Origin of the sequence: Maribacter sp. (assembly GCA_020629415.1) — a bacterium.
Classification (GTDB): domain Bacteria; phylum Bacteroidota; class Bacteroidia; order Flavobacteriales; family Flavobacteriaceae; genus Maribacter; species Maribacter huludaoensis.
On record JAHDDL010000031.1, the window covers coordinates 1 to 44,864 of the forward strand.

Here is a 44,864-nt window from a genome sequence, read left to right on the forward strand (position 1 = left end):
AACTGAATGGAATCTTGATCCGCCAAATTGAACAGTATGGGCGTGCCCACACCAGAATCTAATACAAAAGATAATTCAGTTCCGTTCACCTCTACAGGAACAATCATAAGATTATTAATGAGCTGAAATTTTACTTTTTGAAACTTCTTGCCCTTTGGCAATTGGTATGTTTGTGCATTTACAGATAAACCTGCACAACCGGCAAAGAGAATCAAAAAAAGGATATATCTACGTAACATAATCTATATGAATTAGTTAAGCCTTTTTAAGATACGTAAATTTTTAATATGATCGCTATATTTAACAGCACACAGAAGTTTAAATAAAATACAATTTTATTGTAAGTACCATTATCATTTATCACTTTTGCGTAAAATATAATTACATGCCATCTGTCTCAAACAAAGGGCTTACCATGCCCCAATCACCCATTAGAAAACTAGTTCCTTTCGCAGAAGGTGCTAAAAAGAAGGGGATTAAAGTCATTCATTTAAATATTGGACAACCGGACATAAAGACTCCTCAACAAGCATTAGATGCCGTAAAGAACAACAACATTAATGTTTTGGAATATAGCCGTACTGAAGGTTCTGAAGAATTTAGAAGCAAAATTGCCCAGTATTACATTAAAAATGATATTCCGGTAAATGCCAATGAAATTATAGTGACCACTGGTGGATCTGAAGCTTTGTCCTTTGCCATGAATACTATTGCAGATACTGACGATGAAATTATAATTCCAGAACCTTTTTATGCAAATTACAATGGTTTTGCAACCGCCTGTGGCGTAACTGTGGTTCCTGTCGTTTCTAAGCTTGAAGATAATTTTGCCCTTCCTCCAATTGAGGAGTTCGAGAAATTGATTACCTCAAGAACCAAGGCTATTTTAATTTGCAACCCAGGTAACCCTACGGGATATCTATATAGCAAAGAGGAAATACAAAAATTAGCTACACTGGCTAAAAAGCATAATATATTCTTGGTTGCCGATGAAGTATACCGAGAGTTTACATATGACAACAAGACACACACTTCTATTTTAAAGGAAAAAGGCTTAGAAGAACACGCCATTGTCATTGATTCCGTATCAAAAAGATATAGTATGTGCGGAGCTAGAATTGGTTATTTAGTTTCTAAAAACACAGACTTTATTGCAACGGCCCTTAAATTTGCACAAGCGCGATTATCACCACCAACCTACGCACAAATTGCTAGCGAGGCAGCTTTGGACACTCCAGATAGTTATTTTACCGATGTTAAAGAAGAATACGTTGCCCGAAGAAATCTTCTTATCACTGAACTTGAAAAAATAAAAGGCATTAAAATTGCCAAACCTCAAGGTGCGTTTTATTGTATTGCCGAATTGCCTATTGAAGATGCCGACCATTTTGCGCAATGGCTGTTAGAAGACTTTAGCTTAAATAACGAAACTGTCATGGTAGCACCTGCAGCTGGCTTTTACGCTACAGAAGGTCTGGGTAAAAAACAAATTAGAATTGCTTACGTTCTGGATAAAGAAAGTCTAAAACGTGCAGTACACATTTTAAGCGAAGCACTTAAAAATTACAAGGGTTAATGATCATTTATGACCACTTTTCTTTAAAGAACTACAATACTTTTGGTATTGATGCCACGGCTAGATACTTTGTAGAAGTAACCACTATTGAAGAATTACAGGATATTTTAGAGAATAACGCGTATCCTAGAAAAATTCTTATTGGTGGTGGTAGTAACATGTTGCTTACAGACTATATTGATGCGCTTTTTATACACGTTAATTTAAAGGGCAAGCAGATAGTTTCACAAGATGACAATAATGTGATCGTCAAAGTAATGGCCGGAGAAAATTGGCACAGCATGGTGATGTGGGCAATTGACCATGATTTTGGCGGATTGGAAAATATGTCCTTAATACCTGGTAATACCGGTACGGCTCCTATCCAGAACATTGGTGCCTATGGGGTAGAATTAAAAGATTGTTTTGTAAGTTGTGAAGCTGTCAGAATAGAAGACCAACAATTGGTAACTCTTTCTAAGGAGGAATGTCAATTTGGCTATAGAGATTCGTTCTTTAAAAATGAAGGCAAAGACAAGTACGTAATTACATCGGTCACTTTCTCCTTTACAAAAAAGAACCATAATATTAATTCTGGTTACGGTGCTATAGAAAATCAATTGCTTAAGAAGTCTATTTCAAACCCTACAATAAAAGATATTTCCAATGCCGTAATAGCAATTCGCCAAAGTAAGTTGCCAGACCCAAAAGAATTAGGAAATAGCGGTAGTTTTTTTAAAAACCCGATTGTCACAAAAGAAATTTTCACCCGGTTCAGCACAACATATCCAGAGGCACCTTTTTACAAAGTATCAGATGACTATTTTAAAATTCCTGCAGGCTGGTTAATAGAACAATGTGGCTTTAAAGGAAAACGTTATGGCGATGCCGGCGTACATAAAAATCAAGCGTTGGTACTGGTCAATTATGATAATGCCACCGGTAAAGACATTCTAGATCTTGCAGCAAGAATTATTGAAGAGGTCAAAAGAAAGTTTGAAATTGAAATAAGTCCAGAGGTTAATCTAATAAAATAACCCCTGTAAAATTTACAGGGGTTATTACCAAACCAAACCAACCAAAAACAAAGTGGGCAGTTACCAGCTGACCACTTATTCAATATATATTTTTAGAAAACGCCACTTTAACAATCAATTTTATAATTTAGCGTTTAAGCATATACGGTTCAATCTTAGCATTTGGATGTCCATCTTAAAAAATATGTGCATCTTTTTAAATTATGAGCACTCTATTAGAAAACCATATTGTTGAATTATTACAAGAGCGAAACGAAAAAGCGATTTCTCTTTTGTACGATAATTATGCCGACACCCTATTAGGTGTTGCCAACAAAGTAGTGCGTGACCCGGATCTGGCACAAGATGTTGTTCAAGAATCTTTTTTAAAAATTTGGAAGAAAGCAGATTCTTACGACCCTAAAAAAGCAAAACTTTTTACTTGGCTTTTTAGAATTACACGTAACACTGCAATCGATAAATTAAGAAGTGTAAACACAAAAAGCGACAAAGAAATCCAAATAGATGTTTCTGACGTATATACTTTAGGTGTTGAAAGCACAAGACCAGAATTAATGGATGTAAAAGAACATCTAGACAAAATTGAAGAAAAATATCAAATTGTACTAGAAGCTCTTTTCTTTCAAGGCATGACCCAACAAGAAGCTAGTGATGAGTTGGATATACCATTGGGAACCATTAAATCTAGATTAAAGATAGGATTGCGCGAATTAGGCAAAATCTATGGTCCTGCCGTAATAGCCATGGTATTAAATATTATATTATGAAAGACAAAATAAGAATTTTCCTTGATTCTGATTTATTAGAAAAGTATCTTTTGGGAACAACTACCGAACTAGAAAGTCTTCAGGTAGAGCGTTACATTGCCATGTACCCAGAAGTAAGGGAAACCTATAGCGAATTACAGAACAATCTTGAAATATTCGCAAAACTTCACGCTATTGAGGCTCCACAAGGTCTGAAGGACAAAATCAATTCAAGAATAAAAGCTGAACGTAAGGGCAGAAAAAGATTTTACAGCTATGCTATTGCCGCTAGTATTACCGCTATCATGTTCATTGGTATCTCTACTTTTTTCTGGAACCAGAACCAGAGTTTACAAGAAGAGAACAGCGTTGTAAGTAATAAAATAAAATTGCTTGAGGAGAACATGAAAGAGCAATTGGAAGATGTTCGCAACCAATTTATTGTTCTTAACAATCCACAGACAAAAAAGTATAACGTAAAAGGTAACCAAAAAGCAAAGGAGCTTAAAGCTGTGGCATACATTAACCCTGTTAAAAAACTATCCTATATTAATGTTAGCAAATTGCCTAATATTCCTGAAAGCCAGTGTTTTCAAATGTGGGCAGAGGTTAATGGCAAAATGATCAATCTTGGCATCATTGAAGAAGCAGGAGACCAGCAAAAGTTATTGGCATTACCATACGCGGAAAATGCCGTTGGTTATATTACCATAGAGCAAAAAGGTGGTAACCAAGCGCCAAATGTAGAAAATATAGTTGCGAATATAGCATACTAAACATTCACATATAAAGTATTCTTAAAGCCCCATTTTTGGGGCTTTATTTTTTATCTTTGCTTAAAATTTAGCATATGAAACTAGTATTACTTACCATTGGGTTGTTAGCATTGGCCTTTGCAGGGATAGCTATTAAAATATGGTCTAAAAAAGACGGGAAGTTCGCAGGTACCTGCGCCAGCCAGAGTCCGTTTCTAAATCAAGATGGGCAAGCTTGTGGTATGTGTGGTAAAATGCCAGATGAACAAGATTGCAAAAAAGATTTAATCACAGAATAAGCACAGCCACTTCTTAAAACAAGGAGTTTACAATATTGGTATTTGAACAACACGGACAAATTAGAAGAAATAATCTTTAAAGCTAAACAAGGCAATCAAATTGCATTTAGCCGTTTATTGGATATGTTTTGGAACGATGTGTATGGGTTTCAATTAAAACGTACCGAAAACGAAAACGATTCAGAAGATATTACCATTCAAACATTCTCAAAGGCATTTGACAAGATACATACGTATAATGAATCTTATGTGTTTAAAACTTGGTTGATAGCCATTTCCAAAAACATTCATATAGATTTAGTTAGAAAACGCAAAAAAAACGTATTGGACTCTAGAAGTAATTCTGACGCAATAACCAGCGCTTTAGACGCTTCTCCTTCAATGGAAGACCAATTGATTCAAGAACAGAATCTTGCAGATTTACTTAGGGATATTAAAAAGCTTAAGCCCCACTACCAAGAGGTCATCAATCTTAGGTATTTTAACGAGTTGAGTTATGCCGACATTGCCACTCAGTTGAACGAACCCATAAACAGTGTTAAAGTAAAACTTTTAAGGGCTAAAAAATTACTTTCTGAAATTATCAAGGAAAGAAAGTAAACAACAACTAAAAGAAAATTTCTCATAATTTAGAACTCATTTGTGTAGCATGTAATTCTGCTTTATCCACACTTTATTAGTTCGTATATTTGTAATAAAATTTAAAGCATGTCTACAGTTTTAAAAGAAAATGTTGCTCCACCAAAAGGTAAACCGAAATGGCTAAGGGTAAAACTACCTACAGGTAAGAAATACACCCAGCTTAGAGGTTTGGTAGATAAGTATGACCTGCATACTATTTGCACCAGCGGAAGTTGCCCAAATATGGGAGAATGTTGGGGAGAAGGCACAGCAACTTTTATGATATTGGGTAATGTTTGTACTAGATCATGTGGTTTCTGCGGAGTTAAAACCGGAAGACCGGAAAATGTTGACTGGGCAGAACCCGAAAAAGTAGCTAGATCCATAAAAATTATGGGGATAAAACATGCCGTTATTACTTCTGTGGATAGAGATGACCTTAAAGACATGGGCTCTATTATTTGGGCAGAAACCGTAAAGGCCATCCGTAGAATGAATCCCACTACTACTTTAGAAACTTTAATTCCTGATTTTCAAGGAATAGAAAAGCATTTAGATAGAATTGTAGCTGTTTCTCCCGAAGTTGTTTCTCACAACATGGAAACTGTTAAAAGACTTACTAGAGAGGTACGTATACAAGCAAAATATGAACGCAGTCTTGAAGCCTTGAACTACTTAAAAAAACAAGGTATTAACAGAACCAAATCTGGTATTATGCTGGGTCTTGGGGAACATGAAGATGAAGTTATTACCACATTGGCAGATTTGCGTAATGCAGATGTTGATGTTGTTACTATAGGACAGTACTTACAGCCTTCCAAAAAGCACCTACCTGTTAAAGAATTTATTACTCCAGAGCAGTTTAAGAAATATGAAGATATAGGTCTAGAAATGGGCTTTAGACATGTTGAAAGTGGTGCTTTAGTCAGATCTTCTTATAAAGCACACAAGCATATTTTATAAATTCTCAACAACATAATTCTTAGCAACTATGCTAAGATTATTAGATAGACCTAAATTATTGGGCATTATCTGTATTAACTGAACACATTCATCGGCAACCAATGCAAAAACTAAACATAGGCATTAATGGTTTTGGAAGGATAGGCAGAACCCTATTTCGCTTAACGCAAGCACATGAAAATTTAAATGTGGTTGCTATTAATGATCTGGCAGATACCCGTACTCTTTCACATCTTTTAAAATATGATAGTATTCACGGTACTTCACCGCTCAATATCTCTCATGATGACAAGCACATTATCGTTAATGATAAAGCCATAGCACTTTTCAACGAATCTCATCCGTCTAAAATAAATTGGTCATCTTCCGCAGTTGACTTGGTTGTAGAATGCACCGGTAAATTTAAGGATAGAGAAACATTATCTTTTCATATTAAAAATGGCGCCAAGAAAGTTATTTTGTCCGTACCCCCCACTGAAGATGATATTAAAATGATCGTTTTCGGCATCAATGAAAATACGTTGACAAAATCTGACGACATCATATCAAATGCATCTTGTACTACGAATAACGCTGCACCAATGATAAAAATAGTCAATGACCTTTGCGGTATAGAGCAAGCGTACATTACTACCATACATTCCTACACAACCGATCAAAGTTTGCACGATCAACCTCATAGAGATTTAAGAAGGGCCCGTGCAGCATCACAATCTATAGTACCTACAACAACCGGGGCTGCAAAAGCATTGACTAAAATATTCCCAGAATTGGCAGATACTATTGGGGGTTGTGGCATTAGAGTACCTGTGCCAAACGGCTCATTAACAGACATTACCCTTAATGTAAAAAGGGAAACGAGCATTGATGAAATAAACGCTACTTTTGAAAAAGCGGCCAAAAACCAGTTTAAAAATATTGTTCACTATACCAGCGACCCAATTGTTTCTATCGATATAAACAATAGTTGCTACTCTTGTACGTTTGATTCTTTGATGACCTCTGTAATTGGCAAAATGGTAAAGATTATTGGCTGGTACGATAATGAAACCGGTTATAGCAGCAGAATCATTGATTTGATTAATTTTATAAGTACTAAAAATTATATTTGAAGATTTTATTTTTAAATAAAGCACTGAAAATCTTACTAGTCCCCATTGTAATTTTGGCGACTACCACTACCCTATACTCACAAAACCCGACACCAAAAAAAGACATACAACCTTATTTTGATCAAGCAAGAAAATTTAAAAATCAAGATAAAATTGACCTTGCTTTAGAAACACTGAATACGGCGGCAAACGAAGCCGAAAAAAGCGAAGATGTCAAAGGTCTTATTGATAGCCTTCACGAACTAGCATTACTTTATTTAAAAATAGATAAAGAAGGTGACACCGAATTTTATTGGGATCGCGCTAGTGTTCTGCTAAAAGATATTGAATATCCTTACGGTGACGGTATGCATAAATATGTAGAAGCTATTCTGTTACATAGGAGTAATAGAAACTTTCAAGCTCTTTTTATGCTCAATGAAGCTAAACAACTAAATAACGACCGTAATTTTTACAATAATTTATTATTGACCGAAGCAAGAGTATATCTCAGTTTGGAGAAGTATGACAGCGCTACCAAGAATTTAAATTCACTAATTGTAAATACTGATCTTTACGAAAAGGAATACCTTACAACACAAGCCTACTTAACACTTGCCGAATTAAATTTAAAAATCGATAATTTAACAGAAGCTGCCAAAAATGGAGAAAGCGCACTTGCTCTTGCGGTTGATAACGGATTTTTAGAAGATATCAAAAACGCCAACACCCTGTTGTCCTCGGTTTATGAAAAACTGGGACTTTACCAGAAATCGCTCGTAAACACACAAAACTTAGTGCAGCTTAAAGATTCTATTTTTAATATTGACAAAAATATTATTGAAGCCAAAACGGCCGATAAGATTAGAGATGATTATAAGACAGAAGAGATTGCACGCCAAGAAAAGAAAATTGAAGAACTAACAGAGTCTCAAAACAGGTCTGAACTTACGGCAATTTTAACTTCTGCATTTCTGATTATCATATCATTACTGGCGGTTACCCTATACAGAAACAACCAGATAAAATTAAAGACAAACGATCTTTTACAGACCAAAAATAAAGAGCTACAAATTGCTCGTGATGGTGCTGTACAAGCTATGGAAGCAAAGACCAACTTTCTTTCTACAGTAAGCCATGAGCTTAGAACTCCCCTCTATGCCGTTACCGGTCTCACTCATTTGTTGCTAGAAGAAAACCCAGAAGAGCACCAAAAAGAACATTTAAAGGCATTAAAATTTTCAGGTGACTATCTTCTTAATTTTATAAATGACATTCTGCATATCAACAAGATTGATGCAAATAAATTAGAACCCCTTAATATGGAGTTCAACCTTAACAAGGTCATTAATGAGGTAATCAACTCACTTGGTCAAAGCGCTAAATCTAACAAAACCAACCTGATCCTAGAGTATGATCAAGATATACCCAACAAGTTATTGAGCGATCCTTTAAAACTCTCTCAAATTTTCATGAACCTTATTGGTAATTCTATCAAATTTACAAAAGGAGGAGAAGTAAAGGTTATTGTTAAACTATTGAACAAAGTAGAAGATGACATTACCATTTATTTTGAAGTAAAGGATAACGGTATAGGTATCTCAAAAGAGAAGCAAAAAAGTATTTTTGAAGGATTTGAACAAGGCTCTATTCAAATTAACCGAGAATATGGCGGTACCGGTCTAGGCCTCACCATAGTAAAAAGTTTATTGAGCCTATTTGAAAGTAAAATTGAGCTTGAAAGCGAACTAGGCGAAGGCAGCTCTTTCTTCTTTGAAGTTAAAATGAAAAGCCTTGATGGTGACTCAGAAGATGTTTCTTTTGAGATTACACCAAAGGATTATGACTTTAAAGGACTTCACTTATTAATTGTGGAAGACAATAAGATCAACCAAGTTATTACCAAAAAAATGCTATCTAAAAGGGATATGACCAGTGATATTGCCAACAATGGTCATGAGGCGGTTACTGCAGCTCAAGAAAACGTATATGATGCCATATTGATGGATATTCATATGCCGGGTATTAGTGGAGAAGAGGCAACTATTCAAATTAGAAAATTTAATCAAGACACTCCTATAATTGCGTTAACGGCAATTTCCTTAGATGATAGTTTGGAAAGTTTCTATGCTGCCGGTTGTAACGACGTGGTTACCAAACCATTTAAACCAGATGTTTTTTACCAAAAAATAGGTGAGAACATTTTTGACAAAAAAGCTAAGAAGTCGTTGACATAAAATTTAACAGTTCCTTTTTCATTAGCAGGCCGTTATCCTCAAAAAACTTATGTTTTACTTCTATATAGTGTAATTTGGGCAATTTAGATTTAAGACGAACGTAATCTTTCTCGGTCGTTAGTATACATTCTTTACTTTTTAGGACATCAATTTCCTTATCACTAAAGAAATGGTGGTCACTGAATTTCAAATGCTCAAACTTTAATCCTTCTAAACGCAAAAACGTTACTAAAGGCGCAGGATTGGCAATACCGGTTACCACCGTCACTTTTTTAGTTTTTAACGCATCTAAAGATAGCGCTGAACCCTTTAACTGTTTATTATAGGACAGATAACTGAAAAATACTTTTTGATACAACTTAGGGCCTATGCCTTTCTTAATCGTTTCTCTTTCTGACAACTGCATGCTTGCCGGGCATTTTGTAACTACAATCATATTTGCCCTATCTGCAGCACTTTTAGAATCTCTTAAATTACCTGTAGGCAAATACCAATCCTTAGTATACAAATCATCATAGGCCGTCAACAAAATGGAAAAATCCGGCTGTACCTTTCTATGCTGAAAGGCATCATCGAGCAAAATTACATCTGGAGAGATCTTTTTTTCTAGTTGAGCGATTCCGTTTCTTCTGTCCGCATCAACGGCTACCGTAATCTCAGGGAATTTGTTTTTCAGTTGAAATGGTTCATCACCCAAATCTTCAACACTGGTATGTTCATTTGAAAGTATAAAACCTTGAGACTTTCTTTTATACCCCCTACTCAATATAGCCACCTTATAATTTTTGGCCAACTCTCTCACCAATAGTTCGATCATTGGGGTCTTACCTGTACCGCCTACACTTAAATTACCTACACAGATGGTTTTGGTTGTGAACGATTGAGAGGAAAAAACACCCCAATCATACAAGCGATTCCTAAGAAAGACAATCAATCCGTAGATTAAAGAAATTGGAAAAAGAAGTTTTCGTAACACATGCATCAGAACGAAATTATAATAATTTATCTTTGAATATCTTATTTTCTTATAAAATGACCGTAAAAGACATCACCAAGATCTTAGAAGAATTTGCCCCACTGACCTATGCGGAAGATTTTGACAACGTAGGTTTACTTGTAGGTAACGCATCCAACAAGGTAAGCGGAGTATTGGTTACCTTAGATACCTTAGAAAATGTGGTAGACGAAGCCATAGCCAAAAAATGTAACCTGATCATAAGTTTTCACCCTATTATTTTCAGTGGCTTAAAGAAAATAACAGGAAAAAACTATGTTGAACGTGTAGTTATAAAAGCAATTAAAAATGATATTGCCATCTACGCCAACCATACGGCACTTGATAATGCAAAAGAAGGTGTAAATGCAAAAATATGCGAAGTACTGGGCCTTTCTAATACCAAGATACTTCTTCCTCAAAAAAGCACTATTAAAAAATTGACTACTTATATACCTAAAGATAACTTAGAGGAAGTAAAAAACGAACTATTTAAAGCCGGTGCGGGTAACATTGGCAATTATTCTGACTGTAGTTTTACCGTTGAGGGTACCGGAACTTACAAAGCAAACAATGATGCTACACCAGCAAAAGGAAGCATAGGTATTGCCCATACCGAAAGTGAGACTATGTTCACATGTGTCTTTGGCAAGAACGAAGAAGCTGCCGTAATAAGAGCACTGATGTCCTCCCACCCTTATGAAGAGGTCGCTTATGACATACAAACTATAGAAAATACCAACAAGCACATTGGCATGGGCATGATCGGTGAATTGAGCGAAGAAGTTACGGAAACCGATTTTCTGGACCATTTAAAGCTTAAAATGAACGCCGAATTGGTACGCCATTCCAATTTTTTGAATAAACCGATCAAAAAAGTAGCGGTACTGGGAGGTAGCGGGTCTTTTGCCATTGGCGCCGCAAAAGCGGCCGGAGCAGACGTATTTGTTACTGCAGACCTTAAATACCACCAATTTTACGAGGCTGAAAACCAAATAGTTTTGGCAGATATTGGACACTTTGAAACTGAGCAGTTTACAAAAAACCTTTTAGTTGATTATCTTACGAAAAAAATTCCTAATTTTGCAATCCATTTATCGGAAAGTATAACAAATCCCATCAATTATTTTTAATATGGCAAAAAAAGAAGATTCGTCTGTAGAAGCAAAGTTAAGAGCATTATATGATTTGCAATTAATTGATTCTAGGGTTGATGAAATAAGGAACGTTCGTGGCGAACTACCTTTAGAAGTAGAAGACTTGGAAGATGAAGTCCTTGGCCTAAAAACGAGAATGGATAAACTTAAATCTGATTTAGAGAATATCAATTTCGAAATCGGTGCCAAGAAGAACCTTATTGAAGAAGCAAAGGCTTTAATTAAAAAATACGGCGAGCAGCAAAAAAATGTTCGTAACAGCAGAGAATTTAATTCTATCAGCAAAGAATTAGAATTTCAAGAATTAGAAATTCAATTGGCAGAAAAGAATATAAAAGAATTCAAAGCCCAAATCGATCAGAAAAAATCTGTTATTTCTGAAACCAAAGAGCGTTTATCTGAACGTGAAGCTCACCTTAAACACAAAAAAGGGGAATTAAACGCAATTCTTGCAGAAACTGAGAAAGAAGAGAAAGCGTTACTAGAAGAGTCTATCAAATTTCAAGATAAAATTGAGGAACGTTTGGTAAAGGCCTATGCACGTATTCGTAACAATGTTAAGAACGGTTTGGCAGTCGTACCAATTGAAAGAGGTGCTTCTGGTGGTTCTTTCTTTACCATTCCACCTCAGGTTCAAGTTGAGATTGCTTCAAGAAAAAAAATCATTACAGATGAGCATAGCGGTCGTATTTTAGTTGACCCTACCCTTGCAGAAGAGGAAAGCGAGAAAATGCAAAAAATGTTCGCTAAACTATAATAGCCAACATTATACATATTTTAAAAAAGCCATCTTTTAAAGATGGCTTTTTTTGTTTACATTCATAATCATGAATTTTCTTAAAACCAGTTTTATTCTTTTTATGATGCACAGTTTACATCTGCAAGCTCAAAACATATCTGACTTTAAATGGAAGAACAGAATTATAGTGCTTTATGAGCATGAGAACAATACTGCCAAAGTGAAAAACGCTTTACAGCAAATTAATAATAGTACCAACAAATTAACCGAAAGAGATCTTGTAGTTTTCATCTACAAAAACGGGCTACTATACACTAAAGAAAACAAAGAGACTACAATTCAAAATAATAACCTTGTACCATATTCTTATGACGGCTATATATTAATAGGAAAAGATGGCGGTATAAAATTTAAAAGCCACTATCCTTTTGATATAAAACAGGTTTTAGACCTTATTGACAGTATGCCCATGCGCAGAAGCGAAATGAAATCTAAAAATTAATTATTTTAAAAGATCAAGCATATAATCTTCTACTTCTTTACTATCCCATTTTTCTGCAATACCAGGTATTTTCATAACTTCTTGCATAATTTTTTCTTGAGCATCACCCTCTGCAAGTGCTTCTACATAAGGTCTATTTGAAAAGGTTACCCTGCTGTACGCCGGCACCCATTTATCAGGATGTTTTGCTGCAAAATGTTTTTCAATTTTCTTTTGAAGCAAGAAATTAAGATCAGCTGTTTTACTACTCATTTCCACAAAATTGCGATAACTTAATTCCGCAATGGCATCTGCATTGGGTTTACGCTTTTCTTGATAGACTTCAAAAATACGTTGCCAGTCATCACCTAACTCCTGTATTATTTCGTCCAAGACAAAAATATCTTCAAACCCGGCATTCATACCTTGTCCGTAAAAAGGCACTACAGCATGAGCAGAATCGCCCACAAGGGCAACTTTGTCCCAATAACTCCACGGGTAGCACTTCATGGTAACCATGGCACTGGTAGGGTTCTTAAAAAAGTCTTCGGTCAAATTCTCAATATCATCTTTGACGTTAGGAAAATAAGTGTTGAAAAATTCTACTGCTTCTTTTTTTGTCCTTAAACTCTCAAAAGACACATCTCCTTCAAATGGCATAAACAACGTACAAGTAAAACTGCCATCTAAATTTGGCATTGCTATAAACATAAACTTACCGCGTGGCCAAATATGAAATGAGTTCTTATCCAGTTTATGTGAGCCATCTTCATTTGCAGGTATGGTCAATTCCTTATATCCTACATCAATGAAGTCCTGAGAATAATCGAACCTGCTACGTCTTTGCATTTTATGACGTACTCTTGAGAAAGCACCGTCACAACCAAACACCAAATCAAAAGGATATTCTATCCACTCCCCTTTTTCCGTTTCTCCTGTATAAACTTTAGCTTCGGGCAAGTTAATATCCCAAACCTTCTCTTCAAAACGAAATTCTACCCCGTTCTTTTCGGCAAGATCGATCATGCGTCTATTTAGTACGCCACGAGATATGGACCAAATTGCTTCGCCATCTTTACCGTACTTTTGAAAATATTGTTCTTTTCCAATAACATGCATTGCCCTCTTATCCAACGGTATGGCAATCTTTTTAATTTCTTCTTCAATGCCAACGGCCTTCAAAGCGTTCCAACCTCTATTGCTCATGGCAAGGTTTATAGATCTGCCTGAAAATTCCACGTTTCTAATATCAGGTCTGCGGTCAAATACCGTAATCTGATGTCCGTACCTTTTAAGATAGATGGCAAGCAAGGATCCTACCAAACCTGAGCCAATTATGGCAATATTCTTTTTTTCCTGGGTCATGTACAAGGCTTTAAGCCAACATTAATTCAATGTTAAAAATAGGCAATTATACCCTAATCTCAGGTATTACTTAAACAAACTAAACAAATCATTTTATCTATTGAATTAAATTTTTGTTTAAATTTTATATACTTTTATTGAACAAAATAAAATAACTTGAAACATTTCACAAAAGAAAATCTATTAAACCTCCCAAGTAGATATAAAGCTCATCTAATTAATAGTTGTACCGGTTATAAATCTGCTAATCTCATTGGTTCAAAATCCAGCTCTGGCACAAGCAATTTGGCTATTTTTAATTCTGTAGTGCATATTGGTAGTTCCCCACCAATGTTAGGGTTTATATTAAGGCCATTGACCGTAAAAAGAAATACGTACAGCAACTTTAAAGAAACAGGTTTTTTTACTGTAAATCAGATAAATACTACTATCATAGAAGATGCACACCATACGGCCGCAAGTTATGATGAGCAAATATCAGAGTTCTCCAAAACCAATTTGACCGAAACTTATCTTGATAATTTTCAAGCTCCGTACGTTAAAGAAAGTGCCATTAAAATTGGTTGTAGCTACGTCAATGAATATGAAATAAAAGAGAACGGCTGTTTACTTATTATCGGCGCCATTGAGCATATATACTTACCAGAGCAAATTCTTCAAAAGGATGGGTGGCTTTCTCTTGATAGAGCAGATACAGTTGCCATTAACGGTTTAGATGCTTACACATTACCAACACTTTTAGCTCGATTTGCATATGCCGAACCCGATGTACCGGTAAAATCCATAACATAATGGCGCATAAAAAAATACATCTTGCCACTAAAATTTGCATTACTTGTAAAAAACCGTTTACCTGGCGCAAAAAATGGGAACGTAACTGGGACGAAGTAAGATACTGCGGCGAAAAATGTAGGCGCAATAAACTTAAAAAAGAAAGAGATGAATAATCTAATTTGGTTTAGAAACGATTTAAGGGTGCAAGACAATTCTTCTATAGCTAATGCAATTAAAAGCGGCACAAAAGTCATTGGTTTCTATTGTTTTGAATCGCTTTTTTTTGAAACAGATGAATTCGAGTTTAAAAGAACAGAAAAGTATCGGGCAAAATTTTTAATTGAAACTGTTGCACAACTAAGACAAGAACTTGAAAAACTTCATATTCCGCTATTTATATATCACGGAAATTCAGCGGACTACCTACCCAATTTAATTCAGGAGCATGATATTGATTCCATTTTTTTACAAAAAGAATGGACTAGAGATGAGCAAGTTATAGTAGAAAATGTAAAGAACAAGTTGGATCGCACTATTAACTTTCATGAAGTATATGATCAATTTTTATTTCATCCAGATGATATACCTTACAACAGTTTTGACACTATTCCAGATGTTTTTACAAACTTTAGAAAAAAGTGCGAAGTCAATGTAAAGGTTAGACCAGTTGTACAGGTGTTTGGCAAATTACCCTCTAAAAATTTGATTGAAACGAATTGTAAAGTGCCAACTTTAGAAGACTTAGGTTTTAAAGATTTCCTTAGAAATGCCAACACAGCATTTCCTTTTAAAGGTGGTGAACTAGAAGCAACAAAACGGATACAGCATTATTTCTGGGAGACTAAAAAACTAAAATTTTATAAAAAAACAAGGAACGGATTAATTGGCATCGATTACAGTTCAAAATTATCTGCTTGGCTTGCAAACGGCAGTATTTCACCAAGAACTATTTACTGGGAAATCTTGAAATTCGAAAAGGAAATCATTAAAAATCAAGATACTTATTGGCTAATCTTTGAATTGATCTGGAGAGATTATTTTAAGTACATATCTCTAAAATACAATGATGTCATTTTTAAATTAGGTGGCATATTAAACCGTACTTACGATCCTGTAACCAATGAGAAAGCTAAACATACTTGGATCAATGGTTTAACTAAAGAACCATTTGTAAATGCCAATATGAAAGAGCTATTGGAAACCGGATGGATGAGCAATAGAGGTAGACAGAACGTAGCTAGTTTCTGGTCCAAAGAATTAGAACAAGACTGGCGTATGGGCGCTGCCTATTTTGAAAGTATGCTTATAGATTATGATGTACATAGTAATTGGGGAAACTGGATGTATGCTAGCGGGGTAGGCAATGATCCAAGAAACCGCAAATTCAACATTAAGTTACAAGCGGAAAGGTATGATGCTACAGGCAAATATCAACGATTATGGTTACAGGAAAAATTATTTTAGTTCAACCTAAAAAACAAACTGAAAATGAAAATAGTACGCTTAATTTTAGGTGACCAATTAAATCAAAAACACTCCTGGTTCAAAGAGGTCAATAATGACGTTACCTACGTCATGGCCGAAATGAGACAGGAAACAGATTATGTTAAACATCATGTTCAAAAAGTGGTCGCCTTCTTTTTAGCAATGAGAAGTTTTAAAGAAGATCTGTCCGCTAAGGGCCATAATTTCATTTATTACAAATTGAACGATGATAACAACTCACAGCAATTAGGGCAAATCATATCAAATACAATACTTAACACAAAGGCCAACAAATTTGAGTATTTGCTACCTGATGAATATAGACTGGACCAACAACTAGTAGAAATTTGTAACACTTTAAATGTTGACACCGCTAGTTATGATACCGAACATTTTTATACTACCAGATTTGAGTTAAGAGATTTCTACAAAGGCAAAAAGCAGATGGTTATGGAAAGCTTTTATAGGATGATGCGTAAAAAGCATAGTATCATGGTCACCAACGACCAACCTGAAGGGGGCAAATGGAATTATGACCAAAGCAATAGGAATAAATGGAAAGGCAAGACCCCAATTCCAAAAGAAATAGAATTTCCTAAGAAGGTTGAAGATATCATTCAATTATTAAAAGATAAAAACGTTCAAACATTTGGCACTATAGATTCAACAAATTTTCCATGGCCGGTAACACGAGAGGAGTGCTTGAACACCTTAGAATACTTCTGTAAAGATCTATTGCCACATTTTGGAGATTATCAAGATGCTATGCATACTGACGAAAAATTTCTTTTCCATTCACGCTTATCATTTGCTATGAATGCTAAAATATTGGCGCCCAATGAAGTTATTAATGCAGTTCTAGATCATTTTTATGATAAAGCAAACGATATTAAGATATCTCAAGTTGAAGGTTTTATACGGCAAATTTTGGGGTGGAGAGAATATATGCGAGGTATTTACTGGAAAGAAATGCCCGGGTACAAAAGTCTAAATAGCTTAAATAATAAAAATAAATTACCAGAATTCTTTTGGACGGGCAATACAAAAATGAATTGCCTTAAAAAATCTATAGGTCAAAGTCTAGACAACTCTTATGCCCACCATATACAAAGGCTAATGGTTATTGGCAATTTTGCCCTACTAACGCAGATTGACCCCAATGAGGTAGACCAATGGTACCTAGGTGTTTATATTGATGCTATTGAATGGGTAGAAATTACCAATACAAGGGGTATGAGCCAATTTGCAGACGGTGGTATTGTTGCCACCAAACCATATGTAAGTAGCGCCAATTATATCAATAAAATGAGTAATTACTGTGGTAAGTGTCATTATAGCCACACTAAAAAGTTAGGGGGAAATGCCTGCCCGTTCAACTCATTATATTGGAATTTTCTCTCTGATAAAAAGAAACATTTTAAAGACAATCAACGTATGAATATGATGATGGCTCTTTTAGATAAAATGGAGGGCAATAAACTTGCAGAAATTCAAAAAAGGGCCTCTTATGTCATTGATAATTTAGATGAGTTTTAATAGAAACTTAAAGTCAAATTAACTTTGGTACCGTGGCTGATTTTTACCTTTATAGTATAAAATAACGCGAACATTCCGCAAAAGCGTCTATATATAAAAAGCACCTTTTCAATCTTATGAAAAGGTGTTTTTGATTACAGTTATTTTAAATGATTTTATTGCTGACCAACTGTTTTATTCAGTAAACCAGAATTGAGCAAACTGGCTGAAACTATTGGTTTTATCGGTGAACTGCATAGACTTAATTTTATCACTCTTTAACATCAATTTTAACAGTCTACAACAATTAAAAATTAAGTGTTAAATGCACTTTTAATGTCATTTCTATAAATCTCCTTATATATAATTGAATTTAAATAATTGATTATCAATTATTTATGTTGAAATAGATATTTACTCAAGTTCATATCCGAGTATATATGAAAGAAAAGGATTACAATGCTTAAACCACACAATAACACCGCTACACAACAAGAATTAAATATTTGAAAGGTATCCCCGTTATTTTGCCAAAGTATGTTCATCGACAATTGACGTCGTGTGGACTATAAAATTTAGTTTTTCAACAGTAACGTGCTAATTTTGTTTCAGAATTAGATCCCAAATCTGTTCTAAAACTTTTCTTAACCTACTAGCCAATAATGTTTTGCAAAGAACTTGCACACGTTATTGATAAGGTTAAGTATTAAAATTAAGAATTAAACTTAACCATTATTATGAAGTCAATTTACACTTCTAATCACATCATTGCCCACTACAGAAAATCATTTTCTGAATTCCCTATTACCGGAATGAATGAAGCATCACCTTGTTTCAACAATGTATTCTATACTTCAAATGAATGTGAATGTTATGTTGACCGCTCTAATAATAGAATTAAAGCTATGCCGATCATTGACCAAAACTCTTCGAAAAAATTACTCGTAAAAAACAGTTTTGTTTTCTCAAATCATACCATTTCAACTCACCTAAAGAACCTGTAATGAAAAAATCAACTTTCATAAAATCGACGTTTTTTCTATTTGTCATTTGGTTCTTTACAGGATCTGCAAACATTTTGGCACAAACATTTTCTGTGTCGGATGCAAGTGCAAACGAGGGATCCAATATGACCTTTACCGTCACTTCCAGTACGCCATTAACAGGGAACTATACTTTTGATATAGCCTATACACCAGGAAGTGCAAGTGCCGCGGACTTTAATGGACCTACTACGGTGACACTTGGCTTTTTATTAAGTACTAGTAGAACCTTTACCGTTGAAGCCTTAAATGATGATTGGGTAGAAGAAACCCAACAGGACTTTACGTTAACCTTGAGTGATCCTTCTGGTACGTATTCATTTTCAGATGCTACAGCTACAGGTACCGTTATAGATACTGATGTAGCTTATGTAACAGGTGGCAATTACGATATTACAGAAGGTGATGAAATACAGTATATTTTAAGATTATCTAACGGAACAAATTCAGTAGGGCAACAATATGTTGGTATTGAAGATGCATATAATGTTGACTTCTCTGTAGAAACTTCACCCGGTTCAACCAGTCCGGCAACAGATGGCTCCGATTTTAACGCTTTTACAACTACGGTAACTTTTCCTGCGGGCTCAGTACCGGGAACAGAAATAGTTATACCTATACCTACAATTAACAATAATATTGTAGAACCTTCTGAAGAGTTTAACGGGGTAAAATCCACAAATGCAGCAGAAGCTACAAAATATGGTTCATCACCTTCTAGAGTAAGTATAAATACGGAACGCTCTGCTTTACGTATTCATGACAATGATGTAGCTACTATTAATTTGAGCAATAGTACAGTATTAGAATCTGTAGGTAACGCTACAATTACTTTTACACTGAACGGAGAAGTTCAAGATAATTTTAGAATTAATTACGATACTTCCGATAATACCGCCTTTGAAACTTCAGATTATGACCAAACAGATGGCTTTCTGAATTTTAACGGTTCAGACCTTCAAAACTTTTCAATAAATTTTAGCGTAATCGATGATACGGTCATTGAACCTACCGAATTTTTTACGGTAGTTCCATCATACACGCCAGATGCCAATACCATGACCAACTATGTGCCACAAAACATTGTTTTTGCTGCCAACGAAGGTCAAATAACAATTACAGATGATGATTTGGATACTGATTTTGATGGTGTTAACGATTTAGTAGATGAGGACGATGATAACGATGGTATTACTGATGTTAATGAAGGATCGGGAGATGCCGATGGAGATTCTATTATAGACAGCTTAGATTCCGATTCTGATAATGACGGTTGCCCGGATGCTGTAGAAGCTGGTCATACTGACCCTGATGACGACGGCTATTTAGGCACATCACCTTTTTCAGTAACCTCAACAGGTCTAGTAATCGGTCAAGGTGGTTATACTGGTACCGACAGTAAAGTTACAACGGCATTCCAAAATGTAACTATAACATTACAACCTAGTGATGCAGTAGCCAATTTAGGCGACACCGTAACTTACACTACCGCTGTAAATGGAACCGGACTTACCTACCAATGGGATGTAAGTAATGATGATGGAGCTACTTGGTCAGCGATTGCCAATGGCGGAGTGTATTCAGGTGCCACCACCACAACACTTACCCTAACCAATATCACTAGCACCCAGAGTGGAAATCAATACCGTTTTAGTGCTTTTGATAGTGAGAACCTGTGTACTCCATATACATACTCTAATCCAATAGATTTATTTATTAGACCAAACATTACTATTGCAGATGCTTCTGCAGATGAAGGTAACAGTCTAAATTTTGCCGTAACTCTTTCGCATGCTGTTAATGAAGTGGTAAGCTTCAACCTAACCTACATAGATAACTCTACAACAAGTGCAGATTATACGGCATTGACCAGTTTTTCAATACCAAGTAATACCCTAACCACAAGCATAGCTATACCAGCTTTAGATGATAACACTATTGAAGTTGATGAAGATTTCACCTTGGGTATGACCAACGGGTCTTCAAATGCAGGAGATATTACGGACACCGCTATTGGAACTATTAGGAATATAAATACACCTTCTGCCGGTGACGGTATTTCAATTGCCGGTTTTTCAGTGGAAGAAAATATACCTAGCACAAGCTTTGCCCTAACCTATACAGGGCCAACTGTCCAAGACCCTTTTACCATAGATTATGCTATTACGGATATTAGTACAACAAATGGTTCTGATTACAATATTGCTACCGGTCAAATAACTTTCCCGGCTAATACACAAAATAATGATGTTGTCAACTTAACCGTTGCCATTACGGATGATACTATTGTAGAAGGTGATGAAAGTTTTAGTATAGCATTGACCACTATTTCAAATACCAATTTATCTATAGTAAATGGTAACGCTACCGGAGTTATTGAAGATAACGATACTAATACCTCTACCGGTTTATCTGTTGCAGACTTTTCAATAAACGAAGATCTTGGTACGGCAAATTTTGTGGTTACCTATAACGGTGGTAATGTAAAAGATGCTTTTAATGCAGATTATACGATCAGCAATGGTTCTGCCATAAGAGACTTAGATTACACGGTAACATCTATGACCGGCAATATTGCCTTCCCGGCAGGTACAATCTCAGGTAATTCTCAAAATATTGCCATAACACTTTTAACAGATGATATTATTGAAGGCAACGAAGACTTGACTATTCAATTATCAAATTCATCTACCCCCCTAATCAATTTAGTTGATCCAGATGCTATTGGTACTATTGTTGACCAGGATGTTAAGACTACGACTACAGGATTAAACGTAGCAGATATTACAGTTGATGAAAACGTAGGAACTACAAATTTTGCCGTTACCTATAACGGTGCGGATGTTCAAGAATCTTTTACCGTAGATTTTAATATTACCCCACTTACTGCAACAAGCGGTGATGATTATAGAGGTAACCCACAACTTAACGGTACAATTACATTTCCTGCAGGTACAGAAGACGGTGACATTGTCAATATAAGTTTTATTGTGGAAGAAGATACCATTATAGAGGATGATGAAACCTTAAATATTGAATTATCCAATTTATCTACAACACTTATAAATTTGGTAGATGGTACCGCTGTTGCCACTATTGTGGACAATGACATTAAAACAGCCACAACAGGTTTAAGCGTATCGGATTTTAATGTAATTGAAAATGCAGGTACTACTACATTTACCGTAACATATGAAGGTGCAGATGTACAAGATGAATTTACCGTAGATTATGCCATTACGGATGGTACCGCTTCTGAGGGTAAAGATTATACCACAACGCCATCAACACTATTGAACGGACAATTAACCTTTTCCGCAAATACCACAAATGGTAACAGCCAATCTATAACTGTAGATATTTTAGAGGATAGTTTTATTGAAGCTACCGAAGATTTAAATATTCAGCTTTCAAACCTATCAACTTCTTTAATAAATATTGTAGACCCAACGGGTACAGGTACTATTACTGATAATGATAATACTGCTACAAGTGGTATTGATTTTCAAAATGCTACGGTAACAGTTGTTGAAGGAGATCCTACGGACAATGTTACCGCTACCTTTGTTGTAGAATTTATTGGAGATATTGATACTGGAGAATCTATTGAAGTTGACTACTTTGTTAACAATGGCACTGCCAATAACGCAACAGATTTCAATCCTAATGCTACCATAGAAACCCTAGTTTTTACCAATACCGCTAAAACACAAAACATTGTTGTTCCGATCATTAGTGACAATGTTATTGAAAATGAGGAAGATTTCTTTGTAAACTTGGTAGCTATACGCTCCAATGTTGGCATTAACTTATTGAACAACCAAGCCAGAGGTGTCATTACCGATGATGATGGCGGTGCAGTTTCTGTTGCCGGTTTTAGTATTATAGAACAAACAAATGGCATTAATTTCGATGTTACCTATACTGGCGATAGAATTAACGGTGGTTTTACTTTAGATTATGCCATTACAGATATTTCAACTACCGTTAACGATGATTATACTTTGACCACAGACCCGTTAACGACAGGTACTTTAACTTTTACAGGTGTAAACAATGAGGTGCGTTCTGTTCAAATTAATGTTGTGGGCGATGATTTCATAGAAAACAATGAAGATTTAAGAATAACACTTTCAAATCCGTCCTCTACTAAGATTACGATTTCCAATGCTGATGCAATCGGTACTATTACAAATGATGATAGTGGTTCAATTGAGGTTACCGGGTTTACGGAAGATGAGCTTAATACGACTACTAATTTTGATGTTACCTACACCGGTAACCCAGTAAATGGTGGTTTTACGGCAACTTATGAAATCACGGATAATACCACTACAGCTGGTAATGATTATTCGGCAACCTTGACCGGAACACTTAATTTTACAGGTGCGGCAACTGAAACTATTCAAGTTCCCGTGACAATTATTCAAGATGCAATTATTGAAGGTGATGAAACTTTAAGACTTACCATAACTTCAGTTTCACCTAGTATAATAACAGCTACTACCCCAACTGCTATTGGTACAATTTTGGACATAAACCATTTACCGACTGCCGTAGATGATTCTTTTGTTGTATTCCAAAACCAGAGTACTATCAATATTACAGTATTGGACAATGATGATTATGGTTTTGACGGCCCTGCCGCTACCAATGCATTACAAATAGTAAACAACCCAATAAACGGTACGGTTACACTTAGAAATAACGGTACTCCCGGTGATGCTACCGATGATTATTTTGAATACCAGCCTAGTGCTTCTTTTAATGGCAACGATTCTTTTAGATATAAAATAGTAGATTCTAACGGATCGGAAGATGAGGCCGTTGTCAACATATTCGTTAACGACACCAACCTTAAAAAGGATTTTGAAATTCGTTATTCCGGTAGTATAAATGGTGATTTCACCATGATCGCCAACAACGTTCTTTCAAGAAATTCTACAGGGAATTATAATGGAGAAGAAGGTAACCATGATTTTAATGATAACGTATTTGTCGATATAGATTCTGACCCTACCACCTTTAATTCTACCAGTGCAAATTTAGCCAACCCAGAGCCTAGCTTAAGTTGTTTAAATATTAAAAAGGCATATCTATACTGGGCGGCGGCAGACAAAGAATATGATGGTACTACCGGTGGCGGTGCAACAGAACCTTCTTGGAACTATGACCAAGTAAAATTAATGCTACCTGGGCAATCATCTTATACGACTGTATCTGCCGATGAGGTAATTTATAGAGGTAGAAACGATCATTTTCAAAACGACCCTTATGTGTGTGTTAAGGATATTACCGATGATATAAATGCACTTTCTACTCCTTTTGGATCTTACCAAGTAGGTAACATAAAGGCTACAGAAATGGATTTACGTTCTCATGGTATAGCTAACGTTACAGGTACTTCTGGTGGGTGGCAAATAGTGTTTGTGTATGAAAATGTGTCCTTAGACCCTAAAAATATTACATTATATGACGGTTATGTTCACACGTTTGCATCTAATGGTGCAGGTGAAACCGAATTTAACTTTAGTGGTTTTGAAACTATTCCTAACGGTACAATAAACGCCAATGTAATGTTAGGTGCCTTAGAAGGTGACCGTGACCTTACAGGTGACCAATTATTGATTTTTGACACCGCTAACAATTGGTCTAAACTATCTACAACATTAAGAGACGAAGATAACTTCTTCAATAGCCGTATTACTATAGACGGATTAAATTACGTAGATAGAAATGCTGCAAGTACAAACACTTTAGGTTTTGATGCTACCGTATTCCCTTTGGCAAATACTGCAAACAGATATATTGACAACGACCAAACTTTTGCCCGTTTTAAAATTACCACAGATCAAGAATCGTACGGTCTATATTTAATGGGACTAAGTGTTGATGTTTATAAACCAAGTTTAGGTGCTTTAAGTTTAACCGCTAATACTACCGGTCCATCTAATGCTGGAGATATTGTACCGTTGACTTTAAATGTTACAAATATTGGTAATGATGATATCCAAGACCTTACCATAACTACGGTTTTACCGGCAGAAGCTAATTTCTCTAGTGTTGGCTCATTACCAACCGGTATTACCCATTCATACGATCCAAGTACAAAAACATTGACGTTTACAGCTCAAAACGGTTTAACCGATATGGGCGATAACTACGACATTGATTTTAATATAGAAATTATTGAAGCTTGTTACTTTTTGGAAACTGCATGTACCGCTAGTTTTGAGCTACAGGCTACCGCCACATACAGTGGTGTTATCAATGGTGACCCAATTACAACAAATAGTTCTTCTTCTACGGATTCTTGTGGTATCGGTACGCACACACCAACCATAATAGATGTTGCACAACCGGCACAGGTAAACTGGTCTACCGCACCAAATGCTTTGGACAGAACCATTGACTGTGATGATATTGCCGCCTTGAACAATGCAAATTCATTGGTACCGGCAACCGCATCTTGTAATTTTACATTACATAAAACGGCAGGTAGTTTTGTTCAATCTGGCGCATGTCCTACAGAAGGTACATATACAAACACATGGACTTTTACAGATGCTTGTGGCAGAGTAAGCGATACTTTCACTCAGGTTATCACGATTGAAGATGATGAGGCTCCGACTTTCAACGAGTCATTACCACAAGATTCTTACGCTGCTCATGACAATATTCCTGTAGCACCGGTACTTTCTGCAAATGATAATTGTGATTCTAATTCTACGGTTACTTTTTCAGAAACTTATGATGGTGACAATACAAGCACTGATTATACAATTATTAGAACGTGGTCTACCAATGACTGTGCAGGTAATTCTACAAGTCATACACAATACATCTACGTTAGTGAAAGTGGTAACCCGATCGGAATTCAAATTTCCGACGTTACCGTTAATGAAGATGCAGGTACGGCAACATTAGAAATAACGAATACCGGTACTGTTTCTGGCGGATTCACCGTAAACTACGCTACTGCAGATGATTCTGCTTTGAGTTCAGGTGACTATGTACCAGTAGCCTCTAACAGCGTTTCTTTCACAGGTAACAACAATGAAATCAAAACGGTTATTATTACTATTAACGATGATACCATTATAGAAACAACAGAGCAATTCTTTGTTCAACTTACAAGTGGCACAAATACACCTACTATCAACGACGATCAAGGTATTGTAAGTATTACAGATAATGACAACATACCGGGTAGTACAGGTGTAGCCTTTGCAAATGATAATGTTATTGTGACAGAAGGTACGGATACGTTTGCAAGATTTGTTGCAACATTCACCGGTAGCATTGCTCCGGGCGAAGATGTTACCGTTGATTATGCTACCACAAATGGTACTGCAATAGAACCTGGCGATTATTCATCTTATACAGGTACAGTTACTTTTAACAGTGCAACTACCTCTGTAAATATTGATGTTCCAATTAATGATGATACCATAATTGAACCAGCGGAAGATTTTACGATTACATTGTCCAACATACAATCTAATATCAATGTCGGTTTCCTTGATGAACAACCAACAAATACAGCTACAGGAACCATCAACGATAATGACAATATTGCCGGTACCGGTGTTGCTTTTACTGATGATAATGTAATAGTTACGGAAGGCACAGATACTTTTGCAAGATTCACCGTTACTTTTACAGGTACTATTGCTCCTGGAGAAACCGTAACCGTTGATTATGCTTCTTCAGATGATTCTGCAAATAATCCTGATGATTATAGTGAAACGGTAGGTGTTATCACCTTTGACGAAAATACCAGCTCGGTAGACATAGATGTGCCTATTATAGATGACACATATATTGAAAATGTAGAAGTATTTAATGTAACACTTTCCAATGTGCAGTCTAATATTGGTGTAGGCTTTGTAGACCAACAGCCTACAAACACAGCAACAGGCACCATTAATGATAATGACAATATAGCCGGCACCGGTATATCTTTTCAGAATGATGACATCGTTGTTAGTGAGGCAGATGGTACAGCTACCATAAATGTGATGCTAACAGGAAGAGTACAAGGTGGAATTAGTTTAGATTATACTACTAACAATGATTCTGCAATAGCACCTGGTGATTATGTGAGTACTTCGGGTACATTAAATTTTACCGGCACCAATGACTCTGAAATACTACCAATAACAGTTCCTATCACAGATGATACGCTTATAGAAACATTAGAAAGTTTATTTGTAGACCTTTCCAATTTCTCAAATAGCCTGGTAAATATCAATGACGACCAAGGTACAATTAGCATTACGGATAATGATAATATCCCTGGAACTACAGGTATATCTATTGTTCAAACAGATGTTATCGTTACTGAAGGTCCTGCAGTTATCGCTGTGTTCGATGTAACCTTAAGTGGTGATTTCACCACTGGTTTTGACGTAGACTTCTCTACGGCTTTTGACAGTGCAACGGCAACTGATTTCAATGCTATTACAAACGGAACTATTTCTTTTGACGGAAACGATAATGAAATAAAACAAATTGAAGTAACCATCGTAAACGATGATATTATAGAACCACAGGAAGCCTATACGGTTACATTGAACAGCACTACCAATCCTCTTGTTCCTATTAACAACGCAACAGCGAACGGTATTATCAATGATGATGATGCTCCAAACGCTGATGAGGGTATTTCTGTTGCCGATTTCAATGTTGCAGAAGATGTAGCCGGTGGCACAACTGACTTTATAATAACCTATACCGGTCCTACGGTTCAAGATGAATTCACTGTAGACTTTACCATTACGGAAGGTACGGCCTTAGATGGTACTGACTATACGGTAGTTGTTGCTTCCGGGAATGTAACTTTCCCTGCAGGTACTGCCAATAATGATACACAACAAGTAGAAGTTACAATCATCAATGATAATTTAATTGAGCCTAACGAAGACCTAACGATAACCTTGACCGGCATTTCTACTACATTGGTAAATATTGTTGATGGTTTTGCCACAGGTGTTATACTAAATGATGATAATGCTCAACCGGGCGATGGGGTAGCATTTACACAACTTACTGTTTCTGAACTTGAAGGCGATACCGCTGCAGATGCTACAGAAATTAGTTTTGAAGTGACCTATACAGGGGTTATTCCTGCGGGTGAAACCGTAACTGTGGAATATACTACTAATGTAGGTTCTGCCGATGCTACCGATTTTACACCAATAAATGGTACGGTGGACTTTACGGATGCTATAAGCTCTCATATTATTGTTGTTGAGGTAACGGAAGAAACCGTGATAGAGGCAGATGAGAATTTCACCGTAGTACTATCCAACATCACTACAGATAATGGATTTATTACCGGTTTCGTAGATGGTAACACAACGAATACCGCTAGCGGTATCATTCTAAATGATGACAATGCATTACCGGGCGATGGAGTTTCATTCACAGAACTTACAGTTTCTGAACTTGAAGGAAATACTACTGCAGATGCCACAGAGATTACTTTTGATGTTACTTATACCGGGATTATTCCTGCTGGCGAAACTGTAACGGTAGAATATACGACCAATATAGGTTCTGCAGATGCTGCGGACTTTACCCCTATTAACGGTACGGTCGATTTTACAGATGCTGTAAGTGCCCAAACAATTACTATAGAAGTTACCGAAGAAACGATCATTGAGGCCAATGAGGACTTTACGGTAGTACTTTCCAACATTACGACCGACAATGGTTTTGTAACAGGTTTTGTTGATGGCAATACAACGAACACTGCTACCGGTGTTATACTCAACGATGACAATGCACAACCGGGCGACGGGGTTTCATTTACGGAAATTACAGTTTCCGAACTGGAAGGTAATACCGCTGCAGATGCAACCGAGATCACTTTTGAAGTGACCTACACGGGTGTTATTCCTGCAGGTGAAACTGTAACCGTAGAATACACTACCAATATAGGTTCTGCCGATGCTGCGGATTTTACTCCTATCAGCGGTACATTAGATTTTACAGATACCGTAGGTGCACATAACATTGTTGTTGAGGTAACGGAAGAAACCGTAATAGAGGCAGATGAGAATTTTACTGTTGTACTTTCCAATCTTACTACAGATAATGGTTTTGTTACCGGTTTTGTTGATGGTAACACAACGAACACTGCGGCAGGTATCATTCTTAATGATGATAATGCATTACCTGGAGATGGGGTTTCGTTTACGGAACTTACTGTTTCTGAACTTGAAGGGGATACTGCTGCAGATGCTACTGAAATTACTTTTGAAGTAACTTATACAGGAGTTATTCCTGCCGGTGAAACGGTAACGGTTGAATATACAACTAACATGGGCTCTGCAGATTTGGCAGACTTTACTCCGGTAAATGGCACGTTAGACTTTACAGATACTGTAAGCTCTCAAACAATTACTATAGAAGTTACCGAAGAAACGATCATTGAAGCTGACGAGGACTTCACGGTAGTGCTTTCCAACATTACGACCGATAATGGTTTTGTCACAGGTTTTGTTGATGGTGATACCACTAATACCGCTACGGGCGTGATTATAAATGATGATGCTTCAGATGCTAGCGAAGGTATTTCTGTGGCAGACTTTACAGTTGCAGAAGATATCGCCAGTGGTACTGCAGATTTTGTAATCACTTATACAGGTTTAACCATACAGGATGAATTTACGGTAGACTTTACCGTAACGGATGGTTCTGCCATTACTCCTGATGATTATACCGTTGTTGTTGCTTCCGGGAGTGTAACATTCCCTGCAGGAACCGCCAATAATGACACTCAAATTGTTGAGGTTACCATTATTAACGATTTGATCTTGGAATATAGCGAAGATTTAAACATAACATTAGGTACCATATCCCATCCATTGGTAAATATGATCGATGATAGTGCCGTTGTTACCATTACGGATAACGACTTACCAAATGCGAGCGAAGGTATTTCTGTGGCAGACTTTACGGTTGCCGAAGATACTGCCGGCGGAACAGCTAATTTTGAAGTATCCTATACAGGACCTACGGTACAGGAAGAATTTACGGTAGACTATATCATAACCGATGGTACGGCAATCTCTCCGGATGACTATACCGTGGTAGTAGCTACAGGTACTGTAACATTCCCTGCCGGAACTACGGATTCAGCTATTCAGAATATAGAAATTAATATAATCAACGATACGTTGATCGAATTTAGTGAAGACCTAAATATTACGTTAAGCAATATATCACATCCATTATTGAATATGATCGATGATACTGCTATAGGTACTATAACAGACGACGATGCAGATCCTACTATATATGGAGTCGAATTCGATGTCACTTCAATTGATGTAAACGAAGATGCAGGTACAGTTTCTATTGATGTTATACTTAATGCAGATGTTCAAGATGAGTTTACGGTTGAATACTATACGGTTGATGTAACTACAACAAGTGGTAGTGATTACACCGGTGTTCCTCAAAATACGCAGACATTGACATTTGGGGGTACAAATTCAAATACACAGACCATCGTAATTCCTATTACAGACGATGAGTTAATTGAATTTACTGAAAACTTTAATATTGTACTTGAAGATATCTCCTCTCCTATTGTAGGCATTCTTTCAAATGATACAACGACCGTAAATATTATAGATAATGATGCTGACCCATCTTTATACGGTGTTCAATTTGATACTGCTTCCGTTACGGTAAATGAAGATGCAGGTACGGTTACATTGAACGTGGTACTTAACGCGGATGTCCAAGATGAATTTACGGTAGAATTCTACACCGTAGACGGTTCTGCAACAGACGCTAACGATTACACGGGTGTTCCCCGTAATTCGCAGACATTGACATTTGGTGGTACCAACCCTAACACCCAACCAATAGTTATTCCTATTATCGATGATATCCTTATTGAAGACCCAGAAACGTTCAATGTAATTCTTGAGAACATTTCAAGTGCTATTGTTGGTATCTTATCCGACAATATTGCTACGGTGACCATTATTGACAATGACGGTAACGAGGGCTGGCCTGTAGACGAGACCATCGAGGCGTGTGATACTATACCAGATGCTTTTGTAATAACTTCTGATAGCGATTGTGCCATCACGGTAGATTATACCGAATCGATTGAAGGGCAGGACGATGAATGTGCTGCTGAATATACCATTACCAGAACATGGACCATTACGGACTGTGTAGGCAACGTACGTACTCATACACAGGTAATTACCGTTGAGGACACGGTAGCACCTACGTTCAACGAAACGCTGCCACAGAACATGACCGTTGAGTGCAACATGGTGCCGGATGCATCTACGCTTACGGCAACCGACTCCTGTGAGCCCGATATCGATGTCATTTTTGAGGAAACGGTAACCAATGACGAAAACTGTGCCCTAGGGTATACGGTGACCAGAACATGGACCGCTACCGACTGTGCGGCCAACATGGTAGAACATACACAGGTTATTACGGTAGAGCCCACAGGTCCTATTATGAGCGAAGCTTACGAAGAAGAAATCACCATTATCTGTGGCGATGATATTCCCGATGCCCCGGAAATGGTATTCACGGGCGGATGTGGTAATTTTGATGTGGTCTACAATGAAGAAACCCAGCAAGCAGATGATTCCGATGATTACATGATCATAAGAACTTGGAACGTTACAGATTCTTGTGGCAACACCGCTTCCTTTGAACAGATCGTGTTTGTACTGCAACCTCAATTGCAAGAAATTACAATTAACATCTGTATAGAGGAGGAGCCGATCGATCTATTGAATTACCTGCCGGCAGACTTTGACAGCAATGGTACGTTTATGACCCTAGAAGGTGATGTTGTTCTTGAACAGAACATATTTGACCCAATGAACCATGAACCGGGCGAATATAAAATTGCCTATAGTTCTACGGAGGGCACCTGTAAGTATTATGTTGACTTTACCATTGTCGTAAATACGGAATGTGTACCATGTGGACGAGGGGATATAGAAATATCCAAAGCGGTTACCGCCAACGGAGACGGTGTCAATGACTTCTTTGAAATTAGAGGAGCCGAGAGTTGTGCCTTAACTTTCGAAGTTATGATATTCAACAGATGGGGTACCAAGGTAGCCGAGGCAAAAGATTACCAAAACGATTGGGGCGGTGAATCTCCGGATGGTTCTTTCGGGCAATCTGGAATGCTACCAACCGGGACGTATTATTACATTATTAGTGCAACAGATAAAAATACCGGTACCATTTTAGAACCTTTTAATGGTTATATCTATCTAGGCACAAATTAAAAATTACAAATATTTATTTTTAAAAGCCTCACCATAAAAATGGTGAGGCTTTTTTATACGTTACAAAATGACCACTTTATTAAAAGAGGACCTAAAGTACCCTATAAGAATAATAAAACCGTACTAAATAAACGTGGTAGAAACAGTGAACACTCATAAATTAGTAACCTAAGTTATTTCCAATTTTCAATAATGCTTATATAATGAACTAACAATTAGTACTGAAACCTTATAAAGCCAACTACTGTTATGTATTTGGCTATAGCACCTGCCCCCTTAACCTTAAGCTCCATTGAAATTAAGGATGTAAGGATCTTAACTTAAAATACAATCCAACATTCCAAAAGTTTAAATCAACACTATTACTAAAGTAGGATTCGCTTTCATTCAAAAATTAAAACAATAAAATAATAATAAAATCGAATAAAGCAGAATGTCCAAATCATTCTTTTCATTTCACATCAAAACCAGTAGGTTATACAACAAAAAATAGACATCGACCAATATTGAGGCTAACTTCGTATGAGCTAAAGATTCTTTAGTTTTTAGATAAATTATTTGTTTAGAAAAGAATATGATAAAATTTCTAACTACCGTTGCTTTTCTATTTCTAAGTACAATGTTATCTGCACAATTAGATTTGACTTTAGCGCAATCGGAGTCTATTTGTTCATCTGACGGTAGTATTGTGGCTAATGCCAACGGCGGAACTCAACCCTATCAGTACAGAATTGCAAATGGTCCCGAGATTAGAGGTTTTCAGAACTCGGACACCTTTCTAGCTTTACAACCCGGAAATTATACGGTTGAAGTACGCGATGCTACTTTCACTACTGTTTCTGGAAATATTACGGTTACTGGTAGTTATGTACTTCCAAGTCTAAACGTTGCTATTACCCAACCCTCATGCTCTAATAGTTCTGATGGTCAGGTCATACTTACAGGAAGTAATGGCAATCTTATTGCTACTTCGGCTTTTCCAACCTATAAATATCGCATTGTAGATTTAAGTACCAGCCCACAAACCGTACTTCAAGAGCAAAATTCAGATACTTTTACAGGTCTAACCGAAGGCACTTATACTTTTCAAATTGAAGATGGTTGTCAAAATACGGTAAGTGAAACGATAACCCTAAGCGCTCCTACTATCACTACGTTAGCTAGTGCAATTAATTTTATTGAAAAAGTAGCTTGTGATACTTACGAAGCGGAATATGCACCTTTTGGTCGTGGCGTTTCACCTCATCAAGTTACGGTTACTGAAGATGCTACAGGTACTGTAATTTTCTCAAATTTAATAGATACTAGTTCTGGTCTTTCTTATAGTCTCGGCACTGACTATAATTTTGGAAACGGTTATACAGCAAACATAGTTGATGCTTGTGGGCAAACTGAAACTAAGAACTTTACATTCACACCGGATATTGATATGTGGAGCCAGAAAGCATATGATTGCTCTGGCGAAACAGCTTTTTTTGTATTCGCCTCATTAATGAATTCAAGTTCTCAAGAAGCTAGTATTTTAGTGCCTGCAACTCTTACGCTAACCAACCAAACGGATCCAAGCGATGTTCTTGTATATACCTTTACAGACCCTAACGACCTCGAGGCAGAAATTCGTGAAGCCGATATTCAACTTGGTGATACTTATGATGTAGTTTTACAAGATAGTTGTTCATATACCATGAATACTGCCCTCACATTTACACCTGTTCCCGCAACCATATTTGAAGCGAATGTGCGACCAGAACGAGGATGTATGGACGGTACTACAGGTATGGGCTTCCATGTTAGAAACGGCGGAACCAATTATGGAAGGGTTACAATTTTATCCGGGCCCGCAAGCTTCACTTCTGAAAGTGGCGTTGTTACCAATTATACCTATCCAAGAGTATTTGTCAATCCGAATGGAAGTTCTGTTTATCCAGAAGCTTTTCCACCGGGAATATATGAGGCAGAAATTACAGACGGTTGTGAATCAGGTATTGAAACGTTTGAAATTTTAGCTTCGCAGACAGTTCAACATGACTTTAGCTTAGATTTTTTACAAGGTTGCGGTAATTCCAATTCTCTAATTATCAATCCGAATGTAATAAGTAATATCAACCAAACTTTCTATACCAATGTTACTATAACTAATCTAGATACGGGCAACTCGGTGTTTCGTGAGAGTATATATTTTTTTACAGAAGGAACTCCGGTTACGGTACCTAATCTGCCAGCAGGTAACTATCAATTAAATCTTGAATTTCAGAGCGGCGGTGAATGTACTTCTGGCCGCGCTTTTACGTGTGCTTGTGAACCCCAAACCAGAAATATAACTATACCCGGGTATGTTTCTACTTCGTTTGACAATATAATAGGTTATGCATGTACAGAAGGGTCGGGAGTTATTATCGCTGAAGGTTCAAATGGCATAGCACCATATCAATACGAAATAATAAATTCATCGGTTCCCTCTAATATTGGGCGCACTTCCACGGATGGAATTTTTACAGCAACAGATGAAGGCACCTATACGGTTAGAATAACAGATAGTTGTGGCAACTCAGCTGATGGCGCTTTCGAAGTAGTACCTTATTCACCAAATCTAACAGCAAGCTGTGATGCTTCAGGAACCCAGGTTACGCTCACCGCCAACCCGGTTACCAATGCTATTTTTACTTGGATCGATGATGCAGGTACTACGGTTCAACAAGGTACTAGTAATGAGCTGGTTTTTAATCCGTTCGATGCTTCTCAAGGAGGAGATTATACCTTGCAAGTTGCTGCACCAGGGTTAAGTTGCACCATTTTTGATGGTTCTATTACAGTACCAAATATGCCTTGTAGTTCTAGTATTGATGTAAGCAAAACAGTTGAAACTGGTCCTGTCTATAATAGTAATACTGATGAATATACCGTTACCTATAGAATTACAGCAGAGAATATAGGCGGGCTCGCAGGTTCTTATGATGTCATCGATACTTTTATATTAGGTAGTGGTTTCACTTTAATCAACGCAACTTTGGCTTATGGAGGCGAAAGTGACGGAGTTGACGGTACAATTTTGAGTCCGTTTACAAGTGGTGACCAAATTATAACAGGTGAATCATTAGCGGGTCTTAGAACGGAAACCTGGTTGGTAACCGCTATTTTTACTATCGATAAAGATTTATTCGATCCCACACAAGATTGTACAAATGGCGGTGGATTTGGAAATCAAATTACTGTTACCAACGATACTGACACTTCAAACAATACAGCTTGTGTGCCTGCTGAATTTGGAAATTTGGAAATTACAAAGGATGGTGTTTTTTTTGATGCAAATACGAATGGTCTTACCAATGTTGGCGATGCAGTAACCTATACCTTTAATGTTACTAATACTGGTAATATTCCTATTACAAATGTAGTAGTATCAGACCCATTATTAGGAGGTACAATTGTTGGTCCGGCTTCTGGCGATACGGATTCTGACGGGCAATTAGGTACTTCTGAAATTTGGACTTATAATGCAACATATTCCATAATCCAGACCGATATAGATAATGGCCAGGTAAACAACTTAGCAACTGTAACCGGCGAGGATACCAATGGCAATACTATCACAAATACTTCAACAGATCCAAGCCCTTGTTCAATATGTACCCCTGCCCCTACTTGTGCTGATTGTACTTTAACGGAAATTCCTGATAACCCTAGTTATTCCATCAATGATTCTTCGGTAATAGAGGGAACGAATAATGTGTTTACCATTACCGCAACTAATACCATCAGCCAAGACATCGTTTTTAATCTAGCCTATATAAATAATACTACCACTAATACTGATTATAACGGTCCCAATACGATTACACTTTTAGCCAATACCTCTACGGTAACATTTAATGTTGCTGCGGTTGATGACGACCTAATTGAAAATAACGAAACACATGAAGTTCAATTTTACACCTCAGGAGGTTCCGTCAACATCACGGACGATACGGGTATAGGAGAAATCGTGGATAACGATGCTGACCCATCTTTATACGGTGTTCAATTTGATACTGCTTCCGTTACGGTAAATGAAGATGCAGGTACGGTTACATTGAACGTGGTACTTAACGCGGATGTCCAAGATGAATTTACGGTAGAATTCTACACCGTAGACGGTTCTGCAACAGACGCTAACGATTACACGGGTGTTCCCCGTAATTCGCAGACATTGACATTTGGTGGTACCAACCCTAACACCCAACCAATAGTTATTCCTATTATCGATGATATCCTTATTGAAGACCCAGAAACGTTCAATGTAATTCTTGAGAACATTTCAAGTGCTATTGTTGGTATCTTATCCGACAATATTGCTACGGTGACCATTATTGACAATGACGGTAACGAGGGCTGGCCTGTAGACGAGACCATCGAGGCGTGTGATACTATACCAGATGCTTTTGTAATAACTTCTGATAGCGATTGTGCCATCACGGTAGATTATACCGAATCGATTGAAGGGCAGGACGATGAATGTGCTGCTGAATATACCATTACCAGAACATGGACCATTACGGACTGTGTAGGCAACGTACGTACTCATACACAGGTAATTACCGTTGAGGACACGGTAGCACCTACGTTCAACGAAACGCTGCCACAGAACATGACCGTTGAGTGCAACATGGTGCCGGATGCATCTACGCTTACGGCAACCGACTCCTGTGAGCCCGATATCGATGTCATTTTTGAGGAAACGGTAACCAATGACGAAAACTGTGCCCTAGGGTATACGGTGACCAGAACATGGACCGCTACCGACTGTGCGGCCAACATGGTAGAACATACACAGGTTATTACGGTAGAGCCCACAGGTCCTATTATGAGCGAAGCTTACGAAGAAGAAATCACCATTATCTGTGGCGATGATATTCCCGATGCCCCGGAAATGGTATTCACGGGCGGATGTGGTAATTTTGATGTGGTCTACAATGAAGAAACCCAGCAAGCAGATGATTCCGATGATTACATGATCATAAGAACTTGGAACGTTACAGATTCTTGTGGCAACACCGCTTCCTTTGAACAGATCGTGTTTGTACTGCAACCTCAATTGCAAGAAATTACAATTAACATCTGTATAGAGGAGGAGCCGATCGATCTATTGAATTACCTGCCGGCAGACTTTGACAGCAATGGTACGTTTATGACCCTAGAAGGTGATGTTGTTCTTGAACAGAACATATTTGACCCAATGAACCATGAACCGGGCGAATATAAAATTGCCTATAGTTCTACGGAGGGCACCTGTAAGTATTATGTTGACTTTACCATTGTCGTAAATACGGAATGTGTACCATGTGGACGAGGGGATATAGAAATATCCAAAGCGGTTACCGCCAACGGAGACGGTGTCAATGACTTCTTTGAAATTAGAGGAGCCGAGAGTTGTGCCTTAACTTTCGAAGTTATGATATTCAACAGATGGGGTACCAAGGTAGCCGAGGCAAAAGATTACCAAAACGATTGGGGCGGTGAATCTCCGGATGGTTCTTTCGGGCAATCTGGAATGTTACCAACTGGGACATACTTCTATATTATAAATGCGACCGATAAACTAACATACAAAAAAATAGATTCATTTAGTGGCTACATCTACTTAGGCACTAACCAATAAAAGCATCCTTATTTTTAAAAGCCTCACCATAAAAATGGTGAGGCTTTTTTTATTGATTAACAGTAAAAAAACACTTATAACCTGCTTATAATAAGTCCAAAGCAATACCTATTTAGTTCATCCGACAAATACCGCTATTGAACGAAAATGCGGTATAAGAACGAATATTAATGAGGGTCAACCGTTAATTTTTAAATACTTGACAACAGCAATTAAATTTGTACAAAGTAAGATTAACCTACTTATATATTAACAAATAGCCCTAAAAAGCTGAACCCGAGCATAACCATGAAAAAAGCTAATTTATTCTTAGCCATTTTACTTTTTACAAGTGCCTTTGTAAGCGCACAACAATTACCGCAGTTTACACAATACATGTACAATACCATCTCTGTAAACCCGGCATATGCTGGTAGTAGAGAAACGTTAAATGTCACTGTTCTTCATAGAAACCAATGGGCAGGTCTTGAAGGTAACCCAAGAACAAGTACGTTATCTATACATACACCTATGAAAAATGAGCGTGTGGGTATTGGCGTATCCTATATTAACGATAAGTTAGGTTTTGAAAGTACTAACTATTTTTATGGTGATTTCTCTTATACCGTTCCGGTAAGTCAACAAGTTAAAATGCGTTTTGGACTTAAAGGTGGTTTTACTAGCTATAACTTAGAAAATCCTGATCCTAACGATCAATTTTTCAACGCTAATTTTAATAATATCAATCCTAATTTTGGTGCCGGATTTTATATTGGTTCCAACAGGTGGTATGCCGGTATTTCTTCACCCAGAATTCTAAACACAGATTTAAACGATGGTGAGTTTGAAGCTATAGAACGTAATAGTTACTACGCAATTGGTGGTATGGTATTCGACCTTTCTGAAACAACAAAGTTTAAACCAACAGTTATTGCAAAATTCACCAATGGTGCACCAGCTACATACGATTTCACTATTAACTTTTTGTTTAACGAAAAGTTTTGGATCGGTACTTCTTATAGAGTTAATGATGCATCAAACTTTGGTGCCATGATGGATTACCAGGTATCTAGAGATTTTAGAGTTGGTTATGCCTATGATCTGCCTACCTCTGCAGTTAGGCCTTACACTGGTGGCACACATGAAATAATATTGATCTATGAACTTTTCAAAAAGGTGTTAGGTCCTGTGAAGTCTCCTAGATATTTCTAATAATTTAAAATCGATACGATGAAAAATTATAAAAACATCGTGCTATTGATGCTTCTTTTATTGGTTGGTCAATTCTCTATAGCACAAATTGCATCGCAAAAAAAAGCAGATTATTATTTCAGCAAGTTCTCTTATTCATTGGCAATACCAGAATACGAAAAAATGGTTCAAGCTGATTTTAATGCAGAATATGCGCATCAGCAATTAGCGGAGTGTTACCTTTTAATACGTGACTACAAAAAGTCTATTCCACATTTTAGTGCTGTAATCAATAATGCAACCTTACCAACAGATTACTATTTTAAATATGCCATGGCATTATATGCCAATGGTGATATGGAGGAGTCTGAAGCATGGTTGAAAAAATACAAGAAATACAACAAGAACGATTCTCGAGTAAAGCGATTTTTACAAGATGGTAATTTAGCTTCTGTAGTATTTAACAGTAGACAACGTTACGAAGTAGAGCCCGTTGCCTTCAATTCTTCGGACAGTGATTTTGGGGTATATCGGTTTATGGGAAATCTATATTTCAGCTCTTCAAGAAGAGATGTGGTTACCGGTGAAAGTTATGGCTGGAACGATGAACCTTGGCTAGATCTTTTTACCGTACAAGAAGGTAATCCTATGTCTGAACCTAGACGTGTAAAAGGAGACATAAACACTAAGTACCATGAAAGTTCCGTAGCCTTTTCTACGGATTACAAGAACGATACTATTATGTATTTTACCCGTAACAACTTTTATGATAAAAAAGCCGGTTACGGTGTATCCAATGAAATTAATCTAAAAATATATACGGCCAAATTTATTGATGGCAAGTGGGAAGAAAACAGTAACCTTAGGGTTAATAGTGACTACTATTCCACCGGGCATCCGTCTGTAAATCTTGCGAGAACACGCATTTACTTTGCATCGGATAGACCTGGTGGTTATGGTGGTACAGATATTTACTATGCTGAAATTCATGAGCGTGGCGGCGTACAAGAACCTATTAATGCCGGACCTATTGTTAATACAGAGGGCAACGAAATGTTTCCGTTCATTAACGAGGAAGGTAAATTGTTCTTTAGTTCAGATGGTCATGTCGGTTTTGGTCAATTAGATGTTTTCTCCACAATTTCTAACGAAGATGGTGAGGTAATAGACATTATTAATTTAGGTACTCCTATTAATAGTTCTAGTGATGATTTTGCGTATTATGGTTTGCCCAACGGATTAGATGGCTATGTAAGTTCTAACCGAGAAGGTGGTGTTGGTAGTGATGATATCTATAAATTTAAATTTACCCCTGCATTAGATGTTGAAGGGTATGTTGTAGATGGTGTAAACAATAAAATGTTAGATAGTGTTAAAGTAACTTTATATGATCAAGTAACCAATACACTTGTAGCACAAACAACAACAGATGAAAATGGGTATTACAGATTCCCCGTTAATAGAAAAACAAATTATATGATAGAGGCGGTCAGAAAAACGCACCCTCATAAAAATGTTTTCTTTAATACGTCAAAAACACCAAAGGCTCAAAAAATAATGAGACAGGACATTGTTCTTGAACCTGTTCTTGATTTAAAATTATTAGCGGGACTTAATAAAATATATTTCGATTTCAATAAGAGTGATATTAGACCAGATGCCGCAAGGGAATTAGATAAAGTCGTTAAGGTAATGAATGTTACATATCCAGACATGATCATAAAACTTGAAGCGCATACCGATCCTGTAGGCAGCCATACCTATAATGATAACCTTTCTGAAAGTAGGGCTAAATCTACTTATGAGTATCTCATTGAAAACGGAATTTCAAAAGATAGAATTGTTTCTTATAAAGGCTTTGGTAAACGTGTACCAATTAATAAATGTACCAGTAAAGAAGATTGTACCCCAGAAGAATTGGAGCTGAACAGAAGAACGGAATTCCCAATACTACAGATTAAAAAAGGTGTATTGGCCTCTAAATAATTTTACGCATACCTCATAAATTCAACAACAACCTTATCTTTTTAAGATAAGACCGGAAAACATTTTGTTTTCCAAAAGTTAACTACCAACCAAAAAAAAGTCCTTTACCACATTGGTAAAGGACTTTTTAATTTTATAGCTTACTGACTACTATTCCATAATACCGTCTACGATACCATATTTAATAGACTCTTCTGCATTCATCCAATAATCTCTATCGAAATCTTTTAAAACCTTGTCAAAATCTTGACCACAGTTATCCGCTAAAATTTGTGCACTCAACTCTTTGGTCTTGATAATTTCCCTTGCCTGAATTTCAATGTTAGAAGCTTGACCTCTTGCACCGCCACTTGGTTGGTGGATCATTACCTGAGCATGTGGCTGAATAAATCTTCTCCCCTTTTTACCTACTGATAATAAGATAGAACCCATTGAAGCCGCCAAACCTGTACAGATAGTTGAAACGGGACTCTTTAAAGCTTTTATAGTATCATACATTGCAAAACCAGAAGTAACGTAACCACCTGGACTATTAATATATAATTGTATTTCTTTATTGTTCTGCATATCTAGATATAACAACCTGTCAATTACATGTTTTGCAGAATCGTCATCAACCATACCCCATAGAAAGACTTTTCTTTCCTCCAGCATTTTTTCATCTATGGCTTCCTGAATTTTTCCTTTTTTAGCACTCATATTTTAAGTTTATTTATCTCTAACAAAATTAATGAATTAAATCATAAACATAATTAGCAATACCTCTTTAGATTATTACTAAATCTGTTTCTATTTATTGTAAAACGTTAATCTGTGTTTAGGATTGTTCTTCTACGGTAACAGTTTTTTCTACAACCTTTTTAATAGGAATAACTATCTTACCCGTTTTAGTTTTTAATATCATTGATATATTATCAATACCGATTACCGTACCTTGTAAATCTCCAATTTTAACCTTGTCCCCTACTTCATAAATCTTTCTGGAGTAAAATGTTCTTAGCAGATCACCAACAATTTCCCTTGATCCAAGACCTAGTGCCAATGCTATAGCAAGTAAGAACGCTCCTAAAACGATCGTAAAATTATTGGTAATTATCTGAGTGTCTATACCTGCCTGATTTAGTGCAGTAATACTCACAAAAATGATAATAAGGTAAAACAGAACGTTACCAAGAAGTTTACCTCCACCAAGGCCTATAGAATCAAATACCTTAACAATGGTTTCTTTGATGGTCTTTGCCAAAAATAGCCCGATCATAAAAATAACCATTGCAGATAATAATATTGGCAAGTATCTTAAAAGGTTGGCTATTTCTGTAGATATAATAGTTAAACCCATGATATCCGATGCAACAATGATAAACACCAACCATAATAGCACTTTTATGAAAGTGACAATTATTTTAGGTAAATCAATTTTGATATCGGCATCTCCAAATAATTTGGCTTCGTTGATCTTCTCGGAAGCTTTATCCAATTTAATAGCCTTAAATATTCGCTTTAAAATGAAGGTTACCACCTTTATAATGACCCACCCAAAAATAATTACGATAAATGCCCCGAATATACCTGGTAATGCAGAAGCTATATCCTTAAATATATTGCTTAAAGATTCAAAGGTGAGGTCTTTCCACTTATCTACTGTTTCCATATTATTTTTCTACTTTATTTTTATTTTCTTTTCGTTTTTGTATTCAGCATTCCCTCTATTATAGAAGCAAAACTACCTGTGAACAAATGAGACAACTCCATAATCAACTTAGCCGTAGCAACGTCTTCCATAACTTTTTTACGTAGCTCTGGTGGAACATCCTTAAGATCTCCTTGTAAGTTTTTAAATGGATTTTTGTCCTGTTCTAACATTACGGTAAGGTTTTATACATTTCGGTAACTTTTGCTTTTGCTCTTTTGAGCCTCATTTTAATTGCACTGGATTTTAATTCCAAAATATCTTCCAGTTCCTTTATCGATGCCCCATCCTGATATTTCAACAATAATATTGATTTATCCTCGGGCGCAATAAGTTCCAAGGCCTTCTTAAGTTTATCTACCTGCATCTCAAGCAACAAATTATCCGTCACCTCTACCGGTACATCTTCATGTGTTTCAAACTTTACAGAATTATCATTAATCTTTCTTTCCTTATTTCTATTAACATAGTTAACGCAGAAGTTATAGGTAAAGGAATATAACCAGGTAGAAAATTTGGAATTTCCTTTGAACGAACCCAATTTTACATAAAGCATTAGAAAAATATCTTGGGTAAGGTCTTCTGCCTCCTTATTGGACTTTGCAAAACCCAAACACTTATTGTAAACCAATTTGGAATACCTATCATAGAGCACACCAAAGAGCATAGAGTCATTGTTAGCTACAATGCGCTCTACCAACTCTAAATCGGTATATTCTTCCTTCTTACCACCAGAAACCGATTTTTCATTGAATTGGTTTCCTATAATAATAAAACATAGCTTTTTAAGAAATGTCACTTTGATAGATGTTTACAAAAAATAAAAGTAGGTTAAAGATACTGTAATTGATATATTTACTTGAAAAACTGCCGAAAATGAAAAAACTAATTATCCTTTCCGTATTTATATCAAGTGTTTTTACAGCATGTAAAACCGACCAAAAAAAGCCTAAAATTGCTGTTGCCGAAGATACGCAATTGACAGTTCTTGAAAAAATCGCAAATGCCAATGGTTTTAAAAACTGGAAAGATGTTGAAAGTATAAAATTCACTTTTAATGTAGATCGTGAAAATGAACATTTTGAACGTACTTGGTTATGGGAAACCGGTTCTAACAATGTTACCATGATGACAAGGCAGGACACGATTTCATACAACAGAAAATCTGTAGATAGCACCATGACGGCAACAGATGGCGGATTTGTAAATGACAAGTTCTGGCTGCTTGCCCCTTACCAACTGGTATGGGATCAAAATAGTTTTACCCACAAGCTTACAGAAAATGTAGAAGCCCCCATCAGCAAAGCAAATATGCATAAACTAACTACGGTCTACAATAATGAAGGCGGTTACACCCCTGGCGATGCTTATGATTATTATTTTGGAGATGATTATATTATCAAAGAATGGGTATACAGAAAGGAAAATCAATCTGAACCAAATATGACCACCACTTGGGAAGACTATAAAAACCTAAACGGTTTAAACATTAGTATGATGCACAAAAGACCGGATGCTGATTTCTCACTTTATTTTTCCGGGGTAGAGGTGAAATAATATGATACAAAGTTTGATACGTTTCAATTTTATCAACTAATCTATGAAACCATCATTCTTCCTGTTTTTTCTACTTTCATTTATAGTATATACACAACAGACTATAGATTCTGTAATAGTAGATAGTGCCAACAAAACTCCGTTAGAATTTGTTGGTATCTATAATTCTAAAAATCATACTATTACCAATGAAGATGGTCGGTTTCAGTTCTCTTCTAGCACAGATTCTATAATCGTTTACAGAGTAGGTTATGACAAACTAACTACTACTTTTCAAAAAGTAAAGGATACCATTTACCTTAACAAAAGTGTATTGAAGCTTAATGAAGTTACGGTTACCAATAAAAAAAAACTATGGCAAAAAGTAGGGGATTCTTTTAGATCTAATTACCCTATTTATCCCTATTAAGAGAAATTTCTGTTGAGAGGTGTTTTAAGATATAATGGTGAAATTACCAGGATTCAAGACTTGCAAGGTAAACTGGAAAGAAGAACGCTATTATATACAAAAGAAATTGACCCCGATAAAAAAGACTTTAAGGTTGAGTTGACCAATATGCGAAAAGTTGGTTTAGTCAAAGATGAAAATGATGTTTACTTTATTTTTGAATCGTTCAACAGTTTATTCATGAATTTAATTCCTTTGAATGCTACCGGAGATGATTTTGATTTGACTG

The 44,864-nt window shown here is 36.6% G+C and carries 30 protein-coding genes and 1 pseudogene; 24 read left to right on the forward strand and 7 right to left on the reverse strand.

Going from position 1 to position 44,864, the window contains the following annotated elements; translation table 11 throughout:
* Positions 1-239: pseudogene (locus QZ657_RS12700) on the reverse strand (aspartate aminotransferase); the annotation flags it as partial.
* A 146-nt stretch (positions 240-385) separates the two neighbouring features.
* Between QZ657_RS12700 and QZ657_RS12705 the strand changes: the two are divergent.
* The 9 genes from QZ657_RS12705 to QZ657_RS12745 all read left to right on the forward strand — a co-directional run bounded on the left by QZ657_RS12705 (position 386) and on the right by QZ657_RS12745 (position 9,304).
* Entirely contained in the window at positions 386-1,576 is a 1,191-nt protein-coding gene (locus QZ657_RS12705; RefSeq protein WP_291967305.1) for a pyridoxal phosphate-dependent aminotransferase, read from the forward strand.
* Complete coding sequence (gene murB, locus QZ657_RS12710) at positions 1,576-2,592, forward strand: UDP-N-acetylmuramate dehydrogenase (protein ID WP_291967307.1); 1,017 nt, start codon at positions 1,576-1,578, stop codon at positions 2,590-2,592. Before QZ657_RS12705 ends, murB begins: the two co-directional genes overlap by 1 nt.
* A 203-nt stretch (positions 2,593-2,795) precedes the next feature.
* Entirely contained in the window at positions 2,796-3,359 is a 564-nt protein-coding gene (locus QZ657_RS12715; protein ID WP_291967309.1) for an RNA polymerase sigma factor, read from the forward strand.
* On the forward strand, positions 3,356-4,114 hold the full coding sequence (locus QZ657_RS12720; protein ID WP_291962692.1) for an anti-sigma factor domain-containing protein: 759 nt from the start codon (positions 3,356-3,358) through the stop codon (positions 4,112-4,114). The genes QZ657_RS12715 and QZ657_RS12720 overlap by 4 nt, the downstream gene beginning before the upstream one ends.
* 74 nt (positions 4,115-4,188) lie before the next feature.
* On the forward strand, positions 4,189-4,392 hold the full coding sequence (locus tag QZ657_RS12725; protein WP_276473640.1) for a membrane or secreted protein: 204 nt from the start codon (positions 4,189-4,191) through the stop codon (positions 4,390-4,392).
* A gap of 42 nt (positions 4,393-4,434) precedes the next feature.
* Positions 4,435-4,992, forward strand: coding sequence for an RNA polymerase sigma factor (locus QZ657_RS12730; protein WP_291967311.1), 558 nt, complete (start codon positions 4,435-4,437; stop codon positions 4,990-4,992).
* A gap of 108 nt (positions 4,993-5,100) precedes the next feature.
* The gene (gene lipA / locus QZ657_RS12735; RefSeq protein WP_036156039.1) at positions 5,101-5,976 is read left to right on the forward strand and encodes a lipoyl synthase; all 876 of its coding nucleotides are present in this window, start codon (positions 5,101-5,103) and stop codon (positions 5,974-5,976) included.
* A 101-nt stretch (positions 5,977-6,077) separates the two neighbouring features.
* A complete protein-coding gene (gap, locus tag QZ657_RS12740) occupies positions 6,078-7,088 on the forward strand; it encodes a type I glyceraldehyde-3-phosphate dehydrogenase (RefSeq protein WP_291967313.1) in 1,011 nt (336 codons plus the stop codon).
* Complete coding sequence (locus QZ657_RS12745; RefSeq protein WP_276473643.1) at positions 7,085-9,304, forward strand: ATP-binding protein; 2,220 nt, start codon at positions 7,085-7,087, stop codon at positions 9,302-9,304. Before gap ends, QZ657_RS12745 begins: the two co-directional genes overlap by 4 nt.
* On the opposite strand, the gene lpxK is transcribed toward QZ657_RS12745, so the two are convergent.
* Complete coding sequence (gene lpxK / locus QZ657_RS12750; protein WP_366934175.1) at positions 9,285-10,238, reverse strand: tetraacyldisaccharide 4'-kinase; 954 nt, start codon at positions 10,236-10,238, stop codon at positions 9,285-9,287. The genes QZ657_RS12745 and lpxK overlap by 20 nt on opposite strands.
* 98 nt (positions 10,239-10,336) lie before the next feature.
* On the opposite strand from lpxK, the gene QZ657_RS12755 reads away from it, so the two are divergent.
* From QZ657_RS12755 to QZ657_RS12765, 3 genes are all read left to right on the forward strand, one after another.
* Positions 10,337-11,431: a Nif3-like dinuclear metal center hexameric protein gene (locus QZ657_RS12755; protein WP_291962073.1), complete on the forward strand. Its 1,095-nt coding sequence runs from the start codon at positions 10,337-10,339 to the stop codon at positions 11,429-11,431.
* A gap of 1 nt (position 11,432) precedes the next feature.
* Positions 11,433-12,212: a zinc ribbon domain-containing protein gene (locus tag QZ657_RS12760; RefSeq protein WP_276473645.1), complete on the forward strand. Its 780-nt coding sequence runs from the start codon at positions 11,433-11,435 to the stop codon at positions 12,210-12,212.
* 70 nt (positions 12,213-12,282) lie between these two features.
* Entirely contained in the window at positions 12,283-12,696 is a 414-nt protein-coding gene (locus QZ657_RS12765; RefSeq protein WP_291967317.1) for a DUF4174 domain-containing protein, read from the forward strand.
* Here QZ657_RS12765 and QZ657_RS12770 read toward each other — a convergent pair whose 3' ends face one another.
* A complete protein-coding gene (locus QZ657_RS12770) occupies positions 12,697-14,040 on the reverse strand; it encodes an FAD-dependent oxidoreductase (protein ID WP_291967319.1) in 1,344 nt (447 codons plus the stop codon). It abuts the gene before it with no gap.
* Positions 14,041-14,196: 156 nt separating this feature from the next.
* Between QZ657_RS12770 and QZ657_RS12775 the strand changes: the two genes are divergently transcribed.
* The 9 genes from QZ657_RS12775 to QZ657_RS12815 all read left to right on the forward strand — a co-directional run bounded on the left by QZ657_RS12775 (position 14,197) and on the right by QZ657_RS12815 (position 40,940).
* Positions 14,197-14,832, forward strand: a complete 636-nt coding sequence (locus QZ657_RS12775; RefSeq protein WP_291967321.1) for a flavin reductase family protein — start codon at positions 14,197-14,199, stop codon at positions 14,830-14,832.
* A complete protein-coding gene (locus tag QZ657_RS12780; protein WP_291962062.1) occupies positions 14,832-14,987 on the forward strand; it encodes a DUF2256 domain-containing protein in 156 nt (51 codons plus the stop codon). Before QZ657_RS12775 ends, QZ657_RS12780 begins: the two co-directional genes overlap by 1 nt.
* Positions 14,980-16,278, forward strand: coding sequence for a DASH family cryptochrome (locus tag QZ657_RS12785; RefSeq protein ID WP_291967323.1), 1,299 nt, complete (start codon positions 14,980-14,982; stop codon positions 16,276-16,278). The genes QZ657_RS12780 and QZ657_RS12785 overlap by 8 nt, the downstream gene beginning before the upstream one ends.
* A 24-nt stretch (positions 16,279-16,302) precedes the next feature.
* Positions 16,303-17,835 carry a cryptochrome/photolyase family protein gene (locus tag QZ657_RS12790; protein WP_291967325.1) on the forward strand — a complete coding sequence of 511 codons (1,533 nt, stop codon included), beginning with the start codon at positions 16,303-16,305 and terminating at the stop codon, positions 17,833-17,835.
* 716 nt (positions 17,836-18,551) lie between these two features.
* Positions 18,552-18,818: a hypothetical protein gene (locus QZ657_RS12795; RefSeq protein ID WP_291962055.1), complete on the forward strand. Its 267-nt coding sequence runs from the start codon at positions 18,552-18,554 to the stop codon at positions 18,816-18,818.
* Positions 18,818-32,149 carry a Calx-beta domain-containing protein gene (locus QZ657_RS12800; protein ID WP_291967327.1) on the forward strand — a complete coding sequence of 4,444 codons (13,332 nt, stop codon included), beginning with the start codon at positions 18,818-18,820 and terminating at the stop codon, positions 32,147-32,149. The genes QZ657_RS12795 and QZ657_RS12800 overlap by 1 nt, the downstream gene beginning before the upstream one ends.
* A 574-nt stretch (positions 32,150-32,723) precedes the next feature.
* On the forward strand, positions 32,724-37,784 hold the full coding sequence (locus QZ657_RS12805) for a gliding motility-associated C-terminal domain-containing protein (protein ID WP_291967329.1): 5,061 nt from the start codon (positions 32,724-32,726) through the stop codon (positions 37,782-37,784).
* 288 nt (positions 37,785-38,072) lie between these two features.
* On the forward strand, positions 38,073-38,975 hold the full coding sequence (locus QZ657_RS12810) for a type IX secretion system membrane protein PorP/SprF (protein ID WP_291967331.1): 903 nt from the start codon (positions 38,073-38,075) through the stop codon (positions 38,973-38,975).
* Positions 38,976-38,993: 18 nt separating this feature from the next.
* Positions 38,994-40,940: an OmpA family protein gene (locus QZ657_RS12815; RefSeq protein ID WP_291967332.1), complete on the forward strand. Its 1,947-nt coding sequence runs from the start codon at positions 38,994-38,996 to the stop codon at positions 40,938-40,940.
* A 150-nt stretch (positions 40,941-41,090) separates the two neighbouring features.
* Here the strand turns inward: QZ657_RS12815 and QZ657_RS12820 are convergent, their stop codons facing one another.
* From QZ657_RS12820 to QZ657_RS12835, 4 genes are all read right to left on the reverse strand, one after another.
* Entirely contained in the window at positions 41,091-41,639 is a 549-nt protein-coding gene (locus QZ657_RS12820) for a ClpP family protease (protein WP_036156068.1), read from the reverse strand.
* A gap of 118 nt (positions 41,640-41,757) precedes the next feature.
* Complete coding sequence (locus QZ657_RS12825) at positions 41,758-42,591, reverse strand: mechanosensitive ion channel family protein (protein WP_291963691.1); 834 nt, start codon at positions 42,589-42,591, stop codon at positions 41,758-41,760.
* Positions 42,592-42,611: 20 nt separating this feature from the next.
* On the reverse strand, positions 42,612-42,803 hold the full coding sequence (locus QZ657_RS12830) for a hypothetical protein (protein WP_276473658.1): 192 nt from the start codon (positions 42,801-42,803) through the stop codon (positions 42,612-42,614).
* On the reverse strand, positions 42,803-43,429 hold the full coding sequence (locus tag QZ657_RS12835) for an RNA polymerase sigma factor (protein ID WP_276494345.1): 627 nt from the start codon (positions 43,427-43,429) through the stop codon (positions 42,803-42,805). Before QZ657_RS12835 ends, QZ657_RS12830 begins: the two co-directional genes overlap by 1 nt.
* A 77-nt stretch (positions 43,430-43,506) precedes the next feature.
* Here QZ657_RS12835 and QZ657_RS12840 point away from each other — a divergent pair, with 77 nt between their 5' ends.
* The 3 genes from QZ657_RS12840 to QZ657_RS12850 form a co-directional block, all read left to right on the forward strand.
* Positions 43,507-44,187 carry a hypothetical protein gene (locus QZ657_RS12840; protein WP_291967335.1) on the forward strand — a complete coding sequence of 227 codons (681 nt, stop codon included), beginning with the start codon at positions 43,507-43,509 and terminating at the stop codon, positions 44,185-44,187.
* A gap of 43 nt (positions 44,188-44,230) precedes the next feature.
* A complete protein-coding gene (locus QZ657_RS12845; RefSeq protein ID WP_291967337.1) occupies positions 44,231-44,596 on the forward strand; it encodes a carboxypeptidase-like regulatory domain-containing protein in 366 nt (121 codons plus the stop codon).
* Between the two features lie 12 nt (positions 44,597-44,608).
* On the forward strand, positions 44,609-44,864 hold a 256-nt coding region (locus tag QZ657_RS12850; protein ID WP_412759686.1), incomplete at its 3' end, for a hypothetical protein.

Bases quoted from the DNA above. Each gene is read 5' to 3' on its own strand.
- QZ657_RS12705 (WP_291967305.1), top strand. From the start codon at position 386: ATGCCATCTGTCTCAAACAAAGGGCTTACCATGCCCCAATCACCCATT.
- murB (WP_291967307.1), top strand. From the start codon at position 1,576: ATGATCATTTATGACCACTTTTCTTTAAAGAACTACAATACTTTTGGT.
- QZ657_RS12715 (WP_291967309.1), top strand. From the start codon at position 2,796: ATGAGCACTCTATTAGAAAACCATATTGTTGAATTATTACAAGAGCGA.
- QZ657_RS12720 (WP_291962692.1), top strand. From the start codon at position 3,356: ATGAAAGACAAAATAAGAATTTTCCTTGATTCTGATTTATTAGAAAAG.
- QZ657_RS12725 (WP_276473640.1), top strand. From the start codon at position 4,189: ATGAAACTAGTATTACTTACCATTGGGTTGTTAGCATTGGCCTTTGCA.
- lipA (WP_036156039.1), top strand. From the start codon at position 5,101: ATGTCTACAGTTTTAAAAGAAAATGTTGCTCCACCAAAAGGTAAACCG.
- gap (WP_291967313.1), top strand. From the start codon at position 6,078: ATGCAAAAACTAAACATAGGCATTAATGGTTTTGGAAGGATAGGCAGA.
- QZ657_RS12755 (WP_291962073.1), top strand. From the start codon at position 10,337: ATGACCGTAAAAGACATCACCAAGATCTTAGAAGAATTTGCCCCACTG.
- QZ657_RS12760 (WP_276473645.1), top strand. From the start codon at position 11,433: ATGGCAAAAAAAGAAGATTCGTCTGTAGAAGCAAAGTTAAGAGCATTA.
- QZ657_RS12765 (WP_291967317.1), top strand. From the start codon at position 12,283: ATGAATTTTCTTAAAACCAGTTTTATTCTTTTTATGATGCACAGTTTA.
- QZ657_RS12770 (WP_291967319.1), bottom strand. From the start codon at position 14,040: ATGACCCAGGAAAAAAAGAATATTGCCATAATTGGCTCAGGTTTGGTA.
- QZ657_RS12780 (WP_291962062.1), top strand. From the start codon at position 14,832: ATGGCGCATAAAAAAATACATCTTGCCACTAAAATTTGCATTACTTGT.
- QZ657_RS12785 (WP_291967323.1), top strand. From the start codon at position 14,980: ATGAATAATCTAATTTGGTTTAGAAACGATTTAAGGGTGCAAGACAAT.
- QZ657_RS12790 (WP_291967325.1), top strand. From the start codon at position 16,303: ATGAAAATAGTACGCTTAATTTTAGGTGACCAATTAAATCAAAAACAC.
- QZ657_RS12795 (WP_291962055.1), top strand. From the start codon at position 18,552: ATGAAGTCAATTTACACTTCTAATCACATCATTGCCCACTACAGAAAA.
- QZ657_RS12800 (WP_291967327.1), top strand. From the start codon at position 18,818: ATGAAAAAATCAACTTTCATAAAATCGACGTTTTTTCTATTTGTCATT.
- QZ657_RS12805 (WP_291967329.1), top strand. From the start codon at position 32,724: ATGATAAAATTTCTAACTACCGTTGCTTTTCTATTTCTAAGTACAATG.
- QZ657_RS12810 (WP_291967331.1), top strand. From the start codon at position 38,073: ATGAAAAAAGCTAATTTATTCTTAGCCATTTTACTTTTTACAAGTGCC.
- QZ657_RS12815 (WP_291967332.1), top strand. From the start codon at position 38,994: ATGAAAAATTATAAAAACATCGTGCTATTGATGCTTCTTTTATTGGTT.
- QZ657_RS12820 (WP_036156068.1), bottom strand. From the start codon at position 41,639: ATGAGTGCTAAAAAAGGAAAAATTCAGGAAGCCATAGATGAAAAAATG.
- QZ657_RS12825 (WP_291963691.1), bottom strand. From the start codon at position 42,591: ATGGAAACAGTAGATAAGTGGAAAGACCTCACCTTTGAATCTTTAAGC.
- QZ657_RS12830 (WP_276473658.1), bottom strand. From the start codon at position 42,803: ATGTTAGAACAGGACAAAAATCCATTTAAAAACTTACAAGGAGATCTT.
- QZ657_RS12840 (WP_291967335.1), top strand. From the start codon at position 43,507: ATGAAAAAACTAATTATCCTTTCCGTATTTATATCAAGTGTTTTTACA.
- QZ657_RS12845 (WP_291967337.1), top strand. From the start codon at position 44,231: ATGAAACCATCATTCTTCCTGTTTTTTCTACTTTCATTTATAGTATAT.